The sequence below is a fragment of the Vibrio sp. Isolate23 genome (genome assembly GCF_022398095.1).
Classification (GTDB): Bacteria; Pseudomonadota; Gammaproteobacteria; order Enterobacterales; family Vibrionaceae; genus Vibrio; species Vibrio coralliilyticus_A.
In genome coordinates this window covers 1-57,671 of record NZ_JAKEUV010000005.1, presented here as the reverse complement: position 1 = coordinate 57,671, position 57,671 = coordinate 1, and the positions used below count along the sequence as shown (strand labels likewise).

General features: G+C 44.0%; 51 protein-coding genes and 4 pseudogenes (1 of these 55 running past the window's edge). 33 read left to right on the top strand and 22 right to left on the bottom strand.

From position 1 onward, the window contains the following. Both carB and L1D31_RS13915 read left to right on the top strand, forming a co-directional pair. On the top strand, positions 1-1,799 hold the 3' portion of the coding sequence (carB, locus tag L1D31_RS13920; RefSeq protein WP_239837700.1) for a carbamoyl-phosphate synthase large subunit. It extends 1,432 nt beyond the left edge of the window; only the last 1,799 of its 3,231 coding nucleotides appear in the window; the start codon falls outside the window, past its left edge; it ends in the stop codon at positions 1,797-1,799. A gap of 182 nt (positions 1,800-1,981) precedes the next feature. Continuing rightward, a complete protein-coding gene (locus L1D31_RS13915; RefSeq protein ID WP_239837699.1) occupies positions 1,982-2,764 on the top strand; it encodes a TSUP family transporter in 783 nt (260 codons plus the stop codon). Between the two features lie 6 nt (positions 2,765-2,770). On the opposite strand, the gene L1D31_RS13910 is transcribed toward L1D31_RS13915, so the two are convergent. Continuing rightward, on the bottom strand, positions 2,771-3,622 hold the full coding sequence (locus tag L1D31_RS13910; RefSeq protein ID WP_239837698.1) for a LysR family transcriptional regulator: 852 nt from the start codon (positions 3,620-3,622) through the stop codon (positions 2,771-2,773). A gap of 99 nt (positions 3,623-3,721) precedes the next feature. Continuing rightward, positions 3,722-4,099, bottom strand: a complete 378-nt coding sequence (gene grcA, locus L1D31_RS13905) for an autonomous glycyl radical cofactor GrcA (protein WP_239837697.1) — start codon at positions 4,097-4,099, stop codon at positions 3,722-3,724. Between the two features lie 321 nt (positions 4,100-4,420). Here grcA and nfo point away from each other — a divergent pair, with 321 nt between their 5' ends. From nfo to L1D31_RS13890, 3 genes are all read left to right on the top strand, one after another. Next, positions 4,421-5,305, top strand: a complete 885-nt coding sequence (gene nfo / locus L1D31_RS13900) for a deoxyribonuclease IV (protein ID WP_239837696.1) — start codon at positions 4,421-4,423, stop codon at positions 5,303-5,305. Between the two features lie 243 nt (positions 5,306-5,548). Continuing rightward, a complete protein-coding gene (gene ung, locus L1D31_RS13895) occupies positions 5,549-6,235 on the top strand; it encodes a uracil-DNA glycosylase (RefSeq protein WP_239837695.1) in 687 nt (228 codons plus the stop codon). Positions 6,236-6,334: 99 nt separating this feature from the next. Next, positions 6,335-6,886 carry a hemerythrin domain-containing protein gene (locus tag L1D31_RS13890; protein WP_239837694.1) on the top strand — a complete coding sequence of 184 codons (552 nt, stop codon included), beginning with the start codon at positions 6,335-6,337 and terminating at the stop codon, positions 6,884-6,886. Positions 6,887-6,942: 56 nt separating this feature from the next. Here the strand turns inward: L1D31_RS13890 and L1D31_RS13885 are convergent, their stop codons facing one another. Continuing rightward, complete coding sequence (locus L1D31_RS13885; RefSeq protein ID WP_239837693.1) at positions 6,943-7,125, bottom strand: DUF3545 family protein; 183 nt, start codon at positions 7,123-7,125, stop codon at positions 6,943-6,945. 705 nt (positions 7,126-7,830) lie between these two features. Here L1D31_RS13885 and L1D31_RS13880 point away from each other — a divergent pair. The 10 genes from L1D31_RS13880 to deoD all read left to right on the top strand — a co-directional run bounded on the left by L1D31_RS13880 (position 7,831) and on the right by deoD (position 17,569). After that, entirely contained in the window at positions 7,831-9,261 is a 1,431-nt protein-coding gene (locus L1D31_RS13880; RefSeq protein ID WP_239837692.1) for a sodium:alanine symporter family protein, read from the top strand. A 100-nt stretch (positions 9,262-9,361) separates the two neighbouring features. Then, complete coding sequence (gene yaaA / locus L1D31_RS13875; RefSeq protein WP_239837691.1) at positions 9,362-10,135, top strand: peroxide stress protein YaaA; 774 nt, start codon at positions 9,362-9,364, stop codon at positions 10,133-10,135. A gap of 12 nt (positions 10,136-10,147) precedes the next feature. Next, entirely contained in the window at positions 10,148-10,297 is a 150-nt protein-coding gene (locus L1D31_RS13870) for a DUF5363 family protein (RefSeq protein ID WP_239837690.1), read from the top strand. Further along, positions 10,297-11,070: a TatD family hydrolase gene (locus L1D31_RS13865; RefSeq protein ID WP_239837689.1), complete on the top strand. Its 774-nt coding sequence runs from the start codon at positions 10,297-10,299 to the stop codon at positions 11,068-11,070. Before L1D31_RS13870 ends, L1D31_RS13865 begins: the two co-directional genes overlap by 1 nt. A 204-nt stretch (positions 11,071-11,274) precedes the next feature. After that, the gene (locus L1D31_RS13860; RefSeq protein WP_239837688.1) at positions 11,275-12,537 is read left to right on the top strand and encodes a NupC/NupG family nucleoside CNT transporter; all 1,263 of its coding nucleotides are present in this window, start codon (positions 11,275-11,277) and stop codon (positions 12,535-12,537) included. Between the two features lie 353 nt (positions 12,538-12,890). Beyond that, positions 12,891-13,061, top strand: coding sequence for a DUF1427 family protein (locus tag L1D31_RS13855; protein WP_239837687.1), 171 nt, complete (start codon positions 12,891-12,893; stop codon positions 13,059-13,061). A 264-nt stretch (positions 13,062-13,325) separates the two neighbouring features. Further along, entirely contained in the window at positions 13,326-14,102 is a 777-nt protein-coding gene (gene deoC / locus L1D31_RS13850; protein ID WP_038509854.1) for a deoxyribose-phosphate aldolase, read from the top strand. Positions 14,103-14,184: 82 nt separating this feature from the next. Beyond that, on the top strand, positions 14,185-15,513 hold the full coding sequence (gene deoA / locus L1D31_RS13845; RefSeq protein ID WP_239837686.1) for a thymidine phosphorylase: 1,329 nt from the start codon (positions 14,185-14,187) through the stop codon (positions 15,511-15,513). A 58-nt stretch (positions 15,514-15,571) separates the two neighbouring features. Then, the gene (locus L1D31_RS13840; protein WP_239837685.1) at positions 15,572-16,792 is read left to right on the top strand and encodes a phosphopentomutase; all 1,221 of its coding nucleotides are present in this window, start codon (positions 15,572-15,574) and stop codon (positions 16,790-16,792) included. 66 nt (positions 16,793-16,858) lie between these two features. Continuing rightward, on the top strand, positions 16,859-17,569 hold the full coding sequence (gene deoD / locus L1D31_RS13835) for a purine-nucleoside phosphorylase (RefSeq protein ID WP_239837684.1): 711 nt from the start codon (positions 16,859-16,861) through the stop codon (positions 17,567-17,569). Positions 17,570-17,662: 93 nt separating this feature from the next. Here deoD and L1D31_RS13830 read toward each other — a convergent pair whose 3' ends face one another. The 6 genes from L1D31_RS13830 to L1D31_RS13805 all read right to left on the bottom strand — a co-directional run bounded on the left by L1D31_RS13830 (position 17,663) and on the right by L1D31_RS13805 (position 27,993). After that, positions 17,663-18,619, bottom strand: coding sequence for an Imm49 family immunity protein (locus tag L1D31_RS13830; protein ID WP_239837683.1), 957 nt, complete (start codon positions 18,617-18,619; stop codon positions 17,663-17,665). 10 nt (positions 18,620-18,629) lie between these two features. Continuing rightward, on the bottom strand, positions 18,630-18,890 hold the full coding sequence (locus tag L1D31_RS13825; protein WP_239837682.1) for a hypothetical protein: 261 nt from the start codon (positions 18,888-18,890) through the stop codon (positions 18,630-18,632). Between the two features lie 305 nt (positions 18,891-19,195). Further along, positions 19,196-19,534, bottom strand: a complete 339-nt coding sequence (gene cdiI / locus L1D31_RS13820) for a ribonuclease toxin immunity protein CdiI (RefSeq protein ID WP_239837681.1) — start codon at positions 19,532-19,534, stop codon at positions 19,196-19,198. Between the two features lie 3 nt (positions 19,535-19,537). Further along, entirely contained in the window at positions 19,538-23,746 is a 4,209-nt protein-coding gene (locus tag L1D31_RS13815; protein ID WP_239837680.1) for a DUF637 domain-containing protein, read from the bottom strand. Positions 23,747-23,764: 18 nt separating this feature from the next. Further along, the gene (locus tag L1D31_RS13810) at positions 23,765-26,599 is read right to left on the bottom strand and encodes a filamentous hemagglutinin N-terminal domain-containing protein (protein ID WP_239837679.1); all 2,835 of its coding nucleotides are present in this window, start codon (positions 26,597-26,599) and stop codon (positions 23,765-23,767) included. 788 nt (positions 26,600-27,387) lie between these two features. Then, the gene (locus L1D31_RS13805) at positions 27,388-27,993 is read right to left on the bottom strand and encodes a YtjB family periplasmic protein (RefSeq protein WP_239837678.1); all 606 of its coding nucleotides are present in this window, start codon (positions 27,991-27,993) and stop codon (positions 27,388-27,390) included. 103 nt (positions 27,994-28,096) lie between these two features. On the opposite strand from L1D31_RS13805, the gene serB reads away from it, so the two are divergent. Then, positions 28,097-29,077: a phosphoserine phosphatase gene (serB, locus tag L1D31_RS13800; protein ID WP_239837677.1), complete on the top strand. Its 981-nt coding sequence runs from the start codon at positions 28,097-28,099 to the stop codon at positions 29,075-29,077. Positions 29,078-29,120: 43 nt separating this feature from the next. Here the strand turns inward: serB and L1D31_RS13795 are convergent, their stop codons facing one another. Next, positions 29,121-31,466: a PilZ domain-containing protein gene (locus L1D31_RS13795; RefSeq protein WP_239837676.1), complete on the bottom strand. Its 2,346-nt coding sequence runs from the start codon at positions 31,464-31,466 to the stop codon at positions 29,121-29,123. 134 nt (positions 31,467-31,600) lie between these two features. Between L1D31_RS13795 and radA the strand changes: the two genes are divergently transcribed. Next, positions 31,601-32,980, top strand: coding sequence for a DNA repair protein RadA (gene radA, locus L1D31_RS13790; protein ID WP_239837675.1), 1,380 nt, complete (start codon positions 31,601-31,603; stop codon positions 32,978-32,980). A gap of 77 nt (positions 32,981-33,057) precedes the next feature. Here the strand turns inward: radA and csdA are convergent, their stop codons facing one another. From csdA to L1D31_RS13770, 4 genes are all read right to left on the bottom strand, one after another. Next, positions 33,058-34,269 (bottom strand): cysteine desulfurase CsdA, encoded by a 1,212-nt coding sequence (gene csdA, locus L1D31_RS13785; RefSeq protein ID WP_239837674.1) that lies wholly within the window; start codon positions 34,267-34,269, stop codon positions 33,058-33,060. Further along, positions 34,263-34,871: a DJ-1 family glyoxalase III gene (locus L1D31_RS13780; protein WP_239837673.1), complete on the bottom strand. Its 609-nt coding sequence runs from the start codon at positions 34,869-34,871 to the stop codon at positions 34,263-34,265. The genes csdA and L1D31_RS13780 overlap by 7 nt, the downstream gene beginning before the upstream one ends. After that, positions 34,871-35,758, bottom strand: a complete 888-nt coding sequence (gene panE / locus L1D31_RS13775) for a 2-dehydropantoate 2-reductase (protein ID WP_239837672.1) — start codon at positions 35,756-35,758, stop codon at positions 34,871-34,873. The genes L1D31_RS13780 and panE overlap by 1 nt, the downstream gene beginning before the upstream one ends. A gap of 114 nt (positions 35,759-35,872) precedes the next feature. After that, positions 35,873-36,712, bottom strand: coding sequence for an outer membrane protein OmpK (locus L1D31_RS13770; protein WP_239837671.1), 840 nt, complete (start codon positions 36,710-36,712; stop codon positions 35,873-35,875). A 344-nt stretch (positions 36,713-37,056) separates the two neighbouring features. Here L1D31_RS13770 and L1D31_RS13765 point away from each other — a divergent pair, with 344 nt between their 5' ends. The 3 genes from L1D31_RS13765 (at position 37,057) to L1D31_RS13755 (ending at position 38,937) form a co-directional block, all read left to right on the top strand. Beyond that, a complete protein-coding gene (locus L1D31_RS13765; RefSeq protein ID WP_239837855.1) occupies positions 37,057-37,626 on the top strand; it encodes an LON peptidase substrate-binding domain-containing protein in 570 nt (189 codons plus the stop codon). 67 nt (positions 37,627-37,693) lie between these two features. Then, the gene (locus L1D31_RS13760; protein WP_239837670.1) at positions 37,694-38,278 is read left to right on the top strand and encodes an RNA polymerase sigma factor; all 585 of its coding nucleotides are present in this window, start codon (positions 37,694-37,696) and stop codon (positions 38,276-38,278) included. Beyond that, complete coding sequence (locus tag L1D31_RS13755; protein WP_239837669.1) at positions 38,275-38,937, top strand: ChrR family anti-sigma-E factor; 663 nt, start codon at positions 38,275-38,277, stop codon at positions 38,935-38,937. Before L1D31_RS13760 ends, L1D31_RS13755 begins: the two co-directional genes overlap by 4 nt. Positions 38,938-38,997: 60 nt before the next feature. On the opposite strand, the gene L1D31_RS13750 is transcribed toward L1D31_RS13755, so the two are convergent. The 4 genes from L1D31_RS13750 to L1D31_RS13735 form a co-directional block, all read right to left on the bottom strand. Continuing rightward, positions 38,998-40,383 (bottom strand): MFS transporter, encoded by a 1,386-nt coding sequence (locus L1D31_RS13750; RefSeq protein WP_239837668.1) that lies wholly within the window; start codon positions 40,381-40,383, stop codon positions 38,998-39,000. A gap of 95 nt (positions 40,384-40,478) precedes the next feature. After that, positions 40,479-41,024 carry a peptidylprolyl isomerase gene (locus L1D31_RS13745; RefSeq protein ID WP_239837667.1) on the bottom strand — a complete coding sequence of 182 codons (546 nt, stop codon included), beginning with the start codon at positions 41,022-41,024 and terminating at the stop codon, positions 40,479-40,481. Then, the gene (locus L1D31_RS13740; protein WP_239837666.1) at positions 41,024-41,593 is read right to left on the bottom strand and encodes a YajG family lipoprotein; all 570 of its coding nucleotides are present in this window, start codon (positions 41,591-41,593) and stop codon (positions 41,024-41,026) included. The genes L1D31_RS13745 and L1D31_RS13740 overlap by 1 nt, the downstream gene beginning before the upstream one ends. A gap of 51 nt (positions 41,594-41,644) precedes the next feature. Further along, positions 41,645-42,775: a methyltransferase gene (locus tag L1D31_RS13735; RefSeq protein ID WP_239837665.1), complete on the bottom strand. Its 1,131-nt coding sequence runs from the start codon at positions 42,773-42,775 to the stop codon at positions 41,645-41,647. Positions 42,776-42,913: 138 nt separating this feature from the next. On the opposite strand from L1D31_RS13735, the gene bolA reads away from it, so the two are divergent. The 9 genes from bolA to nqrM all read left to right on the top strand — a co-directional run bounded on the left by bolA (position 42,914) and on the right by nqrM (position 50,927). Further along, complete coding sequence (gene bolA / locus L1D31_RS13730) at positions 42,914-43,222, top strand: transcriptional regulator BolA (RefSeq protein ID WP_239837664.1); 309 nt, start codon at positions 42,914-42,916, stop codon at positions 43,220-43,222. Between the two features lie 435 nt (positions 43,223-43,657). Further along, positions 43,658-44,998 carry a Na(+)-translocating NADH-quinone reductase subunit A gene (locus L1D31_RS13725; protein ID WP_239837663.1) on the top strand — a complete coding sequence of 447 codons (1,341 nt, stop codon included), beginning with the start codon at positions 43,658-43,660 and terminating at the stop codon, positions 44,996-44,998. A 5-nt stretch (positions 44,999-45,003) separates the two neighbouring features. Further along, positions 45,004-46,248 (top strand): NADH:ubiquinone reductase (Na(+)-transporting) subunit B, encoded by a 1,245-nt coding sequence (locus L1D31_RS13720; protein WP_239837662.1) that lies wholly within the window; start codon positions 45,004-45,006, stop codon positions 46,246-46,248. Continuing rightward, positions 46,238-47,008, top strand: coding sequence for a Na(+)-translocating NADH-quinone reductase subunit C (locus L1D31_RS13715; protein ID WP_239837661.1), 771 nt, complete (start codon positions 46,238-46,240; stop codon positions 47,006-47,008). The genes L1D31_RS13720 and L1D31_RS13715 overlap by 11 nt, the downstream gene beginning before the upstream one ends. Continuing rightward, complete coding sequence (locus tag L1D31_RS13710) at positions 47,008-47,640, top strand: NADH:ubiquinone reductase (Na(+)-transporting) subunit D (protein ID WP_239837660.1); 633 nt, start codon at positions 47,008-47,010, stop codon at positions 47,638-47,640. Before L1D31_RS13715 ends, L1D31_RS13710 begins: the two co-directional genes overlap by 1 nt. A 7-nt stretch (positions 47,641-47,647) precedes the next feature. Next, complete coding sequence (gene nqrE, locus L1D31_RS13705) at positions 47,648-48,244, top strand: NADH:ubiquinone reductase (Na(+)-transporting) subunit E (RefSeq protein WP_239837659.1); 597 nt, start codon at positions 47,648-47,650, stop codon at positions 48,242-48,244. Positions 48,245-48,277: 33 nt separating this feature from the next. Continuing rightward, positions 48,278-49,501, top strand: a complete 1,224-nt coding sequence (gene nqrF / locus L1D31_RS13700; RefSeq protein ID WP_239837658.1) for an NADH:ubiquinone reductase (Na(+)-transporting) subunit F — start codon at positions 48,278-48,280, stop codon at positions 49,499-49,501. Positions 49,502-49,647: 146 nt separating this feature from the next. After that, positions 49,648-50,652: an FAD:protein FMN transferase gene (locus tag L1D31_RS13695; protein WP_239837657.1), complete on the top strand. Its 1,005-nt coding sequence runs from the start codon at positions 49,648-49,650 to the stop codon at positions 50,650-50,652. A 20-nt stretch (positions 50,653-50,672) separates the two neighbouring features. Continuing rightward, positions 50,673-50,927, top strand: coding sequence for a (Na+)-NQR maturation NqrM (nqrM, locus tag L1D31_RS13690; protein WP_239837656.1), 255 nt, complete (start codon positions 50,673-50,675; stop codon positions 50,925-50,927). Between the two features lie 33 nt (positions 50,928-50,960). Here the strand turns inward: nqrM and L1D31_RS13685 are convergent, their stop codons facing one another. Further along, positions 50,961-52,178, bottom strand: coding sequence for a diguanylate cyclase (locus L1D31_RS13685; RefSeq protein ID WP_239837655.1), 1,218 nt, complete (start codon positions 52,176-52,178; stop codon positions 50,961-50,963). Positions 52,179-52,334: 156 nt separating this feature from the next. Between L1D31_RS13685 and dinB the strand changes: the two are divergent. Both dinB and L1D31_RS13675 read left to right on the top strand, forming a co-directional pair. Then, positions 52,335-53,309: pseudogene (gene dinB, locus L1D31_RS13680) on the top strand (DNA polymerase IV); the annotation flags it as partial. A 384-nt stretch (positions 53,310-53,693) separates the two neighbouring features. Continuing rightward, positions 53,694-54,096: pseudogene (locus tag L1D31_RS13675) on the top strand (transposase); the annotation flags it as partial. Positions 54,097-54,144: 48 nt separating this feature from the next. Here the strand turns inward: L1D31_RS13675 and L1D31_RS13670 are convergent. From L1D31_RS13670 to L1D31_RS13660, 3 genes and pseudogenes are all read right to left on the bottom strand, one after another. Further along, on the bottom strand, positions 54,145-54,816 hold the full coding sequence (locus L1D31_RS13670) for a porin family protein (protein ID WP_239837654.1): 672 nt from the start codon (positions 54,814-54,816) through the stop codon (positions 54,145-54,147). A gap of 66 nt (positions 54,817-54,882) precedes the next feature. Then, entirely contained in the window at positions 54,883-55,572 is a 690-nt protein-coding gene (locus tag L1D31_RS13665) for an outer membrane beta-barrel protein (RefSeq protein ID WP_239837653.1), read from the bottom strand. Between the two features lie 448 nt (positions 55,573-56,020). After that, positions 56,021-56,946: pseudogene (locus L1D31_RS13660) on the bottom strand (IS5 family transposase). Between the two features lie 112 nt (positions 56,947-57,058). On the opposite strand from L1D31_RS13660, the gene L1D31_RS13655 reads away from it, so the two are divergent. Beyond that, a complete protein-coding gene (locus L1D31_RS13655) occupies positions 57,059-57,322 on the top strand; it encodes a hypothetical protein (RefSeq protein WP_239837863.1) in 264 nt (87 codons plus the stop codon). After that, positions 57,213-57,518: pseudogene (locus L1D31_RS13650) on the top strand (transposase); the annotation flags it as partial. The gene L1D31_RS13655 and the pseudogene L1D31_RS13650, both read left to right, overlap by 110 nt. Positions 57,519-57,671: the final 153 nt, after the last annotated feature.

Here is a 57,671-nt window from a genome sequence, read left to right as displayed (position 1 = left end):
CCGGCGGCTTTGCTGGCTTGACTGAAGATGTGCTTCGTAAGATGAAGCGTAAAGGCTTCTCTGATGCACGTCTATCTTCAATTCTTGGCGTGTCTGAAAGCGAGATTCGTCGACTACGTGACCAGTACGATATCCACCCTGTATACAAACGCGTGGATACTTGTGCGGCAGAGTTCTCTTCTGATACCGCTTACATGTACTCATCTTACGATGAAGAGTGTGAAGCTCAGCCTACAGATAAAGACAAGATCATGGTTTTGGGTGGTGGTCCAAACCGTATCGGTCAAGGTATCGAATTTGATTACTGTTGTGTACACGCTTCACTTGCTCTACGTGAAGATGGCTTTGAGACTATCATGGTTAACTGTAACCCTGAGACAGTATCTACCGACTACGACACTTCAGACCGTCTGTACTTCGAACCTGTCACACTTGAAGATGTACTCTCTATCGTACGTGTCGAAAAGCCAAAAGGCGTTATCGTTCAGTACGGTGGTCAAACACCACTGAAACTCGCTCGTGCACTAGAAGCAGCAGGTGTACCAATCATAGGTACTAGCCCTGACGCAATTGACCGTGCGGAAGACCGTGAGCGTTTTCAAGCAGCGGTTGACCGTCTGGGCCTTCTACAGCCTGAAAACGCGACAGTAACGACTATCGAGCAAGCGGTTGATAAGTCAAAAGAGATTGGCTTCCCATTGGTTGTACGCCCATCTTACGTACTTGGCGGTCGTGCGATGGAAATCGTATACGATGAGCAAGACCTACGTCGCTACTTCAACGAAGCGGTGAGCGTGTCGAACGAATCGCCAGTGCTTCTGGACCGTTTCCTAGATGACGCAACTGAAGTGGATATCGATGCTATCTGTGACGGTGAGCGTGTGGTTATCGGCGGTATCATGGAGCATATCGAGCAAGCAGGTGTTCACTCTGGTGACTCAGCATGTTCACTACCTGCTTACACGCTAAGTCAGGAAATTCAGGATAAGATGCGTGAGCAAGTAGAGAAGCTGGCATTTGAGCTTGGTGTACGTGGTCTGATGAACACCCAGTTTGCCGTGAAAGACAACGAAGTTTACCTAATCGAAGTGAACCCTCGTGCTGCACGTACTGTACCGTTTGTTTCTAAAGCAACAGGTGCGCCACTAGCGAAGATCGCTGCACGTGTCATGGCTGGTCAATCTCTAGAGTCTCAGGGCTTTACTAAAGAGATCATCCCGCCTTATTACTCAGTGAAAGAGGTAGTACTACCGTTCAACAAGTTCCCAGGTGTTGATCCACTGTTAGGCCCAGAAATGCGTTCTACTGGTGAAGTTATGGGTGTGGGTGCGACCTTCGCAGAAGCTTACGCTAAAGCTGAGCTAGGTTGTGGCAATGTTTACCCAGAAGGCGGCCGCGCATTACTGTCTGTTCGCGAAGGCGACAAGCAGCGCGTCGTTGACCTAGCATCTAAGCTAACCAAGCTTGGTTATCAGCTAGACGCAACACACGGTACAGCGGTAATCCTAGGTGAAGCGGGCATCAACCCTCGTCTTGTTAACAAGGTACACGAAGGTCGTCCACACATCCTAGACCGCATCAAGAACAACGAGTACACCTATATCGTGAATACGACTGCAGGTCGTCAGTCGATTGAAGATTCAAAAGTTCTTCGTCGCGGCGCATTGGCTGAGAAAGTGAACTACACAACCACACTTAACGCAGCGTTTGCCGTATGTATGGCTCACACAGCAGATGCAAAAACGTCGGTTACATCAGTTCAAGAGCTGCACGCTAAAGTCGCTGAGAACGAAGCGTAATAACAATCAGTAGGCTCGCAACGGAGCCTATATGACAACCTCATTGCCCGCTCTTTTGAGCGGGCTTTTTTGTCTGTTTACTGTTGAAAAATAGGAATGAGTTAAAGTCTAATCTTTCTCTAAGAGAATTATTAACTTAGTGATATTTTGAGTGAAAGATATAGATAACCAATTGATAGACAATGGAACTCACACTCGAAATACTGACGATACTTTTCTTTGTAGCTACGGTTGCAGGCTTTATTGATGCTATGGCTGGTGGCGGTGGTTTGTTAACTCTACCTGCGCTTCTGGCCGCTGGTGTGTCGCCGACACAGGCGCTTGCGACCAATAAGCTGCAAAGCTCATTTGGCAGCTTTTCAGCCAGTTGGTATTTCGTTCGGAACGGCATCGTCAGTATTAAAGAGATGCGTCTTGCTATTGTCTGTACGTTTATTGGTTCGGCGGTTGGTGCTGAAGCTGTACAGTATATAGATACGGGTGTACTGACGAGTCTGATTCCGATTTTACTGGTCGCTATTTCGCTCTACTTTCTGCTGATGCCTAAAACCAAACAGCACTCCGGTGAAGCGAACATCTCAGAAGCCATGTTTGCTTTCAGTGTTGGAGGCGGAGTGGGCTTTTATGACGGTTTTTTTGGGCCGGGAACAGGCTCCATCTTTACGGTTTGCTTTGTTGCTTTAGGTCATTTTTCTCTGGTAGATGCCACCGCTCGTACCAAGGTTCTTAACTTCACGTCTAATATTGCCGCACTATTGTTCTTTATTTTTGCTGGACTGCCTATTTGGGAATTAGGTCTTGTGATGGCTATAGGAGGGTTTATTGGTGCTCAACTAGGGGCAAAAGTAGTGGTAGCGAAAGGACAGAAATGGATTCGCCCTTTAGTGATAACAATGTCGATGCTGATGGCTGCAAAGTTGTTGTGGCAAGAACACTCGGATTGGTTGTTCGCTTTATTGGCTTAAAACCGATTACTCTAGCGCCGATTTCGCAACGGAAGTCACGACATTATCGACTAAGTTTTTGATTCGTTGGTTCTTATAGGAAGAAGCTCGTAAGCAGACATGCAGAGGTCGATAGAGCGGCTGTAACTGAGCGAAATGATGGCAGTGACATTGGTCGATCTTAAGGGTTTTGATAACTGAGAGAGGAACCAAAGCAGGTGCAATACCAGCAAGTGCCAGTTGAGCCGCCGCAGCATAGGAATCCATTTCCATCACAGGTGTCATATTCAGCCTTTTGAGAATCTTTAACTGATACGTATTGGCGGTATTAGCAAGATCATTAGTAATGATGGTGTTTGGTAATTGCTCTAGTGGACGATCAGAAACAATAAAGAAAGGTTCATCGAGAAGGTGAAATGTTTTTAATCCATGTTGAGGTGGAAGTAAGCCAGCACAAATACCGAGGTGAGCCTTCCCGGACTGAACATGTTCCACGATTCTTGGTGTGTGATTGGTGGTGATGCGAATGTAAGGATCCGATTTAAAGTGCTGGCCAAGGATATCCGCAAGGTAACTGGCTACTAGAGTTTCAGAGCAATCAATGGTGACTAGGCTCTTTTCTGCCATCGATTGTTGCTCATAGATGCGTCCTCTCAGCTCATTGAACGTCGGGCCAATACTCTCGATAAGGTCGATCGCCTCTTGAGTAAGCTGAACATTCCTTCCATCCGGTACAATCAGTTTTTTCCCCAGCTTTTTCTCTAGGTTAGCAATGCGTTTGCTGACAGCGGATTGGCTTATATAGAGCTGGCTTCCGGTTCGGCTCATTGTTTTTGCTTTACTTAGTGCTAACAGTGTTTCGATACCTTCCAGCAGCATTGAATTGTGTCCAAGATAGTCTGAGAGAGGGTACTGTACCTAATAAAAAAGCGGCGCTCAATGAACGCCGCTTTACAAATTAAATTCAAAATCTAAGAATTATAGAGATTCAGTAAATGTACGTGCGATGACATCGCGTTGCTGCTCAGTTGTCAGTGAGTTGAAACGAACTGCGTAGCCAGAAACACGGATAGTTAGCTGAGGGTACTTCTCAGGGTTAGCGACAGCGTCTTCTAGAGTTTCACGCTTAAGAACGTTCACGTTTAAGTGCTGACCACCTTCGATGCGTGGTGCTGCTTCAATTGCTACTTCACGGCTCTCATATTCGCCTAGCTCTTTAATTGCGACAACTTGGTCAGCTTCAAAGCCTGAGTTAGCAGCAACACATCGTGCTTCATTCTTTTCACTATCTAGTAGCCAGATAGAGTTTAATAGTGCGTCATTTGCCGCTTTAGTAATTTGGATACCTTGAATCATTACCATCTCCTATCCACATTTGTGGTGTTAATTTCCGAGTTTTATTGAGCTACGTATTATATAGCTCAAAAGGAGTATATTAGTTTTGATTTAAGTCAAATAACCACCAAAAACATTACTTTTAGAAGGGTTACTATTTTGATGTGAATCAATAATTTGTTTTATAACAATGACATTTTATTATATTTTAATATTTAAAATAATTTTCCAACCTTATGTTTGTTGTAAATTTACTACATTTAAGTGTTTAGTATTGAGCGAATACCAATAAGTTGTTGTAATTCATGCAGCATAGTGAAAGTCAAAAGTGATAAAACAACAATGTTAGACAATTTGTACGGTAATAAGTTTATCGGGGCCCATGTTTCTGCCGCTGGTGGTGTTGATCAGGCTCCACTAAGAGCTAAAGAAATCGGAGCTAATGCCTTTGCTCTGTTTACAAAAAATCAACGTCAATGGGCGGCTAAGCCACTTGAAGAAAAAACGATTCACGCCTTTAAATCTAACTGCTTGAAGTTGGGGTTTAAGGCCGATCAAATCCTTCCTCATGATTCATACTTGATAAACTTAGGTGCTCCTGAAGAAGAAAAACTAGAGAAATCTCGAGCGGCGTTTATTGATGAGATGAAGCGATGCCATCAATTAGGGCTAACTTTGCTTAACTTCCATCCTGGCAGTCATTTAAAGATGATTTCGGAACAAGAGTGCCTAGAAAGAATCGCTGACTCGATCAACCTCGCTCATCAAGCCGTCCCTGATGTTATAGCTGTGATTGAGAATACCGCAGGTCAAGGAACTAACCTTGGTTGGCAATTTGAGCACATTGCACAAATTATAGATAAGGTGAAAGATAAGCAGAGGGTTGGAGTTTGTATAGATACTTGCCATCTGTTTGCAGCCGGCTATGATCTTCGGAGTTATGAAGCGTGTGAGTCGACCTTTGCTGAGTTTGATCGAGTTGTTGGCATGCACTACCTCAGAGCAATGCACATTAATGACTCAAAGGCAGAGCATGCCAGCCGGGTCGATCGCCACCATGCTCTAGGTAAAGGAGAAATTGGATGGTCATGTTTTGAATACATAGCCAGAGATCCACGATTTGATCATATTCCTTTGATTTTAGAAACAATTGAGCCGGAACGTTGGCCTGAAGAAATCGAATTTATTCGTCAGCATCACTTAGCATGGCTCAAAGAAATCGCCTGACCTAACAAAAGTGGCATCAAATTTTCATAGTGAGTGTAGGTACTCAGACAAATAAGGATGCCACTATGCCTTACACTTCTTTCTATACCATCGCTCGCTCAACACGTCTTCCTACACCCAACCGCCATGTCACTGGTCAAGGGCATTACAGGATCCCACAAAAAACTAGCTGACTTTATCACTTTGTTCCTTCATAACTTTTTGCGACAATTATTGTAGCGCAAACAGTAGAAGGAACAGAGCATGACCCCGTCATTGACATGGCATGATGTCATTGGAGCAGAAAAGCAGCAGGATTATTTTCAGCAAACATTGAATTTTGTTGAGTCGGAAAGAGCGGCCGGCAAAGTCGTTTTCCCTCCCGCTAAAGACGTATTTAATGCGTTTCGGGCGACAGAGTTCAATGATGTGAAAGTGGTGATTCTAGGCCAGGACCCTTATCACGGTCCGAAACAAGCGCATGGTTTGTGTTTTTCGGTACTCCCTGGTGTCAAGACACCACCTTCATTGGTAAATATGTACAAAGAGTTGGTTCAGGATATTGATGGTTTTCAAATCCCATCTCATGGCTACCTTCAAAGTTGGGCTGAGCAAGGTGTTCTGTTACTCAATACTGTTCTAACGGTAGAGCAGGGTAAAGCGCACTCTCATTCTAAAACAGGATGGGAAATGTTTACCGATAAGGTCATTGAAGCGATCAATCAACATCAATCTGGTGTTGTGTTTCTATTGTGGGGCTCCCATGCGCAAAAGAAAGGACGCTTTATCGATCGTAATAAGCATCATGTATTAGCTGCGCCGCATCCTTCGCCATTATCCGCACATCGAGGTTTCTTTGGTTGCCGTCATTTTTCTCAAGCAAATCAAATTCTTGAATCTCAAGGCAAACAAACCATAGATTGGCATCTTCCAATGCAAGTGAATGTATAGCCATTACATTGCCTAATTGCTTAACTTTCGAGCAATATCAATACTTGAACTGTGCTTCTCTTATACACTTACTAAAAATAGGTGTTAAGGAGAAGCACTATGATGATTGAAAGGATAAGGCGCGAACATGGTTACATGGTTCGGCTATTAGCAGTATTGAGGCAAAAAATTGCCTTGTTGAGACAAGAGCAAGCCATAAACTACAGTTTGGTTAAAGAAATTGTCGATTATTTGGCCCATCACTCTGAGCGTGTCCACCATCCTAAAGAAGATATCCTCTATCACTATTATTTGGAACATTATGGTCACCATCAAGATATTGAGAATCTAGAGATCGAGCACCAAACATTGTCGCTCAAGACGCATGCCTTTCTTGATACGGTAGATATGATTCTGCAGGATGCAGTAGTGCCTCAAGATATGTTTGTGCAGCAACTGGAAGGTTTTATATTGGATCAGAAGCGACATTTAGATCTAGAGGAGCAGTCAATATTGCCACTCATTAATCAGAGATTTACTCTGCACGATTGGCAAGCCGTCGAAAAGCTGTGGAGTATAAATGAAGATGATCCAGTATTTGGCGACACTATTGCAGAGCAATATCAGCAACTTGCCAGTCGTGTTAGGCAGGGTGATCAAGAGTGTATATAGTTAGCAGAGATATACCGTAATAAAAAGAGGCGCTACCAAGCGCCTCTTTTTAAATGTTAGTAATCTAGGTCTTCAATGTCATCAAAACCGATGTCCATATCTTTTAATTCACGCTGAAGCCTTTGCCTGTCCTTAATTGCTTCAATTTCACGCCACTTACGCTTCGCAGGTTTGGAGCGTGTTGCCCGAGTTTTTGGAAAATCCATTTCCATGATTTCTTCAAAGTTTAAGCCTTCCATAAGCTACCTCTTTTTAATGATTACTCTTTGAAGGGGTACTGTTTAAATATCATTCTGTTTGGAGAGTAACTTTGATTCGTTTCTCATTTGTTACGATTCCATGAAGTTTTCATGCCATTTTAGACTTGGCTTCACAGAAATACGGCTTATATCTGATGGTTTTTTGTTCGAACAACCGATAGAAAACGATTAAATTCTCAAAAAACGTATGTTAACGCAGTGTGTAAAAAAACTGCGTTTTTCCTTGGTATGCAATTGTGTGTATTTAGTGCGGTTGAGTAACAGAATTTACAGATCGAATTGTTTCCTGAACTCTTCTCTGAGTCCTTGGTGATAAAGGAGTGTCAATTATTTGCGGCTATCGTATTTCGTATGGAGTTGTGTGTTCTTTATTGTTGTTAAATTTTAATGTTAATGTTCTGAGTTTGTGGTTTTTATGTTCTTTTTTGTGTTAATTATTGGTGATTTTATAGTGAAAAATAACATAAATAAGTGCTTGTTTGCATATTGATTTTTGATACCCTTGACTGCATTATCCGCCCGTCAAAAAATACGCTGATACGTAAAATGGAAGCATGAGGCGCGTTTTACATATCTAGGTTGCACAATAATTAAACCACAATACTGAGCAGAATTGACACTTGGTTTGCAACTGGATGGAAGGCAGGGAAGCAGAGATCAGCGAAAACTCACTACGAGGATCTTATGACAGATTTAATTAATTTGATGAATGACCTACTTTGGGGTTCTATTCTGGTTTATCTCCTAGTCGGTGTTGGTGTGTATTTCACTGTTAGATTGGGGTTTATCCAATTCCGCCATTTTGGTCACATGTTCTCAGTACTAAAGAACAGCCGTAAAGCGGATAAAGCTGGTATCTCATCATTCCAAGCATTGTGTACTAGCTTAGCGGCGCGTGTTGGTACGGGTAATATGGCTGGTGTTGCTGTTGCGCTAACAGCTGGTGGTCCAGGTGCGATTTTCTGGATGTGGCTAATTGCTATGCTGGGTATGGCCACGTCGTTCGCTGAAAGCACCTTGGCGCAGTTATACAAAACCAAAGATGATGATGGTAACTACCGCGGTGGTCCGGCATACTACATGGAGAAAGGGTTGGGCATGCGCTGGATGGGCGTACTGTTCTCTATCTTCCTGATCATCGCTTTTGGTTTGGTATTTAACGCCGTTCAGGCGAACTCAATCGCAGGTGCAATGAACACAGCATTTGGTTGGGATGAAACCTATGTCGGTATTGCTGTCGTCCTGCTATCCGCCGTGGTCATTTTCGGTGGTATTAAGCGCATTGCACGTGTAGCAGAAATGATTGTTCCAGCGATGGCATTGCTGTATCTACTGCTGGCGCTGTTTGTTATGTTTACGAACATCGATAAGTTGTCTGCCGTACTGAGCTTAATTTTCAAGAGTGCTTTCGGTCTACAAGAAGCCGCTGCAGGTGGTTTGGGCTACGCGATTGCACAAGCGATGATTAATGGCATCAAACGCGGTTTGTTCTCAAACGAAGCGGGTATGGGTTCTGCGCCAAATGCAGCAGCATCAGCTACACCTTATCCTCCGCATCCTGCCTCTCAAGGTTACGTTCAGATGCTTGGTGTTTTCATGGATACCATAGTGATCTGTTCAGCGACTGTGGCGATTATTCTGATGTCTGGTGAGTATGTACCACATGGCGAGATCACGGGTATTGAACTGACTCAGGCTGCGTTGAGCTCTCAAGTGGGCTCGTGGGGTGGCATCTTTGTTGCCGTGGCGATTTTCTTCTTCGCTTTCACGTCTATCATTGCTAACTACTCATACGCGGAAACAAACCTTATTTTCCTTGAGCATAACCATAAAGCCGGCCTAGGTGTGTTCCGTCTGGTTGTATTGGCAATGGTGATGTTTGGTGCTGTAGCATCACTACCTATCGTTTGGGCATTGGCAGATGTGTCAATGGGTATGATGGCGATTGTCAACCTAGTGGCGATCCTACTTCTTTCAGGCATCGTGATTAAACTAGCAAAAGACTACAACCGCCAGTTAGGTGAAGGTAAAGTGCCGACATTTGATTCTAACGATTTTCCTGAACTGAAATCTCAGTTGGAAGATGGTATCTGGGATCAGAGCAAAAAAGATTAATAGCCAATCTCTATTAAAACGATTCAAAAAGCCATGCAGACATTGCATGGCTTTTTTTGTAACCTATAGCCAACAAAAACAGAACGGATAGAGTAAAGCCATGCTAATCGTCGTTTCACCAGCGAAAACCTTAGATTATGAATCTCCACTGGCTACAGAGAAATTTACTCAGCCAGAATTGATCGAGTATTCAAAACAACTGATTGATGTCTGTCGTAAGCTGACGCCTGCCGATGTCGCGAGTTTGATGAAAGTCAGTGATAAGATCGCTGACTTGAACGTTGGCCGTTTTCAGGAATGGAGTGAGACGTTTACGACGGAGAACTCACGTCAAGCGATTCTGGCTTTTAAAGGCGATGTATACACTGGTTTAGACGCGCAAAGCTTGTCAGACGATGACTTTGATTATGCCCAAAAGCACTTACGCATGTTATCAGGCTTATACGGTCTACTAAAGCCACTCGATCTGATGCAGCCTTACCGTCTGGAAATGGGGACGAAACTTGCCAATGAGAAAGGCAGTAACCTCTATCAATTCTGGGGTAATGTGATTACTGATAGGCTTAATCAAACCATTACAGAACAAGGTGATAATGTTCTGATTAACCTTGCTTCAAACGAATATTTTAAAGCGGTAAAACCCAAAGCTCTAGATGCTCAGGTGATTACGCCAATTTTCAAAGATTGCAAAAACGGTCAGTACAAGGTGATCAGTTTCTATGCGAAGAAAGCGCGCGGCATGATGGCGCGATACATTATTGAGAATCGCATTGAGAGCGTTGCGGATCTGACTAAGTTTGACACGGCAGGCTATTATTTTGTTGAGGATGAGTCTTCACCAACCGAATTGGTCTTTAAACGTGAAGAGCAATAAAGGATTCAAAAGATGATGTCTTGGTTTAAGCAATGGGTTGCGCGATACGACGCGTGGTGTCAGTCGATGGGGCTAACACCAGAGAATAAACGCAGTTGTGTTCCTTATCGTACAGACCCAGTTCACCAGACTTCAGAACCCAACAAAAAGGCGCAAGGATAATGCGCCTTTTTGATACTCATTGTCATTTAGACTTTAAGGTATTTGAGAACGATTTCGCTGAACATATTGAGTCAGCAAATCTATCAGGCGTAGAACGCTTTGTCGTCCCCTCTATTGGCCCATCAAACTGGAGTCGACTTGAGCAACTCGCAGCCCAATATCCATCGATATATTATGCGCTAGGTTTACACCCTTATTTTCTCGATACAGATAGCCACACCCTCCAAAATCGACTAGCGGAGCTGATCAGTCAACAACCTGACAAATGCATTGCTGTAGGTGAGTGTGGCTTGGATGCAGTAGTGGCTGTTGATAGCCAGATTCAGGAGCGCGTTTTGATGCAGCAGATTGAATTGGCGAAAACTTATAAGCTGCCACTTATCCTTCACTCCCGCAAAACACACAATCGCCTCCTACAACTGCTTAAGCAGTCTCGTTTTTCGTACGGAGGAGTTCTGCATGGTTTTTCTGGGAGTTATCAGCAAGCGATGCAGTTTGTTGAGTTAGGTTTTTACATAGGTGTGGGAGGGGTAATTACATACCCAAGAGCACAAAAAACGCGTAAAGCTGTTATTGAGCTCCCGATTGACTGTCTTGTTCTCGAAACGGATGCGCCGGATATGCCGCTTTTAGGGAATCAGGGTAAGCCTAACCATCCAGCAATGTTAACTCAAACCTTGTCTTGTCTCGCAGATCTACGGAATGCTAGTAAGCAAACGGTTGCTGAAAACGTTTGGAAAAATAGCAATCAGGCGTTCGGTATTTGTGAATAGTTTCTAAATAAAATGTTCTTTTTATGATTTGTAGTTCGGTTAATGGTGATCTTGTTCACGTAATTAGGTGAATGAATGATGAATCTTATTAGAAACTGTGAAGACAGCATTACTTTATAGATGGACGGATGAGTATAATTGCCTCCGCTTTAGAGCTCCATTTTGTAACACGCCAACAAACAACATATAAGGAAGTCATAAACTATGAGCCTGTTTATGAGCCTAGTCGGTATGGCAGTATTGCTAGGAATTGCATTACTACTGTCTGATAACCGCAAAGCTATCAATCTAAGAACTGTGGGTGGCGCATTTGCTATCCAATTTATCATCGGTGGTTTCGTTCTTTACGTACCTTGGGGTCGTGACCTTCTAGCTGGCTTCTCTGCTGGTGTTCAGAATGTTATTGACTACGGTAAAGACGGTACTGGTTTTCTATTTGGCAGCCTAGTTAACTTCTCAGTTGACGGTATTGGCTTCATTTTCGCGTTCCAAGTACTTCCAACACTAATCTTCTTCTCTGCACTTATCTCTGTACTTTACTACATTGGTGTAATGCAATGGGTTATCAAGATTCTTGGTGGTGGTCTACAAAAGGCGCTTGGTACTTCACGTGCAGAATCAATGTCTGCAGCAGCGAACATTTTCGTTGGTCAAACTGAAGCACCTCTAGTGGTTCGTCCGTTTGTTCCTAAAATGACACAATCTGAACTATTCGCTGTAATGTGTGGTGGTTTAGCATCGGTCGCAGGTGGTGTACTAGCTGGTTACGCTTCTATGGGTGTACCTCTAGAGTACCTAGTTGCTGCATCATTTATGGCAGCGCCAGGTGGTCTATTATTTGCGAAGATCATCAAGCCTGAAACTGAAACACCTGACGAAGATCTAGGTAAAGATATCGACGGTGGTGACGACAAGCCAGCAAACGTTATCGACGCAGCGGCTGGTGGTGCTTCTGTAGGTCTACAGCTTGCTCTAAACGTTGGTGCAATGCTACTAGCGTTCATCGGTCTAATCGCACTTATCAACGGTATTCTAGGTGGCGTTGGCGGTTGGTTCGGTATGCCTGAGCTAACACTTGAAATTCTACTAGGTTACCTATTCTCGCCTCTAGCATTCCTTATTGGTGTGCCATGGGAAGAAGCAACACTCGCTGGCTCGTTCATCGGTCAGAAACTGGTTGTTAACGAATTCGTAGCCTACCTAAACTTCGTACCGTACGTTGGTGATGCTGCACAAGTGGTGCCAGCAACGGGTGAAGTAATGTCTACTAAGACAGCAGCTATTATCTCGTTCGCTTTATGTGGTTTCGCAAACCTTTCTTCTATTGCGATTCTACTAGGTGGTCTAGGTGGTCTAGCACCAAACCGTCGTCACGACATCGCTCGTATGGGTGTTAAAGCGGTTTGTGCTGGTACGCTATCTAACCTAATGGCGGCGACAATCGCTGGCTTCTTCCTATCTTTCTAATTAAGTAAGCGAAAGATTATATAGACGCCGTTTTAAAAAGCCCCGTAGACACACACTGTGTGCTACGGGGCTTTTTTGTTTTTCTTTCTCTGATTATTGCTTCCTAGGCCTGTTAGTAGGCTCTTGTCAGGGAAAGACTCGAATACAAGCTTTATTGAGTGTTTGGCTTGATTCGAGATAAGTCTGAAGTGGATTCAGACAGCCGGATTCATGGCGTTTGTGAGTCGATAAGAATTGAACAAACGTTGAACAGAATCTTTTTTGAGATACAAACCGTTTGCGCTCTATGAGCCACTACAGTTCTGCGACGAATATCTATAATGTATGTAAATATAGAGAGTAGGGTAAAACTCATGAATGATGTTTTCCTCGCAGCCCTAGCGGGCTTTGTCGTTGGAGTCCTGTTTTCGGCCATTAAGTTACCTATACCCGCTCCACCGGCATTAGCTGGTGTAATGGGAATCGTTGGGGTTTATCTTGGTGGCGTGACTTATCAATGGATTATTGATAAGTTTTTTAGCTAGCGCTTGTTAATACAAGGAGTATGATCGGCGCTGGTTGTAACTATGTCTGGGCATCAGACAAAGGTTACAGATACCGTTAGACACCGCAATCGTAGATTGTTGTGCCATAGACCAAACTGGTACTGTGCGGTGACAAGGATAGCAATTGGGGGCAAATTCGCTGTTTACCCCTAAGTCTTCAGGGAACCAAGTCCGTTCATTAATGACTGCAAAACCGACATGAGGTTGAGCAGACACTTTTATGAATATTGATCGGAGATAGAAATGAGCGATTTAAAAGCAGCAGCACTACGTGCACTTAAACTTATGGATCTTACAACGCTAAATGACGATGACACTGATGCTAAAGTGATTTCACTATGTCATGACGCAAAATCAGCTGTCGGTAACACAGCTGCGATCTGTATTTATCCTCGCTTTATTCCTATTGCTAAGAAGACACTTCGCGAGCAAGGTACACCAGACGTTCGTATTGCGACAGTAACGAACTTCCCACACGGTAATGACGATATTGATATCGCTGTTGCTGAAACTAAAGCGGCCATTGCTTACGGTGCAGATGAAGTGGACGTTGTATTCCCATACCGTGCTCTAATGGCAGGTAACGAGGAAGTAGGCTTCGAGCTAGTTAAGCAATGTAAAGCAGCGTGTGGTGACATTCTTCTGAAAGTTATCATCGAAACGGGTGAGCTGAAAGAAGAAGCACTAATTAAGAAAGCCTCTGAAATTTCAATCAAAGCAGGCGCTGACTTCATTAAGACTTCAACGGGTAAAGTGCCAGTCAATGCAACACCTGAATATGCACGCATGATGCTAGAAGTTATTCGTGATATGGATGTTGCAGAATCTGTTGGTTTCAAGCCAGCAGGTGGTGTGCGCACTGCTGAAGATGCAGCAGCGTATCTAGCAATGGCTGATGAGATTTTGGGCGACAACTGGGTTGATGCTCGTCATTACCGTTTCGGTGCGTCAAGCCTGCTAACTAACCTACTAAATACATTAGAAGTAACAGACGAGACTGCAGACCCTGCAGCGTACTAATTAAAAGTCTGAATGTGGTGAGCGAAAGCTCACCACATTACCTTTTGCTCTACTAACCACCTTGTTTGTGTGGGAGGAACTAATGTATTTACCTCAAGAAATCATTCGTAAAAAACGCGACGGCGAAGTCCTGACTGCCGACGAAATCAATTTCTTTATCCAAGGTGTGGCTAAAAACACCGTTTCTGAAGGTCAAATCGCAGCCTTTGCGATGGCTATCTTTTTCAATGAAATGACAATGCCAGAGCGTATTGCGCTGACGTGCGCGATGCGTGATTCCGGTATGGTTATCGATTGGAGCCATAAAGAATTTGGCGGCCCAATCGTTGATAAGCATTCAACAGGCGGGGTGGGAGATGTCACTTCACTGATGCTTGGCCCAATGGTCGCGGCATGTGGCGGTTTCGTTCCAATGATCTCTGGCCGAGGCCTTGGTCACACTGGCGGTACGCTAGATAAGCTGGAGTCGATTCCAGGCTACAACATCACGCCAACCAATGAAGTGTTCGGTGATGTCACGAAAGACGCAGGTGTCGCCATCATTGGTCAAACCGGCGACTTAGCGCCAGCCGATAAGCGTGTTTACGCAACTCGCGACATTACCGCAACGGTGGACAACATTTCACTGATCACGGCTTCAATCCTGTCTAAGAAACTCGCTGCTGGCCTTGAGTCATTGGTTATGGATGTGAAAGTGGGTTCAGGCGCATTCATGCCAACCTATCAAGCATCTGAAGAACTCGCTAAATCTATCGTAGCAGTCGCAAACGGTGCAGGTACCAAGACAACAGCTATCCTAACTGACATGAACCAAGTATTGGCGTCTTCAGCGGGTAATGCTGTTGAAGTACGTGAAGCGGTTCAGTTCCTGACTGGCGAATATCGTAACCCTCGTTTACTCGAAGTGACCATGGCATCGTGTGCGGAAATGTTGGTGCTTGGCAAGCTTGCTGAGAATACGGAAGAGGCACGCGCGAAGTTGATGGAAGTACTGGACAACGGTAAAGCGGCTCAGTGTTTTGGCAAGATGGTTGCGGGCTTAGGTGGCCCTGCTGATTTTGTTGAAAACTACGAAAACTATCTGGAAAAAGCAGAAATCATCAAACCAGTCTTTGCTGATGAAGACGGTATTGTATCGGCAATGGATACGCGTGCAATCGGTATGGCGGTTGTCTCCATGGGTGGCGGTCGCCGTGTTGCTACAGACGAAATTGACTACGCGGTCGGCTTTGACGGGTTTATCCGCCTTGGTGAAAAAGCATCGAGTAATAAACCGCTGGCTGTGATTCATGCACGTAGTGAAGAGCAATGGCTTGAAGCGGCTGAAGCGCTTAAACAGGCTATTACTATCGGTGGTGACTATACGCCTACGCCTGAGGTTTATCGTCAGATCCGCGCAGAAGACGTTTAATCAAAAATTACACTAAGGCCTCCATATAAAAAGATTAACGGAGGCCTGAGGAAGAGCAATGAAAAGAGCATTTATTTTAGTACTGGATTCATTTGGAATTGGTGCGACAGCTGACGCTGAAAAATTTGGTGATGTTGGTTCAGATACGTTAGGCCATATCGCTGAGCAGTGTGAGAAAGGTTTAGCAGACAACGCTGATCGTCAAGGGCCACTGACGTTGCCTAATCTGTCAAAGATTGGTTTAGCCATGGCTCACAAAGAGTCAACAGGTCACTTTGCGCCAGGCTTAGATACAGAGGCGGACATTATTGGTGCTTACGGCTATGCTGCTGAGCTGTCTTCAGGTAAAGATACACCGTCAGGCCACTGGGAAATTGCTGGTGTGCCAGTTCTGTTTGACTGGGGCTACTTTACCGACAAAACAAACAGTTTCCCGAAAGAACTCACCGATCGCATTCTTGAGCGTGCTGGTCTAGACGGTTTCCTTGGTAACTGCCATGCATCGGGCACTCAGGTTCTGGATGATCTTGGTGAAGAGCATATGAAGACAGGGCAACCTATCTTCTATACGTCGGCGGATTCGGTATTCCAGATTGCTTGCCATGAAGAAACTTTTGGTTTAGAGCGCTTGCTTGAGCTTTGTCAGATCGCACGTGAAGAGCTTGAAGACTACAACATCGGCCGTGTTATTGCTCGTCCATTCGTTGGACCGGGTAAAGGCCAGTTTGAGCGTACTGGTAATCGCCGTGATCTGTCTGTTGAACCACCTTCAGCGACGATTCTACAGAAACTTGTTGACGAGAAGGGCGGTGAAGTTCACTCGATTGGTAAGATTTCTGACATTTACGCTGGCTGTGGTATCACCAAGAAGACCAAAGCAACCGGCATTCCGGCACTTTTTGAAGCAACCAAAGAGGCCATCAAAGAAGCGGGTGATAATACTATCGTCTTCACCAACTTTGTTGATTTTGATTCAGCCTATGGTCACCGTCGTGATGTAGCTGGTTATGCTGCTGCGCTTGAGTACTTCGATGGTCGTATCCATGAAGTGATAGAGATGATGGAAGAGGACGATCTTCTGATCCTGACGGCCGACCACGGCTGTGACCCAACTTGGCCAGGTACTGACCATACGCGTGAGCACATTCCTGTGATTGTTTATGGCCAGAAAGTCCCAGCAGGTTCGTTAGGTTTACGCGATTCTTTTGCTGACATTGGCCAAACACTGGCGACGTACTTTGGTACTTCACCAATGGATTACGGTAAGAACTTTTTATAATTGAGATGGTTAGGGAGGTATCTTACCTCTCTAACAACGTTTAACTGAGTTAAGGAATTAACAGACATGGCAACTCCACATATTAATGCTGAAATGGGTGCATTCGCAGACGTTGTTCTTATGCCGGGTGACCCGCTACGCGCGAAGTACATTGCAGAAACATTCCTCGAAGATGTCGTTCAGGTCTGTGATGTGCGTAATATGTTCGGTTTCACTGGCACTTACAAAGGTCGTAAAGTATCAGTGATGGGCCACGGCATGGGTATCCCATCTTGTTCAATCTATGCTACTGAGCTGATTAAAGATTACGGTGTGAAGAAAATCATCCGTGTCGGTAGCTGTGGTGCAGTAAGTGAAGATATCAAGGTACGTGATGTCGTTATCGGGATGGGCGCTTGTACCGACTCTAAAGTGAACCGTATTCGCTTTAAAGGCCATGACTTTGCTGCTATCGCTGATTATAAGATGGTTCGTGCAGCGGAAGAGGCAGCGAAAGCACGTGGTATCGAAGTTAAAGTGGGTAACCTGTTTTCCGCTGAACTGTTCTACACACCAGATCCTGAGATGTTCGATGTGATGGACAAGTACGGTATTGTCGGTGTTGAGATGGAAGCAGCAGGCATCTACGGCGTTTGTGCTGAGTACGGTGCGAAAGCTTTGACTATCTGTACTGTGTCTGATCACATCAAAACGGGCGAGCAGACAACATCAGATGAGCGTCAGACGACTTTCAATGACATGATGATTATTGCGCTAGATTCAGTTCTATTAGACTGAGTTGTTGATAAAGTTAAAGCGGTAGTTTTTTAACTGAGCGTATATAAAAAGCCCCTTAGCATTTGAGCTAAGGGGCTTTAAGTTTATGACCTATTAGGCATCAGAGGTTTGATGAGGGAATAACTGCTTATGCTCTGGGTCGAGAGCATAAAATCTTGGAAACTCGCCTTTTACCAACCACAGCGGCATATATTCGCTGTCAATGGTCGGCTCAAGACCGCGCGCTTCATATGCGTGTGCAGCCAACGCCGTGATCCAAATAGCAAACCAGCCTTTTCTATCACCTTTAATGCTGGGTGAATCCGCTTTGCCGACATCGGTGTAATACTGAATATGGCACTCCAGCGCTTGCTTAAGCTTAGCAGGGTAGCGAGTTTCCCTATCTGGGTGATGAATCGACACCAAAAGTTCCGCCAAGGGTAAGAGCAAATAATTGGTGTAATCTTGCACTAACTCCTCGCCCACATATTCAGGAGTGGAGTAACGCACCAGATCATTGATCCGCTCACCTATTGGCACTGGATCATCATCAATAAAAAATGCCCGCACTAAGCGAAACAGCACACGGCGAAAGTCTTTGACCTCATCCGTTTCTTCGATAAAGGCATAGATGTTTTCTTCAGGAATACGCAGTAGCTTTTGGCCAAAACCACATGGGTCGCCAAGCAGCACATTCATCATCAAAGCATCTAACCACTCATCGATGGTCAGCACCACATTCATTTGGTAGGGACCATAAGGAATTTGGTAGTGACGAAACAACTGACAGTGCTTTTCCCCTTGATAGTAATACAGTAGCACTCGGTTACTCAGCACTTGACAATATTCATACAAATACTGCGCAGTGACCGCATTGGTTTCATGGTGGCGAAAAAGGTTCTCGGTTACCATATTAAAGAAGAAGCTCTCAGGTAAATACTTAGTATTATCAGCCTCAAACCCCTTTATTATTCGCTCATACGCATCGTATTCGGAATCTTTAACCATCTGGATAAATTCTTCGTCCTCGTCGCGAACGCACTCCCAGTAGTGATTTCTTTTTGATAACATTACAGCTCCTTTAATGCCTTTGACTGCTGGGTTTTACATCGTAACCCGTCACTTGCACGCCAGTTGGCACGCCACCGTCATTAATATGTTGCCTAACCACTTTGTATTGCAGTGTATCACGCTGCTCATCAAGCATACCCAGCATATACTTGTAATCGCTATACTCCTTTGGGGTCAGACTACTATGGTTTTCTTCAAACCAAGTTTTCATCTCACCAATCACCTTAGTGGTGTAAGCTGGTGAGCCTTGCTGCACCACTTCATTGCCCAACTTAGCCGCCCCCAATGAAGAGGAACCGCCTTTGGCTTCAAGGATATGGATGTTGCCCTGCGCGTCTTGCCATATTTGGTCAAATTGACGGTTCTTTTGGTTACTGCCCGGATAAGCTGATTGTAAACGTTTTGCGTTTGGACCAAAAGTGGCTTTGAAGCATATAAAAAGCCCCTTAGCATTTGAGCTAAGGGGCTTTAAGTTTATGACCTATTAGGCATCAGAGGTTTGATGAGGGAATAACTGCTTATGCTCTGGGTCGAGAGCATAAAATCTTGGAAACTCGCCTTTTACCATTTTATTCTTTATAAACGTGATAGCAAATCTCTTATCTCTGATGATTTATGCGGATGAATTTCTTCATACCTCTCGCACGCCAAAACCACCAAATCCTTAAATACTTCATCCGACACAATAACTTCATCATCAAAAAATCTAAAGCGAACACCTTCAAAAGGCTCTTCATCATCTTCCAAGTTGTCAGGAAACTCACAACTACTGTACTCGTCACCGTAACTTATACCTTCCAGTAAATAACCAATAGAGCTTAGAAAAGCAATGTTGTTTCTCGCATTAAAAAACTCTTTACATATCCTGAAAGGATCAGTATTCCGATTAAAGTTCTTAAATAATTCTTCGTTCATTTACTACATTTCCGGATGAAAGTTATTAATAATACCATCTCTCACATAGACTCTAAACTTCATACCACCAGCCTCTGCGGTAAATTGAGCTAATCCTTGAGAAAGAGCGTCCGAATAGCCTTTTGCAGCCGCTGCCTGACCTAGTTCCATGATTTTATTATTAGAGAACACTCTAGGATCATAAATTGTTTTTTCGAACAGCTCCTTCTTATACCCGGTAACATTCCCCTCTCTGTCAAACGATGGAATTTGATACTGAATATGAGTTATCCCAGTGATTGTAGCATGGTCAGTACTAGTAACAATTTTTAAATCCTTATCAGCAACAATTTGATTAAACGCATCCATATTATGTCCACCTGAAACGCCCCTCTTTTGAGAGAATCCATCTACAGTACTGATGTGGGTTTTGATATTCGGTTTGAAAGCCATACCATCGGGGAACATAGGCTTTGGCTTACTAGGATCACTGACTTTCTCTCGAAGCTGCTCTAACTGGTCAAGGTGGGGTGACATCTGACCATCAGTCTTGGCATGGTCGATCATCTTATCTAGCACATCGTCAGCGGACCAATCTTCTATTGCCTCAAGAATGGCCTCCTTCCCTTTTTTGACCAGCTTTAATCTCAAGATATGGTCTATTCCCATCTCAATCAGCTTATCAACCAATAATTCTTTGACTTTGGCTTCGATAACCTCATCGGTCAGGTTTTCGGGATTCTCTATAATATCCCAAACTTCTTCTACGGTTTCTTTAATGCTTTGCGCTAAGAGGGCGACCATTAACGTATTAAACGCAAATATCAGAGCCGGTATAAAGAAAGCATTATTTTCAGCTGAATTCCCGCCAGCAAACATAGCATGATCAATGTTGCTATGATTCGCTCCGGTTGCAAAGAGAGTTATCCCTGCGACTAATCGACCGATATCCCCCCCCATCTTTTGTATCTTCAGCAGATCTTGGATTAGCTGCTGACGGTACGCCAGTGATTGCGGGTTAATCTCTGGATCATTCATGTCATTAAGAAACTTACTTGAGAAATTACGTGACTCAGATTCCAGTAATGCAAGCTTTTCCTCGAAGTCCGTATTGCTTTTGTATAGCTCCGCTGCAAACTCACCAATCACGGCTCCAGCCGCACCGCTTCCACAACCTGATACATTTTCGTTACTATTACCCCCAGCTGCAATTTGACGTGCAGCCCCAAGAGCACAGCCAAGCGCTGCGTGAGCGATGTAACCAGACGCGGTTGAAATAGGATTCTCACCCGTCTTGGCTTCACTGATCTTGTTGGCTAATTTTGGGCCAACCGTAGAGATCGAAGAAGTCACGAGAGCATTGACGACCATATTGTCAAAATCATCGATGCCACTTAAACCATCACCAGAAAGGAGGCTGTTAACTTGAACCGCAACTACAGATGAAAGAATCGAGTTTGCCGATTGTTGAGCAATATCAGCGACAACCTCATTAACGCCAACACCATTAAGCCCCTCAGAAACAAAGTTTAAATCGAGCCCCTGCATAACACCTGCAGTGATCATTGATGTTGCCAGTCCACGAATTGAATCTTTGCTGGTCAACTGATCGAAGGTGTCTGAGATATCACCGCCATTGGCTAACAATGAGGCTGTCGCCTGCATCGCCAATGCGTTAATCCCAGCCGCCATAGCCGCCGATGTTGCGCCAGCAGATGCGCTAACACCCGCTAGACCTGCAACGCCAGTTCCGCCTGTTGCCACTGCCACTGCTACTGCTAAAATCGTCATTGCCGCAGGGGTCAACCCAGACTGATCGTAGTCCCACTGCTCTAAAACTAAATCAATTTCTCTCCAGTTAGCTTCTGGGTTAGCATCTTTGACATCTTTTAACCAACTCAGCCCGTCATTTTGTGCCAGCTGATCAATTAACGCGTTATGATCAAGATGAGTCTGATATGGGTTTCTTGGCAATTCAACGGTGATGCCATTTCGTGCATCAAGAATTAATCCTCCTTGAGCGCGAAACTCAGTCATATGCGCGGTTTCTTTTGAAACCCCATATCCCTTATTGCCAAAAGACAACGAACCTTCGAACGACTCCGATTTGCTGTAGAAGTATTTTTCTAATTCAACTCCAATATCGATAGTGTCAGCAACAATCTTGGTCAAACCATGACTGGTTAAGCGAGTCGCTTTAAGCTGAACCGGAGCTGCCTCAGTTTTTAGAATTAAGTCATGGCCTGCGCGCAATAACGTAGCAATCACCCGCGAGCGTTGTTCGCTTTCCTCTCGTTTTTCTGATGAACCAAAGACACCGCTTCCGCCAGCTTCAAAGAGTTTGTGATAGCTTGCTTGATCCTGCGCGGCGAGTAGATATATACCTTGCCCTGCCAAGAGCTCAATGGTGCCCTCGCTCTCTAAAATAGAACCTTTCGATTTAAGAGTTTGCTTAGTAGCAATAGACAGCAAATCGATTGCGGACATTTTGGTTTGTATATTGGTCAATGACTGACTCGATTGACTCCAACCATGACCGCTTTGTGCATCGCTATGGCGCACTTCAGCAGGAAGCAGTTGTACTGTACCGCCGGCATTGACCTTCAAGTCACCTTGGGAAGAGAACTGACCCCCGATGCTTACAAAGTGGCTGGCAGTTTGAATATTAAGATCACCAAAAGATTCAATTTTCGCCAGTTGCTGAGCTTGCTCATTAAACCCGTAGGCGTGGTCATAACGGTAGACTAAGGTTTGGTTTTTCAGTGCATAAGCCGTGAGTTTAACGTCTCGGCCTTCTATCGTTCCAGAAAGGTTAGACAATAAACCGCCGACTTCAATCTGAATGCCTTCTTTGGCACTCAAATGCCCCTTATCATTGATAAAGCTATTACGAGTACGAATTAACGTATCTCGCATGGCAAGCACTTTACCGCCTTTATTGAGAAAATCTGTTGCCGTAATGGTACCTTCACCAAGACTAAATGTCGTGCCATCGACTTTGTTGGCTTTTACGGTTTGTGCAGTCAGATAGATTCTTGGTACCAAAACCTTAGAGCCATTGGCAAGAATCTCAAACTCAGGCCAAAGCATATCCTCAGTCAGACTATTCATTTGAGCTTGGGTCAGCTTTTGGCCAAAAATTAGGCCATTGGATCGTAAGTATTGGAAACCATTTTGATATAGTTCTTGCGCCATCTCTTCATAGGTGTCGTAGGCTTTAGGTGCGACAAGATAGCTGCGATTGAGTAAGACATTCAGTTGTTGACGTACAAGATCCCGCTGAATATAGGCAGAACCGATGTAATCTGGCGTTTCAGGCTCTCCGGTTTGGCAATCGTAGTTTTCAAAGCGGATAGTCGCATCTTCACTACTTTGCTTATAGAACTGCGCGAGCCCGTCAGTTAGCTGTGTCAGTGGCGAAGAAAAGCGTTCATGGTAATGGCTGCTACTCTCGCGTGATTCATGTACCAAGTCAGACATACCTTTTGCTATGGCATGTTGCAGGGAGGCCTTGTCGTATTCAGACAAACGCGGAGTTGGAATACCACTTTTTACGCAACGAGATTGGGCATCAATGGTTCTTGAAGTGAGATAAACAAAAGGTATAAATACACGTCCCACACCGGGCAAGTGGCGTTTTTCTGGCCAAATGATGTCGTATTGCAGATTATCGATATCTTGCTGAGACAAGTTATCGCCAAATCGATGCCCTGTTTCTTGCATAAACGAAATCGCGTTTTGGTAGTACTCGGTCTGCATTTGCTCATAACTACCAAACCCTAGTTCTGAAATACGGCTGCTGCCTATCAGCTGCTTAAGCTGAAAACGTATGATTTCACGTTGCAATGCACCATTACCATAGGCTTTAGGTGTTGGTAACGGAACAAAGAAGGTAACATCACCACTTATGGGAGCCCAATCGATTTCTGGCTTAAATTGCGGGTAATCATTAAAGATGGTGGTAAGTAAATCAGTTAAACCATCTCGAATGTCCAATTGAGCAAGGTTTTGATTGTATTGCTCAATATAATTATCGACTTGAGCATCAAGCAAGTAGCGACTCGAAGACGCCAAATGATCTTCAAGTTGCTCAATAGTCTGATTGATGCGTATATTCGCCAGAGTCGGCGCTGTAAATGTCATTGTGAGTACCGGGAGCATCACACTCGCGGTGATTTTTTTCCAGCGAGGCAATTCATGGCTCAACTCGCTTAATTCGTTTTTATCCATCATCTTTTTTATTCGTTATTTTTAGAAGTCTTTACCGTAGGAAATATCACCTGTTGCCAATAGCCCTTGAATTTCGGTGTTAGGACGTTGGATATCAAACAGTGAAATAAGCTGACCATTAATTTGGTTTTTATCGACATGGAAGCTGGTGGTGGTCCAGCGGCGTATTTTGTGACTGATACATTTTCTAAACACACGTCTTGAACAATAACGCTCGGCATGGTGATGGGTAACTCTGCGGTCTACTCGTGCTTGGGTAACTAAACCCAGCGAGCGCAAACTGGCGATGTTGCCTGCTAGCGTACCCAACACCTCGACACTCCCTGCTTCGTTTATAAGTGCTGATGAAAAAGAACTGTCGCTTTGACCCTCAGCCTTTCTGCCTCCATCAATATAGAAGTTGCCGCCTACCAATAAGTAAGGTGGAGGAGACAAGGATTTCACGTATTGTGTGGTTTCTTTGATATGGGTATCTCGATGAGGGCGAGACTTATCGACATTGGTACTTGACTCAATAAAGTAGCGTTCGTTACTGACTCTTGGTGCACGGACACTTAAATTACCCGTCAACACTTCAAGTGCTGATGAAACGTTTTTGAAAGAGTTTGATGCTTCAATATAGAGGTTATTTTCGGCCGAGATTAGGGTTTCAAAGGTGTCTTTTAGATCAAAGACTATTGGTGCATCATTAGCTGCTCTGACATTTGAACGTTTTTTAAGCTGAGGGTTTACATTCAATACATTAGGCGCTTGCATCGCAATGTTAAAGCCGATGATAAGTGAACGGCGGTTATCGACATCTATTTCTGAAACCACTTTACCTTGTTCAGCACATTTTTTTTGCGCATTGGCTGCTAAACCAGAAGCTGTTCCGAGCTGAATCTGATTTTCATTAATATGAATATCACCACTACTACGTCGAGAGCTTGTTTTATTGGTTAGTGACCCCTCTGAATTGCTCAAAGGCGTAGGTGCTTGATCAAAACTGTTTTCAGGATATTCACACTGAAAACCTTCGAGCCAACCATTGGTAATCGACTTTTTGCTTACTAGAGTGACATCACTTGCTGCGAGTAGGCCTTGGTTGTAGTTATTGATGTTTTCTTCACCGTTAATGTATAAGCTGTTTACCGCGATCAGCTCACCGCCAATATTGTTCACAAACTTAGCGGCAACTTTTATCTCATCGGCACTGAGCAAGCCTTGGCTTTCAAATTCGAATTCGGCCGCTACATTGACTAAGCCTGCTTTTATACTGGCGGCTTTAAAGCTGTCTAGCGGGCGAACTCTAACATTTTGACCTTGCAAATTGACATTGGAAGAAGTGGATAAGGTTGCGTCTTTTAATGTGATAGTAGCAAAGCTCTGAATATGAATATTGCCATTAGAAAGCAATAGCTGGGAACGACTTTCATCACCTTGGTGAGTTTGGTAGTCGCTAAGCACGGTAATATCGGCTTTGGTGTTGATATGATTTTCCACCACAATATCACTGTACTGATTGGTGGTTTGCAACCAAACACTGCCCGCATCAATCGGGTATTTGACTATCAATGGTACACTGTTCTCAACCACATCGACTTGGTTATTGCTTGTCGAATAATTATGGGTAACACGACCAGCAATAATTTGTACATTACCTTGTGAGGCAATTAACTCACCATTAGGATCAAGCACAATCTCACCATCGATGGTTTTATGCGCCTTGGCTAAAGTGGAGATAGGGCCATCAAGATTGACACGGTTTGCCAACAAGGTGACCATCAGCGCATCATCTGTGATTAAACCATCAGTGCCACGTACTTGAATTTCACCTTGATTGGTTGAGATGCTCGTAAGCGCCCCGTGTCGGTCAAACTCGGCGTCGCCGGTTGCGATGGTGACACGCTGGGTATTGCTAAATTGACAGGACTGACAAATCACGCCCGCTTGACTAATAAAGAGCAAATCCGCCGCGCGGCCAAGCACTTCGATTTTACCAAGCACCATGGGGGCAATGCCGGTATGCTCAATGACGATTAACTGAGGCGGCGCTTGCTCAGCAAGGTTTGAATTCAGCTTGGGGTTGTTGACCAATGACAAGCGTTTCTCATCTTGGTTAAAATGCTCAAACCGCATATGGGATACATTGCTCTGGTTGCCTGCATCAATCATCAGTAGTTGATTTTCTGACTGACCGTAAATTGCGGTTGACTCAAGCTGTGTACTTGGGGTGATTTCGCCATCGCCAATGTAGCCTTTAAGCGATGTCTGCTCGGGCAATTTGCGATTTTCGATACAAGCGGGAAAGCCCAAACTGCGGCCTAGCGTTTGATTGCTCGCACATACTGGTTGAGCCGCAGCTGTGGTATTTTTTCGGCAATAACCGCCGCTTGGCTTGAAGCTTCGTGGGCAGACTAAGGTTGGGCGCTTAGTGTCTACCTTTTTATACATGGGTTCAGGTGTTTTGCTATACACAATGTCTGTGTCTTTAAACCAAGCAAAATCAAATGTATGCAATGTCTTATTTAAGCATGCTTTATAAAGCCCAATTAAAAATGGTGTGTTGAACGTTTTACACGCTTCAGAAAATAAAACCTTCTCACATTCCTTTCCTTTTTTACCATCGATCAAGTTATAACCACTCGGGCAGGAAAAAACCATAGGCTTATTTTCACTGCCGTAGCATCGGGCATTACTGTGATTAAGGCTAGCGTTGGCTGGGCAGGTATAGTGAGGTTCAAACTTAAATGAGCTTTGGCACACGCCATCTACTAAGGTGGCATTAGGTAAAGCACATTGAGTATTTGGCCATGCAACAGGTGGTGAGCCAACTGGTGCAGAACTGACGGTCAATGACACTGATAACAGTGTCACCACAGCTCCAATAGGCAATAGTGAACAGACTTTCGTGAGTATTGATTTCATAATATTAGGTTGGTTACATCTGAAAAGTGAAAATCACAGCGTAATAGCATAATTACCAAGGCGATTTTTACTCTAATCCTGTTTCCACAGAAACTGAGGTTAAATAAAAGCGACTAAAACTGTATTCCAGTCAAAGTAATGTAATTTTCATTATTAAAAGTAATTTAAGAGCGCTAATGATATTTGATAGGTGAATCAAAACAAGATGTAAAAATAAGAAAAGATTAATTATTTGCACTGTGTATATATTGAGTGGTGTACGTCACAAGAAACTAACACCCACAGATAAAAATGTTGAATACCACACAGATAGAGGCGGGAGTTGTTATTACCTATGGACTTGCTTGGCCTAGTGAGCGCTATTTGGATTCAGTACGGCATGAAATACTTGATTAAGTAGGTTGGGTGAGCCAGTTTGATGATCACCTCGGTGTGGCTTTATGAGATCATTTTCTGGCGAGTTTGTACAAATGTATCAGCAGTACAGCCAATAATGATGGGGAATTGAAGTTCAGTGATGTAGTAGACCTAGTGACTTTAAGTCTATCCATTTCTGGTATGTGTTCACAATTAATGCTTATTACTGCTAAGAATTGAGATTTGGCCATATTGCTAGCCCTGTTAGCTATAATTGGTCTTCCAATTTAATGGGGTTTAATAATGCCTACCTCAGCTGCTATCAAACCAACGACTTTATCTATTCGTGGGGTAAATTATCGAGACAGCAGTGTCATTCGTTAACTCATTTCTTTGAGCAGTAGGTTTTCACCTTTACGTTTGGGCTTTCTTCGAATCACAATCGCTAGTAGCAACCCTGCAATAAAGCTCATTCCAACCATAGTGTACATATAACGATCACTTTTACGGTAGTAGTGATCAGAAAAGGCAGTTACTTTACCGGTTTCAAAAGTGATACGCACAAAACCAATCATAGCGCTATCATGCATGATTGGCTCAACAAGCTGCTGTTTGCCAATTCGAGCGGTTTCAAGCGGTGTATCTAAACCCAGAATCTCACGTACACTTTTCCCTTTGTCACTTGAGGCTAAGCGAATGCCTTCTGCGTCATAAATGGTGGCATCAAATACGAGATTGTCTTTAGCCAGTTGGTTAGTTAACTTCAGTAGGCGCTCCTGATCTTGATTAACGATCATCTCACCTGCTGATAAAGAAGCTTGAGACACCAACACCTTTGTGAGTGTTTCCAATTGGTTCTTTTGGATTTGCTCGTTGCCTTTGGTAATTTTTACGCTGTTAACACCAATCACACCGACCATCGCAATCAAGGACAGGATAGCGAGCGCTCTTAAAGCCATGCGAAATGAGAACAGAGAGGATTCCATACTCACCTAATCTGAGGTTAATTTTGCTATAGAGCATATTGATACTTGCGCAGCTAAATTGCAATAGGTTAACGTGTGAGGAGGTTTTTTAGGAATGATTTACATGGAAACGTTTAAGACCCTTTCTATTCAAAAACATACTTCACTGTTTAACCGAATTCCAGAGGTGCGTTTATCCAGCCAATTTGATAAAGCGAAAGCCAATTGGATTGTTTTTGCGGAGTATTTGTCTCCTCAACACTTCGAAGATATCGATTTTTTTACCGGTAAATATAATGCTGTCGTGGATGTGTGGAAAGTTGGCCGTTATGAAGTCGCTTTAATGCAAGGTGAGTTGACCCCAGAACATGAAAAGATTTTGCAAGGGATTGAGCTCGATTATGCACCGCTGAATGAATTGCCTGATTTGTCAAAACCGGGCCTTATCGTAATGGATATGGACTCCACGGCTATTCAAATTGAGTGCATTGATGAGATAGCTAAACTGGCTGGAGTAGGTGAGGAAGTGGCAGAGGTCACTGAACGAGCCATGCAGGGTGAGCTGGATTTTGAACAGAGCTTACGTCAGCGTGTCGGAGCACTCACTGGGGCTGATGAGAGTATTTTGTCTAGCGTTAGAAGCGAACTCCCTTTGATGCCAGACCTTCCTGAATTGGTACATACCTTACGTCGATTTGGCTGGAAAACAGCGATTGCTTCTGGCGGCTTTACCTATTTTTCAGATTTTCTGAAAGACACGTTGAAATTAGATCATGCTCAGTCTAACCAGCTGGAAATTATTGATGGAAAGCTGACTGGCAAGGTGCTGGGTGATGTGGTTTCAGCCCAAACTAAAGCGGATATTCTCGAAGAGTTAGCGGAACAATATGACATAGAGCCGCACAATACGATTGCTGTTGGTGATGGGGCTAATGATCTGGTGATGATGGCCGCTGCCGGTTTAGGTATCGCATTTCATGCTAAGCCAAAAGTGGAACAGCAAGCACAAACTGCAGTGCGTTATGTCGGGCTTGGAGGCGTGCTGTGTATTTTATCGGCGGCGTTGGCTAAGCAGAAAAAGATCAGTTTTAAGCCTGCTCCGTAATGCAAGTTGCGAGGGGAAACCCTCGCTTCTGTCTGCTCAGTGTTTATTGGCTCAATTCAAGGCGAATAAGCACTTCTTCTGTAATATCCGTTATTTCACTATAGCCGACGATACCATAAATCTCTTTTTCTAAGCTTCTAGCTTGATGCATACTGATCGGCGCAAGTTCTTTGATATCTTCCTGAAGAAGGGCACTCATGGGATCAAACACCGGCGCACTACAAACTCGAAGGGCGTAGAATTCACCGATTGCTTGAGCGTTTTTAATAAAAGAAATACGCTCTTTAACTGCGCTGAATTCGCTCACCAGTTTGGATTCATACGACTGAATTCGTGTACCAAACTGTGTGATAGACAAGTATATTTCTTGGAATTGTGGCTGCGCCCCATCAATATGTCGCATCGGCTGGGCAAGCAGAGTATTCGTATGACCTTTGTAGATAGGTTCGACGGAAAAGTTTTCTTCCTGCCCTAATTTTGCCAATACCACTAACGGCGGTGAAAGCGGGTAGTTAACACCAATGACACGAGGTTTAAGATTTCTCCCTCGTTTTTCTACGAAGATAGGCGTACTCACAACTTTGTCGAGTAAGATATCATGCAATCCTTCAAGTAGCTGGTTACTTGGCAAAAGCTCTTTTTTGGCGACGAGCTTATCTTGGTTATGCTCAATCAGCCGGCCAAAAAAAGCAATGGTGCGCATTGTGTTACTGTCTTCAAGCATGACGAGCTGGAGACGTTTTCCACCCGGCGAAATGCGAATAACTTTGTAAGGAACGCTGTCGAGAGGCAGCTTCTTGTCATAAAGGCTGAGTTCTTTAAAGTTAACAGAACATGTGTCCCCAGCTTTAAGTTTACTTGGAGAGGTCAAAGCCACACTGATACCGCGCTTCGAAATATCCAATGTTACGCCTGCATGCACCACATTTGTATCGCAAGTCATTTCTATTGGTGAGCGAAACTGAAAGCGAGGTTCCTTACGACGAGATTTTGCATCAAAATAAAGGCAAACCGGATTATTTTCTGGGTTACGCGCGTGGCAGAAGCGATTGAGGCTACTACTAGGGATTCTGGGTTTAGAAGTCAGCAAGTAATCCTGATGGGTGGACTGAGTGGAAAGCTCCTGAAGAATACCGCAATGAGTGAGCAAGTGAGTTTGGAAATCCAGCTCAGTAGAATGTTTAGAAAGTTCGGTACGCTCTTCATCAGACAGTTCGAAGACATGCAAGCGAAATGCTCTCCAGCTCTCTTTTTTTGCACCGACATGCCAGAATAACTGACGCACTTCTCGTGTTGCTTCAGGCATCATCATTGAGAAGAACAAAGTCTTACCTTGATGCTCATGAGTGAAGGAGTAAAACACATTGTTACTGCCACGCATACCGGGCTTGGTTAACTGTTCAATGCGCTCTTTATTAAACAAGCTGGTTAATGTTTGTTGATTGCGCTCGTCTTGCCAGTATTGCCAAATAGGTTGATTGTTCTCTGTCATCAATGCCAGTTTGAGTTCGCTGCCACTAAAGAACACGGGTAAATTACAGGTATGCTTGAGAAACGTATGCTCATAGCCTCGAGAACGAGCACGAATGACTTTGTCTTGATTGTCATGTCGGCTGCGTTGGTTATCATTTTTTAGCTTATCTTCTATGACTTGCTCAACAACATTTGACTCATCAAGCTTCAACAATCGTAGATACTTGACCGCATCATTTTCATATGAGTCATCAATACCGACAATCCGATAACTAATGGGAGTATCTAGCCCTTCGACTTCGCTGTCTTTTATCAATTCAACGAAACGAACAGCTATGACTTCGCCAAGTTTATAATTGAATGCAGAGGGTGCTTTAAACTTGGCTCCGGATGGAGAAATATCGACGGTTGTCGCGTGAACCAGTTGATCTCTGTTGATTTGAAACTCTATCTGCGTGGAAAGCTTGAGGCGATTTTCACGGCGTTTGAGATCATAGCCCAAGTTGATGGCTTCCACATCGTATGCCGTGCTCTTTTCAGAAAACTCGATACCCTGTGGTTTGCCTCGCTTTTGCATCACCCTAAAGTTGTTGTGAGTGTTGCATAGCGCTTCCCAAACACCTTCGGTATAACCACCAAACTTACGGGTATTTTTGTGGTAGGCATTGAAAGCGACATCATCGAGCCAATGCTTCACGCCGTCGAGTTCATATTCTCGACATTCCCCTTTTACCCGACCACGAAGGTCTACCGGTTTAGTGCAAGGGGCCATGACTCGATTAAGTTCCATCTTGACCAGAATTTTAACCGATGGGGGCTCTCCTTCAGTCATTTGCTCGAGAAGGTATTCAAAATCATCGGAATTGTAAGCAGGAATCAATCGTTCTGCTAAAGATAAAATCTCTGGCTGTTGCATATATTTTTGGTAGCTTGTCCCTTACGCTAAATATCGGCCTTGATATAAAGATCTTTAATGATATGTTACACCGAATCAAGGTTAATAGGTGACGAATGATAACGGCATTGTCACAAATACAGGTCAGAGGTGATATGGCGAAGGCAAAAAGAGCATACGTGTGTAATGACTGCGGTGCGGATTTCCCGCGTTGGCAGGGGCAGTGTAATGCTTGTGGTTCGTGGAATACGATTAGTGAAGTCCGATTGGCAGCATCGCCAGCCGCAGCACGAAATGAACGTTTAGCGGGCTATGCTGGAAACTCTGGGGAAACGCAAGTTCAAACCTTATCTGACATTGATTTGCAAGAAGTACCACGCTTTACCAGTGGCTTCAAAGAGTTTGACCGAGTGCTTGGTGGTGGTGTAGTTCCGGGGGCGGCGATTCTGATTGGTGGTAACCCAGGAGCGGGTAAATCTACTCTGCTTCTGCAGACGATGTGCTATCTCGCTTCACAGATGCCTACATTATACGTGACGGGGGAAGAGTCGTTGCAGCAGGTTGCGATGCGAGCGTCACGACTGGGTTTACCTAAAGATAACCTCAAGATGCTTTCTGAGACTAATGTTGACCGGATCTGCCAGATTGCAGAAAAAGAGCAGCCAAAAATCATGGTTATCGACTCAATTCAGGTGATGCATGTGGCAGATGTTCAATCATCACCCGGTAGCGTGGCGCAAGTACGTGAGTCTGCAACGGCATTAACACGATATGCAAAACAGAACAATGTCTCGGTATTTATTGTTGGCCATGTAACGAAAGATGGCACCTTGGCTGGGCCGAAAGTCCTTGAGCATATTATTGACTGCTCAGTGTTACTGGACGGCGGTACCGATAACCGTTTCAGAACGATGCGCAGTCACAAAAACCGTTTTGGCGCTGTCAACGAGTTGGGGGTGTTTGCGATGACAGGGCAGGGGTTAAAAGAAGTCAGTAACCCGTCAGCGATTTTTCTCTCTCGTGGTGAGGAAGAAACGTCTGGTAGCTCAGTGATGGTGGTATGGGAAGGCACACGCCCTCTATTAGTCGAAATTCAGGCCTTGGTTGATTATTCTCAGTTGGCAAACCCAAGACGTGTTGCTGTCGGGCTGGAGCAGAACCGATTGTCGCTTTTACTGGCCGTTTTACACAAGCATGGTGGACTACAGATGGCGGATCAAGACGTCTTCGTTAATGTGGTCGGTGGCGTCAAGGTCACTGAAACCAGCGCGGATTTAGCTTTAGTGATGGCATTACTATCAAGCTTTCGTGATCGTGTTATGCCAAAAGATGTGGTTATTTTTGGTGAAGTTGGCCTAGCGGGAGAGATTCGCCCGGTACCGAGTGGACAGGAAAGACTCAATGAGGCTTTCAAGCATGGCTTTAAGAAGGCCATTGTACCTGCGGCTAATATGCCAAAAGGTGGCATTGCAGGTATGCAGATCCATGGTGTGAAGAAGTTGTCAGAGGCAATTGAGGCATTTGATGAGCTATAGATCTTAGGTTTGAGCTGTTACCGACGAAATTGAAAGCGGAGGGTTGGCATGTTATGTCAACCCTTCATCCTTTGTATCTAAAGCATGTCCAGTGCTTTCTCGACGGCGCAGATCAATCGATCTACGTCTTGTTGGGTGTTGTAAATGGCAAAAGATACTCGAACTGTGCCTTTTACGTTAAGAGCATCCATTAATGGGTGAGCACAATGGTGGCCAGCGCGAACTGCAATCCCTTGTTGGTCAAGTAATGTTGCAATATCTTGATGGTGGACACCCTCAATCACAAAAGACACTACAGATGCATTTGGTTGGTAACCAAGGACTCTGACATCTTCAAGAGCGGAAAGCCTTCGATATGTATCTTTTACTAAATGATGAATGTGTTGCTCGACCACATTATGTGTGAAGCCTTGGTACCAGTGGATCGCTGTAGCTAATGCAAGAGCTCCGGCTACGTTAGGGGTACCCGCTTCAAATTTACCGGGTAACTGGCTGAATGTGGTGCCAGAAAACGAGACTTTCTCGACCATTTTCCCGCCACCATGCCATGGAGGCATGGCCTCCAGTAGTGGCAGTTTACCGTACAGAGCGCCTATTCCTGCGGGTGCATAAAGCTTGTGCCCAGAAAAAACGTAAAAATCGGCGTTTAAACGTTTTACATCGACTTTTTCGTGGACGATCCCCTGAGCTCCGTCAATGACCACTTTAGCTCCAACTTTATGCGCGTGAGCAATCACATCTTCAATTGGCAGGCGGCTACCTGTTACGTTAGTCATATGAGCGAGAGCGACGAGTCTGGTTTTATTGGATAACAAGTCGATAAAGGCGTTCATGTCCCATTGGCAACCTTCAGTCATTGGAACTTTCACAACTTTTGCCCCAGTTTGCTCAGCGACAATTTGCCACGGAACGATATTGGCGTGGTGTTCCATTTCACCAACCAGAATTTCGTCATTCGGTTTAAGTGTACTTCTTGCGTAGGTTTGAGCAATGAGGTTCAATGCTTCGGTCGCGCCACGTGTCCAGATAATTTCCTTACTAGTCGCTGCGCCGATAAAATCTGCCACGGTCTGACGAGCTGATTCAAATTGGCTGGTGGCTTGTGCTGTGAGGCTGTGACTACCACGATGGACATTGGCGTTTTGCGAACGGTAGTAGTCAGTAATAGTGCTGATGACACACTCAGGTTTCTGAGTGGTCGCAGCACTATCAAGGTAGACCAGATCTTCACCGTTAATGCTTTGTTGAAGGGCAGGGAATTGTGACCTGATAGATTGGACATCTAGCATGATTCAAGACCACCTAGTTTGTGATATTGCAATGTGGGAATGGTTACCATCGGCTCTGCAACTGTCCATGCGTGCTCTTTCCCCGATAAGTTAATGATGATTTCCATGGCAAACTCAAGGGCAGTGCCTGGGCCTTGGCTGGTCAATAAGTTGTGATTGATGTCGTAAGTGACTCGTTTAACACGCCAGTTCTTTTCATTGATATAAGATTCAAAATGAGGGTGGCAAGTCATGAGAGCATCTGAATACAGCTTGTGATGAGCGAGCACTAAAGCTGGGGCTGCACATATCGCTGCGACTAACTTGCCTTCATACATTTGCTGTCGAACAATCTCAACCAGTACGGTGCTGTCACGGAAGTTTTCAGCGCCCTCTACACCGCCCGGTAAGATAACAGCATCAAACTCATCATCAGCGATATCGACTAGTTTACAATCAGCAGTGAGTGTCACCCCTCTAGAGGCTTTCATTGTGAGCTGACCTTCGAAATCTGCGCTAGCGACAGTCACGTCATACCCTGCGCGAACCATCATGTCGATAATCGTGACGGCTTCCATTTCTTCTGTGCCCGGTGCAATCGGGATCAGTACATTTTTGCTCATTAAGATTCCCAGCTTTGTTCAATATGTTTGATTTGCGTGTAGAGCGCTTGATTTTCAGGGGTTTGAATATTGTGAATTTTAGCCTGTTTCAGCAAGTAACCAGTAATAAAATCAATTTCACTTTTACGTTTATAGTAAATGTCTTGTTGCATGGAAGAAAAGTTTTTAGCTGTGGTATTGATGACTTGGTAAACCGTCGATTCCAGTATGGGTAGCTCGATGGGAATCGAGCTCGCAGAGATGACTTGAAAGACTTCTTGGATGATAGCAGTGAGTTGGTTCTTATACTGCATAGCTGCCAAATCACCATTTCTGATATGTAAGGTGGCTGTTAGGGGGTTAATCGCACAGTTAATAGCCAGCTTGAGCCACAAAGCGTGTTCTATATTGTCACACCACGTGACTTCGGGAAGTGCATGCTGCATTACTTCTTGGAGAAAGTGACATTGTTTCCCTAAATGATTAATGCCGCCTATCTGAGTTATTCCTGCGCCTGTGTGTATGACGCGGTGTCGGGTTGGCTTATAAGCACCGTGTGTGGTGGTAGCAAGGAGTAAAGGATTGTCAGGAAAAGTGCTGTGAAGCCATTCATCGGTTCCCATGCCATTGTGCATGAGAGCGATCATGGTTTCAGGAGCAATATGCTTTTTTAATGGCGTCAGTGCTTGTTCAACCTGCCACGCCTTTACCGTGACTAATAGTAAATCGGCCAGTTTGAGAGAATCAATATTTTGATTATCAAATCGAATTGCCGATTGTTCACCAAGTTGTAGATTCAGGTGAGGTTTATTTGAAGTCGACCAAACAGCAACATGATGGCCTGAAATGGAAAGTTTAGTCGCCCACAGCGTACCAATAGAACCGGGACCAATAATAACGATATTCACACTGATTTGCCGAACCGATAATTTCCCACAAGGATAATCACCGTTTAAGCGAAAGCCAATAAAAAATGGTACCCGAAGGTACCATTTTTAAGGCAGTGAACTTCAATTAGTGGCTTAGAACTTGTAAGTCACGGCTACGTAGTTAGTTACACCTGAAGAGCGGAATGCTGGAGTGTCTTCGATACCATAAACATCTTGGTAAAGTTTAAGACCGTAGCCCACAGCGAAGCGATCTGAGTGCCAGTAGATACCATTAAACATCGCACCGCCAGTGCTTGAAGATGTTCCAAACTTGTTACCAGAGTTATCTTCCATTGCAAAGTTGAAGTCTAGGTAACCTTGGTAAGAGATAAATGAGCCATTTTCGAAGAAGTAGAAAGGCTTAAACCAGTTAGTTGATAGTTGGAAGCCGTTCCAGCCTTTAGCATTACTATCGTACGTACTGTATAGATTTAGCCCCATTTTACCGAACCATGGTACTTCAACATCAGAACCGATACCGATTTTTTGCTGGTTAACACCGAATGTGCCGTTATTACCATTGGCATCTGCGGCGATAGTGTTCACGCCATCCCATGTAATTTCAGAAGCAATGTATAGCTCTTTAACTGGGCCAAAAGATAAATCTTTACCAGTAGCAGCATCAAGAGACATACGAGGCGCAAACTTCATAAACATTTTCGCTTGAACATCATCTTTGTCGCTACTTGAATCGGAAGTTAGGTTAAATACATCAACGTAACCGTATAGGTCGAAAATACCTGAACGACCGCCGAATTCCATTTCTAGATAATCGTGCGTTGAGTTACCTGGCTTTTCGTTGAACGCGCCCATTAGGTTGAACTGCATCCATTTGTAGTCGTTCTTGTGGATATCGCCGTCAGAATAATCGGCAGCCATTGCCGGTGCAGACATTGCAGCTACGACACCAAGAGCTAAAAGTGATTTACGCATAGTGGGACTCTCTATGTTTATTCAATATCAAAATACATTCATATAGCCATCGTTGCACAATCTTTGTTGTGCTTTTACTGGAGCGCATATTAACGATAAAAATCTCAATTAATAGTGATACGGAGTGTAAAAATACATAAAACTAGTGATTGAGATCTCATTAATGATTATTTTTTTAGGATGTAACGGGTGTGTAATTGTTTTGCATAAAAAGTGATATGGGTATCGTTTACGCAAGCGCTTGCGCTAATTTTAATGCCTGTCAAACAATCAACATATTTAGTGATTGATCCCTGTGTCATCTTTTTCGTAAGTACTGATAAAGTGATTAAGGATGATTAATGTTGTCAGAAATTATGCTGTTCCCTCTAGGCTCAATGCTTCTTCCTGAAGGAAAAATGAAGCTTCGTATTTTCGAACCTAGATACAAAAGATTAATCAAAGAGGCGAGTCAATCTGATGGCACCTTTGGTATTTGCTTAGTTGAACAAGATGAGCTTTCGGCATCACCCCGACTATCATCGGTTGGGTCGTTGGCGAAAATTGTCGACTTTGAACTGCTCGAAGATGGGTTATTGGGGGTAACAGTGGTTGGCCTCAGATGCTTCGAAATCAAAAGGATCAGAATCGAATTTGATGGCTTGCGTAAAGCACGCATCGAGTGGCGTACAAGCTGGGAGTTTTCTCAACTTTCTCAACAGCACGAATATCTGAGTGAGCAACTTCGTAATGTGTATGAGCAATTCCCTCAGCTCGGTGATTTGTATGACCAATGTTTCTTTGACGATGCAAGCTGGGTCAGCCAGCGCTGGCTTGAGCTCCTTCCTGTACCTCAGAAGCAATTTGACTTTCTGTTACGCCAAAAAGATTGCACCAAAGCGATAGAGTTTCTCTCCCGCTCTATTGAAAGCTAAACTTATTGAGTGATCCACCCACTTCTTTCTGACGTAAAACAGTAAAAGTGCAGATAAGGACCTGAACATGGCAGTTAAGGACACTGAATCTTTCGTTAAAAAAGACTGGCTCCTCTGTATGGAGAGAGTGAAAGAAAAAGACAAAGCCTCATATGCGTTGGTCTTCAAGCACTTTGCGCCTAGGTTAAAACAATTTACTTACAAGCACATGGGCAATGAACAAGTAGCTGTCGAATTGGTTCAAGAGACGATGACAACCGTGTGGCAGAAAAGTCATCTTTTTGATGGCTCTAAAAGCTCGTTATCAACGTGGATTTATACGATAGCGAGGAACCTTTGTTTCGATACGCTGAGGAAACAACGAGGAAGAGATCTTCATATTCATTCAGAAGACATTTGGCCTAACGATTATTGCCCACCAGACATGGTGGAACATTACACCCCAGAGCACGAGATGCTGAAAGAGCAAGTTGTGAAGTTCTTAGATATTCTTCCAGAAGCACAAAAAAAAGTCGTGCAAGCTGTGTATCTTGAAGAACTGCCCCATCAGCAAGTTGCTGATATGTACGACATACCTGTCGGTACAGTCAAGTCTCGGTTAAGGCTCGCTGTAGAGAAATTACGTTATTCAATAGAGGTAGAAAGATTATGAGCTATCATCCGAATCAGCCTATGTTACAAGCTTATGTTGAAGGCAATCTGGATGCAGTCGACGGGTTTACTGTCGCGACTCATTTGGAAAGCTGCCCCATTTGTCAGAAACAAGTCCAACAGCTAGAGAATCATCTTGGTGAAGCTTTGATGGATCTTAGTGGTTTTGACGATAACGGCTTTGATACTATGCTAAACGACATCCTAGAAAGTGAACCTGCCTCAAGCCTATCTAGGCCGATCAGGAAACCTTCTAGCATTGAAGTGAATGGCAAAACGTTCCAGCTACCTTTTTCTCTATCACGCTTCCGAGATAGGGTCGGGGAGTGGAAAAGCTATGGCGGCAAGGTTTTTAGTGCACCGATTGATATTGGTGACAGCGTGCGGGTCAATTTGATGTATATTGCGGAAGGCGTGAAGATACCTCAGCATACACACAAAGGTATTGAGTCTACCTTGGTTCTGCACGGTGGGTTTAGTGATGAAGATGGTCATTACGAAGCTGGAGATTATTTAGTCAAAGATGCTTCTATCAAGCACAGTCCATGTACAAAACAAGGCGAAGACTGTCTTTGTCTAACGGTGCTCACTGAGCCGATGATATTTACTCAAGGGGTCGCACGGATATTTAATAGATTTGGAAAGGGCTTGTATCCGTAAGGGAACGTAAAAGCGCTATCAAGGCAGGCTTGAGATTATCCAAGCCTGCTTTTTTTATCTTCACTCAACACTTGGTGATTTCGAAGGCTGAATATCTCTTTTTTGTGCCTTGTTTAACATATCTGTGAAATAGTGGCGCAATGAATAAAGCATAATCAAGCTCGGAATTACCATCAACGCGGTCAGGATAAAGAACATCGACCAATCGTTGAGATAATCAACCAACTCTCCAGAAAATGAGGCTAATGTTGTGCGGCCGAAGTTGCCCAATGAAGCCAGTAAGGCATACTGGGTTGCCGAAAATGCCTGACCAGTTACTACGGTCAAGAATGAGACAAAAGCAACGGTGGAAAAGGCAGAAGTAAAGTTATCGACAACTAACGTTGCGAGGAATAACTGTTCACTCGGACCTACTTTGGCAATCCAAGCAAACATTAAGTTACTTGAAGCCATTGCGATTCCCCCAATCATCAGGCCACGCACAATGCCGAACTTTACGTTAACCATACTGCCAATTAAGGTGAAAAGAATGGTTAAGCCCCAACCGACAAGTTTCGAATAATGGCCAATTTGCTCATTACTGAAGCCGACCTCCTTATAAAAGGTAATTGACATGCGACCTAAGAAGGCTTCACCGATTTTAAAGAGAAAAACAAACAGCAGTAGTGTTAGCGCAACTCTAAAGCCATTGCTTCTGAAAAAGTCGAGAAATGGCTCTGCCACGGTCACGGTAAACCATGCAACGATACGATTCTTGACGACCTTGCTATGCCGTTGCTCAGCTTGAGCTTGCAGCTCATCTCGCTGGGTTTTCGGTTCACCAACGAGTAAGGTGAAAATCATGAGTAGACCGACTACGGCAGCCATTCCGTAATAGACACCATTCCAACCTATTGAATCGGCGTTGATAAACGCTAAATAACCAGGCACTGAGTAGCCAGTCCACCAACCAATAACCGACATCGCCGAGGCTTGGGGGAGTTTAGAAGACTCAGACTTAGGAAAGGTATCGATACGAAAAGCATCGATGGCAATATCCTGAGTGGCCGATGCTATAGCGATGCCTAACGCAAGCATAGAGGTCAACATCAAGTTCTGAGATGGGTCAACACCTGCGATAAATAGCGTACAGATTAGGACAAGCGACTGACATAAGAAAATCCAACTGCGGCGCTGGCCTAGGATAGCATGCAAAATAGGCAGCTTGACTCGGTCAACAAGCGGCGCCCATAAGAAGTTAATCGCGTAGACAACAAAGACACTACCGAAATAGCCAATAGCAGCGCGAGTTAAGCCTGCGTCTTTAAGCCAACCGGACATGTTAGAGCCGATCAAAACCCATGGAAAGCCGCTAGAGCAGCCTAACATAAACACCCAGAGTAGGCGTTTGTCAAAATAACTGCGAATGGTTGCTAGCCAAGACATAGAAGAGGAACTGGCAGACATAAACCTTTCCTTGTTTGTTTTATAGTGATTGCTAAGTTATGGAAAATGAGCGGAATTGAAAAGGCTCCAACCGGATATGTTGGAGCCTTTATAGATTATGGAAGCAAGGTTACCTTGGTGACAATAATCGGCGTCGCGGGCACGTCACGGTAACGACCGACCGTTTTAGTCCGTTTTTTAGACATTTGCTTTACAACATCAAAGCCTTGCGTGACTTTACCAAAAACTGCATAGCCCGGTGGGCGTTGGTCGTAATCAAGAAAGCTGTTGTCGGCATAGTTAATGAAAAACTGACGTGTGGCGGAGTTCGGGTTATTTGTCCTTGCCATAGCAACAGTTGCGGTTTCATTCTTCAAACCGTTAGAGGCTTCATTTTTTATTGGAGCGTAAGTTGATAGCTGCTTCATGTCTTTATCAAAACCGCCACCTTGCGCCATGAAACCTGGGATCACGCGGTGAAACTGAGTGCCGACATAGCTGCCATCTTGAACATATTTGAGAAAGTTCTCTACAGTGAGTGGTGCTTTCTCTTGATTCAGTTCGATGGTGAACGCGCCAAGTGTGGTTTCGAATTCAACTTTAGGGCCTGCAAAAACCAGATTACTGACTAGAGCTAGAGAGGCTATCGCAACTTTCCACATTAGAAGCGCTCCTGCATGTAGTTTTTCAGTTCTTGGTCTCTTGCGATTTCTTTGAATACTAGGTTGATGACGTCGTTAAGTACAACTTCGATTTCTTCATTAGAAGCACTCAGCGCACCAGTGCGTTTAGCTGTACCTGTGTAGGTTTTCACTAATTTGCCTTGAGGGGTTTCGGCGGTGATCTCGAGTACGACTTTACCGTCCATCTCATTTTCCATCACAGAATGTTTGACAGAAACGAGAGCTTCTTGGACTTCTACTTTTATTGAGTTTTCGCTGTTAACTGTGCTACGGAAACCTTGAGATTGGAACTGCTCCAGCAGAGCATTCTCGATCGCAATACGTACATTTTGCTTAGAGTGAATTGGTTCAATGTTTGAACGACCACTGTCAATAAGTGCCACATATTGTGCTGAACGTACGTCTTTACTTGTCAGGGTGAAACTTGCGTCTTTTACGATGTCGCTATTGCTCAAAACTGGTTGAGGCATGAAGTTAAGCTGATCTTGTTGCGGGGCGGCACACGCAGTAAGTAAGGCCATTGACGCGGCTAGAACCAATTTTCTCATTGTAATTTCCTTTAATCGTAACTCTAAACGTATTAGAGACATGATAGTGAACTATTTAGTCGCTTGTAAAATAACAAATTTCTTATTTGAAGCGACGAGTTTTACGTTCTGTTTTCCAAATAGCTTAGATAACTTCACATCGTAGCTGAGGTGGCGGTTGCCGATAACTAATAATTGCCCACCGTTGCTGAGAACATGCTTTGTGTCACAGAACATCTGCCATGCAATATGATCGGTAATCGCTTGTTGCTGATGGAAAGGAGGGTTACACACCACCAAATCTGCGCTTGCAAACGTGAAACCGTCCAGACAGTTGTTTGTTAAGCATTGAAAATTGCGCTCTTTTCCTAGGGTATTGGATAAGTTTCTTCTCGCTGATTCTGTCGCCATAAAACTCTCATCAATACAGGTTATCTGGATCTGTGGATTCAATAATCCCATTTTTACGGACAACACACCGTTGCCACAACCGAGGTCGATGACCCTCTTATCGGATAAGTTTGTTGGGAGATGCTCAAGCATAAAGCGCGCTCCCTGATCGAGTTTTTCACCTGAGTACACATTCGGTAAGTTTTCTAACTCAAATCCATGCTGTTCGACACTCCAACAGGTTGATGGTTCGATAGGAGCTGGGTGAAGGCTATTGGCTCGGGAGAAGACCAAGCGATGCTTTTTCCATGCTAACGAGGTGGTCGTGGTGCCGAGATATTTCTCAAATAACTTCAGTGTGGAGGTATGAATTTCTTTCGCTTTATTGACCGCAATGACAGGTACAGAGTTAGGGATGTATTGTCTTAATTGACTGAGTAACCAGACTAGATGGCGATTGTTTCTCGGAATTTGCATCAAAACATAGTCAACCTCTGATGGGATTAACCCCATGGTGTTTTCTAACACAATATTCGGACAATGATTGTATTGAAGGTTTTGCTGTGTTGCTTGATGCGCAATATAGGAATCGCTCATCATAGTTACTTGATGTTGTTCGGAAAAACAGCAGCTTAGCGCGCCAAAATTATCATTGATAATGAGAATATTCTTGCCAGTACCAATGTTTAATTCTTTCATATAATTAATGAGATACTCATCGCCAGCGTCCCACGCTTGGAGGGTTTCATTGTGTCGTTTTGGGAATCGATGAAGGGTTAAAGTACGCCCATGAAGCGCAAGTTCAGTTTTCATAGTTGAAACGCATGGTCAAATTCATAGTTTAAATTGTCGCAGAAGGTGAAGGTTGTGAAAACTAAAACCTTTAGCTTTGCTATTAAGAAGACTATTATCTTTCTTTTAATACTGTTCATATTTCAATGGTGATGCGCAATGCTGCAAGAAGTGATAGAAACCAAGCTCCAAGACTACTTTGCACCCGTTCATCTTAATGTGCTGAATGAAAGCTATATGCACAACGTTCCTACGGGTTCGGAAAGCCATTTTAAAGTGGTGATTGTCAGTGATAAATTTGACGGTCAGCGTTTGATTGGCCGTCATCGCCAAGTGAATCAGGTGCTTGCTGATGAGCTGGCGAACCATATTCATGCGTTATCTATTCATACTTACACGCAAGATGAATGGAAAGAGCAAAACGAATTAGCGCCGGATAGCCCGATGTGCTTGGGGGGCTCCAAGTAATTGAAAAGAAAAGAGGTAGCATAGGCTGCCTTTTTTATCGCCTGCAATTTAGGTGAACGTTAACAATGTAGAAACAAATACACAGCTTAATTAGTTTTAATTAGAAATGATTTGTAATGTGAATATTGAAAGGCGTTGTTGATAATGTGGTTATTGATGTTTGTGCGATGGTTCAAACTTATGACCAATACTTAGCCTTTTAAACTTAAATCCTTCGAAATATCTATCTGATTCCCTTCATTGGTCATGGCATAGACTTCTAAAAAGATGATAGACTACCGCACCTGATAAATCTCGACTAAATTTGTAGCGAGGTTTTTAATAGGATGTTGCGATTTTGGTGTTTTTAACTGCGCCAAAACCGGACACTAGTGTCGTGTCTAAAAGTTACGCAATCAAAGAATCTTTTTCCCGATAAAAGTAGTGCAAGTGCGTATGATTACAATAAAGAAGGGTTTGGACCTTCCTATCGCAGGAACTCCTACCCAGGTGATTAATGATGGTAAGACCATCAAGAAAGTCGCCTTGCTTGGCGAAGAGTACGTCGGCATGCGTCCTACTATGCATGTTCGCGTAGGCGATGAAGTAAAGAAAGCCCAAGTTCTTTTTGAAGATAAAAAGAACCCTGGTGTCAAATTTACTTCACCAGCAAGCGGTAAAGTGATCGAGGTTAACCGTGGTGCCAAACGTGTCCTTCAATCTGTTGTGATTGAAGTGTCAGGTGAGGAACAGGTAACGTTCGATAAGTTTGAAGCCAGCCAACTAGCAAGTCTTGACCGTAATGCGGTTAAAACTCAACTGGTTGACTCTGGTCTTTGGACAGCTTTACGTACTCGTCCGTTTAGCAAGGTTCCAGCAATCGAGTCTTCTACACAGGCTATTTTTGTGACTGCAATGGATACGAATCCGTTGGCAGCCCAGCCTGAGCTGATCATCAATGAGCAGCAAGACGCTTTCGTTGCAGGTTTGGATGTGCTTTCAACTCTGACTGACGGTAAAGTTTTCGTTTGTAAAGCTGGTACCAGTCTTCCTCGTTCTTCTCAGTCAAATGTTGAAGAGCATGTTTTTGATGGCCCTCACCCAGCAGGTCTAGCTGGCACCCACATGCATTTCCTATACCCAGTAAATGCAGAAAACGTGGCGTGGAGCATCAACTACCAAGACGTTATTGCGTTCGGTAAGTTGTTCCTAACTGGTGAACTTTACACGGATCGTGTTGTATCTCTGGCTGGCCCAGTAGTGAACAACCCTCGTCTAGTTCGTACAACTCAAGGTGCAAACCTAGAAGATTTGACTGACAGCGAGTTAATGCCAGGTGAAGTTCGTGTGATTTCTGGTTCAGTACTAACAGGTACTCATGCAACTGGTCCTCACGCTTACCTAGGTCGTTACCACGTACAGGTTTCTGTATTACGTGAAGGTCGTGACAAAGAACTGTTTGGCTGGGCGATGCCTGGTAAGAACAAGTTCTCGGTAACCCGTGCTTTCCTTGGTCATATCTTCAAAGGTCAGTTGTTCAACATGACAACCACCACTAACGGTAGTGATCGTTCAATGGTTCCAATCGGCAACTACGAACGTGTAATGCCTCTAGATATGGAACCTACTCTGCTACTTCGTGACCTATGTGCTGGTGATACTGATAGTGCTCAAGCTCTTGGTGCTCTAGAACTAGACGAAGAAGACGTAGCATTGTGTACCTTTGTTTGTCCTGGTAAATACGAGTACGGTGAACTACTTCGTGAGTGCCTAGATAAGATCGAGAAGGAAGGGTAATTTTCATGGCTCTTAAAAAGTTTCTTGAAGACATCGAGCATCACTTTGAGCCTGGTGGCAAACATGAGAAATGGTTTGCTTTGTATGAAGCTGTAGCAACAGTTTTCTACACTCCAGGTCTTATTACAAAGAAAAGCTCACACGTTCGTGATAGCGTTGATTTAAAACGTATCATGATCATGGTTTGGTTCGCGGTATTCCCAGCAATGTTCTGGGGTATGTACAACGCGGGTGGCCAAGCGATTGCAGCACTGAACCATATGTATGTTGGTGATCAGCTAGCAGCAATAGTGGCAGGTAACTGGCATTATTGGCTGACCGAAATGTTAGGCGGCACTATTGCCCCTGATGCAGGTGTCGGCAGCAAAATGATCTTAGGTGCGACCTACTTCCTACCTATCTACGCAACAGTGTTCATTGTTGGTGGTTTCTGGGAAGTACTGTTCTGTATGGTGCGTAAGCACGAAGTTAACGAAGGTTTCTTTGTTACTTCTATCCTATTTGCACTGATTGTTCCACCAACGCTTCCTCTATGGCAAGCCGCACTAGGTATTACCTTTGGTGTTGTGGTTGCAAAAGAGATCTTCGGTGGTACAGGTCGTAACTTCCTTAACCCTGCACTGGCTGGCCGTGCTTTCCTATTCTTCGCTTACCCAGCGCAAATCTCGGGTGACGTGGTTTGGACAGCAGCTGACGGTTTCTCTGGTGCAACGGCGCTTAGCCAATGGGCACAAGGTGGTAACGGTGCACTAGTCAATACAGTGACAGGCGCTCCTATCACTTGGATGGATGCATTCATCGGTAACATCCCAGGATCAATTGGTGAAGTATCGACACTGGCTCTAATGATCGGTGCAGCGATGATCGTATATATGCGAATTGCATCGTGGCGCATCATTGCTGGTGTGATGATCGGCATGATTGCAACAGCAACGCTGTTCAACGTTGTCGGTTCTGATACCAATTCAATGTTCAACATGCCATGGCATTGGCACCTAGTGTTAGGTGGTTTTGCATTCGGTATGTTCTTTATGGCGACAGACCCAGTATCTGCTTCATTTACTAATAAGGGTAAATGGTGGTACGGCGCGTTAATCGGCGTAATGTGTGTACTTATTCGTGTAGTGAACCCAGCGTACCCAGAAGGTATGATGCTGGCGATTCTATTCGCGAACCTGTTTGCACCTCTGTTCGACCACTTAGTTATCGAGAAGAACATCAAGCGGAGACAAGCACGCTATGGCAAGTAATAACGACAGCATTAAAAAGACGCTGGGTGTTGTTATCGGGTTGAGCCTTGTTTGTTCAATCATCGTATCAACAGCAGCTGTAGGTCTACGTGACAAACAAAAAGCGAACGCTGTACTAGATAAGCAAACCAAGATCGTTGAAGTAGCAGGTGTTGATGCTGCAGGTAAGAAAGTACCAGAGCTCTTTGCTGAGTACATTGAACCTCGCTTAGTCGACTTCAACACTGGTGACTTTGTTGAAGGTGATGCAGCAACTTACGATCAGCGTAAAGCTGCGAAAGATCCTGCTGAGTCAATCAAGCTAACGGCTGAAGAAGACAAAGCAAAGATCATTCGTCGAGCTAACACTGGTGTTGTTTACCTAGTGAAAGAAGGCGATGCCGTTTCTAAGATCATCCTTCCAGTACACGGTACCGGTCTATGGTCTATGATGTACGCATTCGTTGCGGTTGAAACTGACGGCAACACAGTGTCAGGTATCACTTACTACGAGCAAGGTGAAACGCCAGGACTGGGTGGTGAAGTTGAGAACCCTTCATGGCGTGCTCAGTGGGTCGGCAAGAAACTGTTTGACGACAACCACAAGCCAGCAATTAAGATTGTTAAAGGTGGCGCTCCAGAAGGTTCAGAGCATGGTATCGATGGCCTTTCAGGTGCAACACTAACTGGTAACGGTGTTCAAGGTACATTCGACTTCTGGTTAGGCGATATGGGCTTTGGTCCGTTCCTAGCAAAAGTTCGTGACGGAGGTCTGAACTAATGTCTAGCGCACAAAACATTAAAAAGAGCATTTTAGCGCCGGTGTTGGATAACAACCCGATTGCGCTTCAGGTTCTTGGTGTCTGTTCTGCATTGGCAGTAACAACTAAACTAGAGACAGCATTTGTAATGACGCTGGCAGTAACATTCGTTACGGCCTTGTCTAACTTCTCTGTTTCTCTAATCCGTAATCACATTCCTAACAGTGTGCGTATCATCGTTCAGATGGCGATCATCGCATCTCTAGTAATTGTGGTAGACCAAGTGCTAAAAGCATACCTATACGATATCTCTAAGCAGTTATCGGTATTCGTAGGTCTGATCATTACGAACTGTATCGTAATGGGTCGTGCTGAAGCATTCGCTATGAAATCAGCGCCTATGCCGTCTCTTATTGATGGTATTGGTAACGGTCTTGGTTACGGTTTCGTTCTTATCACTGTGGGTTTCTTCCGCGAACTGTTTGGCTCCGGCAAACTGTTTGGCCTAGAAGTTCTACCTCTAGTGAGCAATGGTGGTTGGTATCAGCCTAACGGTTTGATGCTGCTTGCCCCATCTGCATTCTTCCTAATCGGCTTCCTAATCTGGGCAATCCGTATTCTGAAACCAGAGCAAGTAGAAGCGAAGGAGTAAGGACGTCATGGAACATTACATTAGTCTATTAGTTAAATCGATTTTCATCGAAAACATGGCTCTGTCTTTCTTCTTAGGTATGTGTACATTCCTTGCGGTATCTAAGAAAGTTAAGACGTCTTTCGGCCTTGGTGTTGCTGTTGTTGTGGTACTGACTATCGCAGTACCTGTGAACAACTTGGTATACAACCTGGTTCTGAGAGAAAACGCTTTGCTTGAAGGTGTTGATCTTAGCTTCCTAAACTTCATCACCTTTATCGGTGTCATTGCAGCACTTGTACAGATCCTAGAAATGGTCCTTGACCGCTTCTTCCCTCCTTTGTACAACGCGTTAGGTATCTTCCTACCGCTGATCACAGTAAACTGTGCGATCTTCGGTGGTGTATCTTTCATGGTGCAACGTGACTACAGCTTTGCTGAATCAGTCGTTTACGGCTTCGGCTCTGGCGTGGGCTGGATGCTGGCTATCGTTGCTCTTGCAGGTATCCGTGAGAAGATGAAGTACTCAGACGTGCCTCCGGGTCTACGTGGTCTTGGTATCACGTTCATCACTGTAGGTCTTATGGCGTTGGGCTTTATGTCTTTCTCTGGTGTTCAACTGTAAGTCGGGTAAACCGCAACAATTAAGGAATAGTCAATGGACATTATTCTTGGTGTAGTGATGTTTACTCTGATCGTACTTGCGCTAGTACTAGTGATTCTTTTCGCTAAGTCTAAGCTTGTACCAACAGGTGACATTACAATTTCTGTGAACGACGACCCTAATTTGGCGATCGTTACACAACCGGGCGGTAAGCTGCTGAGTGCTCTAGCTGGTGCTGGCGTATTCGTATCTTCTGCTTGTGGTGGCGGTGGCTCATGTGGCCAGTGTCGCGTAAAAGTTAAATCAGGTGGTGGTGACATTCTACCTACCGAACTTGACCATATTACTAAAGGTGAAGCGCGTGAAGGTGAGCGTCTAGCGTGTCAGGTTGCGATGAAAACTGACATGGACATCGAGCTTCCTGAAGAAATCTTCGGCGTTAAAAAGTGGGAATGTGCGGTTATCTCTAATGATAACAAGGCAACATTCATCAAAGAACTTAAGCTACAAATCCCAGATGGCGAATCAGTACCTTTCCGTGCTGGTGGTTACATCCAGATTGAAGCGCCAGTTCACCACGTGAAGTACGCTGACTACGATATCCCTGAGGAATACCGTGAAGACTGGGACAAGTTCAACCTGTTCCGTTATGAGTCTAAGGTCAATGAAGAGACGATCCGTGCGTACTCAATGGCGAACTACCCGGAAGAAGAAGGCATTATCATGCTGAACGTCCGTATCGCTACGCCACCGCCAAATAACCCAGACGTACCACCAGGTATTATGTCTTCGTACATTTGGTCTTTGAAAGAAGGTGATAAGTGTACGATTTCTGGTCCATTCGGTGAGTTCTTCGCGAAAGACACTGACAACGAAATGGTTTTCGTTGGTGGTGGTGCAGGTATGGCGCCGATGCGTTCTCATATCTTCGATCAGCTTAAGCGTCTGAAGTCTTCTCGTAAGATGTCTTTCTGGTACGGTGCCCGTTCTAAGCGTGAAATGTTCTATGTAGAAGATTTCGATATGCTTCAAGAAGAGAACGATAACTTCGTATGGCATTGTGCTCTATCGGATCCTATGCCAGAAGATAACTGGGATGGCTACACCGGTTTCATTCACAACGTATTGTACGAAAACTATCTGAAGGATCACGAAGCGCCTGAAGATTGTGAGTACTACATGTGTGGTCCACCGATGATGAACGCTGCTGTTATCGGCATGCTAAAAGATCTTGGTGTTGAGGATGAAAACATCCTACTCGATGACTTTGGTGGTTAACCACCAAAGTGATTGAAATATATGGCTGGCTCGCAAGAGTCAGCCATTGTTTTTTCCTGCTAATAGTTTTTTTAATGGCCATAGTCGATGCGCTCTTAAACAGAGTCATGCGCTATTTCCGTTTCTCTTAATAAGGAGTCAAACAAGTGAAAAAGTGGCTTGTTGTATTTGCTTCTCTTTTAGTGCTTGCTGGCTGTGAAAAGCCCGTTGAGCAAGTTCATCTCAGTGGTCCTACAATGGGCACGACTTACAATATTAAGTACATTTCAGAGGAAGGCGTGCCTTCACCGCAAGCACTGCAGACAGAAGTCGACCGTTTACTTGAGGAAGTGAACGAGCAAATGTCGACCTACCGGCCTGATTCTGAGTTGAGTCGTTTTAATCAAGATCGTACTTCAGAGCCATTTACAGTATCGCCTCAAACAGCCTCGGTGGTGAAAGAAGCGATCCGTTTAAACGGTCTTACTTTAGGGGCGCTTGACGTCACTGTTGGTCCATTAGTCAACTTATGGGGATTTGGCCCCGAAGCTCGTCCTGAAGTGGTACCTACTGATGAAGAGTTGGCTGCGCGTAAAGCTAATACAGGGATTCAACATTTAACGGTTGAAAGGAATACTCTCACTAAAGATATTCCTGACTTGTACGTTGACCTATCAACCATTGCTAAAGGTTGGGGGGTTGATGTCGTTGCTGACTATATTCAATCACAGGGTATTCAAAATTACATGGTTGAAGTCGGTGGTGAAATGCGACTGAAAGGGGTAAATCGAGAAGGGGTGAAATGGCGCATTGCGATAGAAAAACCTTCTGCAGATGAGCGAGCGGTGCAAGAGATTATTGAACCGGGCGATATGGCGATTGCCACGTCAGGTGATTACCGTATCTATTTTGAGCGTGATGGTGTACGTTATTCGCATATCATCAACCCTAAAACGGGCAAACCCATTCGTCATAAAGTCGTCTCTGTGACGGTACTGGACGAATCGTCGATGACTGCTGATGGTTTGGCTACAGGCTTGATGGTTCTTGGTGAAGAGCAGGGAATGAAGATAGCCAACGAGAATAATATCCCTGTATTTATGATCGTGAAAACCAAAGATGGATTTAAAGAAATGGCATCGGAAGCGTATAAGCCATTTATGAACAAATAATACCGAGTGAGCATGTCATTATGAGTACATTTCTGATTACTTTCGGCATTTTCGTTGCCGTGATCGCTGCCATGTCTGTTGGCTATATTTTCCAGAAGAAAGTGGTGAAAGGCAGTTGTGGCGGTTTAGGTGCGGTTGGGGTCGATAAGGTGTGTAACTGTCCTGAACCCTGTGATGCGCGTAAAAAACGCGAAGCTCGTGAAGCCGTGAGAGCAGAAAAGCTCGCTGCTCGTGAGGAAAAGCTGGCAGCATGGGAAAAAGACCGTATTGCCTAGAGACGCTAAGCCCGGAGTGCGTTCCGGGCTTGATCATTCTGTGGCTATGATCTGATTTCGTCCTTGTCTTTTGGCGACATACAGACAGTCATCAGCGATCTTTATTTGCTGTTCTAGCGTTCCTTCTACACTGCATAGCCCGATACTGATAGTCAACGTAATGTCCTGTCCATTATGCTGAATGATGGACTGTTCAATGCTTTGGCGCATTTTTTCCAGCCGGGTTATAAACTCATCCAAAGTGGAATATGACTGAACGCAGAACTCTTCCCCACCAAATCGAACTACGACATCTTGTGGAAAATAAGCCTTTAGGGTGTGTGCAATGCTTTTCAAGGCGGCATCGCCACCATCGTGACCATAGGTATCATTAACCGCTTTGAAATGGTCAATGTCAATCATGGCTATATATCTAGCACTCCCTTCAGTACAGGATTGACTAAACAAAAAGCGTCTATTCCATAGACCCGTTAAAGTATCTTGATTCGCAAGCTTATACAGCTCATCAGTCGCTTCCTTCATATCCAGCAACTGGTTTACTCGGCAGAAGAATTCTTCCTGATTAAATGGCTTATGTAAAAAATCATTAGCTCCAGCTTTAAGAAACCTTGCGGTTAAGGTTCTATCTTCACTCCCAGATAAACCGAGAATCGCCAAGCTGTTTTTGTCGTACATTTGCCTGATCTCTCTTGTCATTACGATGCCGTCTTTACTGGGCATATCATGGTCAGTAATGATGAAAGTGATATCGGGTGTTTCTGCGAGCTTATGTAGCGCTTCTGATCCATTTTGTGCTTGAGTTGTGCGTATGTATTGATGCTCAAGTAGCTGTGTTACATGTCTTCGCACGGTGAGGGAGTCGTCCACGACTAACGCATGATGATGAATGTTATTCATTAGACGCTGAGCAAGTGGGAGAAGATAGGAAACCGACGCCATGCTGTCCTTTAGCAGGTAATCCATCACGCCTTTAGCGATAAAACGCTCACGAACACTCTCATTAAAGGTGGCGGTTAATACGATAACCTTTTGCTGATTGTCTAGGACAAGATCGATTACTTCGCCATCTTGTGCGTCTGGTAAGCAGTAATCGAGTACGGCAAAATGAAAACTGCGATGTTGATGCAGTGCTTGCTGAGTCTCTGCGTAGGATTTACATCCGATGACATCACAACCTATGGCGCTCAACTGTTGGGTTAAATAGTTGCGATAAGCACGACTGTCTTCGACAACTAACACTTTATGGCTCACCTGATTCCCTTTTTATCGCAGTGTATGAATTAAGCATAACGGTATATATTGATACTTCTATTATAGAAAAGGAAAAGTGCTTCTTTCATTTTAGAGGTTGGTGATTGATCTAATAATTGTTTATACTGTTTTTATGTACAGTGTTGGCGTTTTTCTATGGCCGCTGAAAAAGTAAGAAAGATCATCCATGTTGATATGGACTGCTTCTATGCCGCAGTGGAAATGCGTGATAATCCTAGCTATCAAGGGCATCCTTTAGCCGTGGGGGGGCATGAGAAACAACGTGGTGTTCTGAGTACTTGCAACTATGAAGCGAGAAAGTTTGGTGTACGCAGTGCCATGCCGACAGGGAAAGCATTAAAGCTGTGCCCGCATTTATTAGTTGTTCCGGGCAGGATGCAGGTATATAAACAGGCTTCTCTGCATATCCGAGAGATTTTCTCTCGCTATACCGAGATCATTGAGCCTTTGTCTTTGGATGAGGCGTTCTTGGATGTGACGGATTCAATGCAATGCCACGGGTCGGCGACTTTGATTGCAGAAGCCATTCGCCGCGATATCTTTAATGAGCTTCAGTTGACTGCGTCAGCAGGAGTGGCTCCGGTAAAATTTCTGGCCAAGGTGGCATCGGATATGAATAAACCTAATGGTCAGTATGTAATTCCACCGGATAAAGTTCAGCAGGAAGTTGACAAACTGCCGTTGGAAAAAATTCCCGGAGTAGGGAAGGTGAGTGTCGAGAAACTGCATCAAGCGGGTTTTTACACTTGTGAAGACATTAAAAACGGTGATTATCGAGAGCTTTTATTACGTTTTGGTCGCTTAGGGGCGTCTTTGTGGAAAAAGAGCCATGGTATTGATCAACGTGAGGTGGTGGTTGAGCGAGAACGAAAATCCGTTGGTGTCGAGCGGACTTTTAGCAAGAATATCATTACTTACGACGAGTGTTGGCAAGTGATTGAAAATAAACTTTTTCCAGAGCTGGAAACACGATTAACCAAAGCCTCTCCCGAAAAGGCGATTATTAAGCAAGGGATTAAACTCAAATTTGCTGACTTTCAGCTTTTTCCCAATGCACCCATTATTGCCGATTTCTTGTCAATTGGCAGGAGCAACTTGTTAAAGCTGATTGTGTGCAGCGAGTCGCTTTAGACGCATAGCGGAATGAAGAGTATACATCATAAAGAAATTGCGCCATGTTTTTTAGGTACCAACTTAATAAATGAATAATATGTGCATAAAATGCAATAAATTTATTTATTCGTTTCAATGTAGTCTAAAAACTGGTATGGATTGGTTCTGCATAGTTCTGGTTGGTTTAAACGGATACCTTGGTGAACACACAAAAATCTACATCACCGTAATAAGCTTTGGACAGAGCCATTTTAGATCAATTGCTTAAATTAGAAAAATGCGGATAACTTTTGGTATCGGTAGGTTTTGTTGCTTAAATCGATGGAACTAAATCAAGAAGCTACGATCTGATTGGCTATATCCATTAACCGTCGTAGCCACATGCCTAAACCTGGTTACAAAACAACTAACTGGACGCTGTACAACAAAGCCTTAATAAACCGTGGTTCTCTGACCTTTTGGATTGATGAGGAAGTGATAGCCCAGAGGAAACAAAACAAACAAGACAAGCACAGCAGACCTCGCCATTTCAGCGACTTAGCTATTACTACTGCACTTATGGTGAAACGCATATTCTCTATGCCGTTGAGTATATTGCAAGGATTTCTAGACTCGCGATTTTAGTTGGCTGCATCCCGCTAGTTTGCCCGCACTACATCTGCATAAGTCACCGAGCTAAGGACATTGAGGTTTCATTTAAAACTAAAACCATAGGAGCAATACAACATCTGGCCATTGATGCCACAGGCCTCAGGTTTATGGGGAAGGCGAATGGAGAACAGAAGCTACCTCACTTAAGGACTTAACAAAGTTATCACTAAGATTGATGCTATCAACTCCCAAACCACCATCGATAGTCTTGTGAGGAACAGTCCATATTTGAGGTTGCAGCTTGCTGTTGAGGGTTTCTTTTTCCACTTTCAACAGTTTGAGTCACTTCCACAGGCGCTGGTTGTTTTCTAGGTCCAAAGGTATAAGTAAGACTTACCAATGCTGAATGGCTATCGTATTTGCCTGTATTGGATTTACCTATGCTATCGATGTACTGATAACCTGCAGACAAACTGAAAGTGGGTGTTATATTATAACTAGCCCCAACTTCACCAAGTGGAGAAAAACCATTCGCATTGAGGTTATCTAACGAAGGTCGCATTTTTTTCATATCCCAATAAGCCGCACCAAGTCGACTGTACAAACTCAGATTACCTTGCAGATACCAATCGTAGCGGAGAGCACTCTCAATCAACCACGTCTTTACATTGACTGATGTGGCATCCGCCCTTAAGTCATAATGATATTGATAGCCCACATCCCAACTCCAAGCAGAAGAAAGCTGCAACCCACTGTAGATACCCCAAATCGACCCATTTGGAACTGAGTGATTATAAGTGCCGTCAGAAGCCATTTGATAGCCGATTTTGCTACCGATGAATACTTGGGGATACTCGGTACTAGCTATAACAGGGGCTGACATTATAAAGGCGATAACAACGATTCTGTTCATGATTTTATAATCTGTAATTTGTTAAAAACAAAGCAGCATCGTTAAGATGCTGCTCTGTGGTTATATTTAGAACTTATATGTGGCGTTCACATAAAACTGGTTAGATGACTTAAAGCTAACTGTTTCACTCCACTTATAGCCTTCGTCATCGTAGTTAAATGTATGATCGTTACCTGAGTAATGAGATAGTCGGTAACCACCCTCCATACCAAATGAGTCAGTAAAGTTATAACCTAGGCCGAGGTTAATGCTTGTTACCAGTCCTGAATTTGATGACTTGTTATTTTGCTCGAAAACGTCACCACCACCGAGGTCTATTTTAGCATCTGCTTTTAGTTCGTTACTGTAATAGCCAAGTGATGCACCAGCAACAGCAAAGAACTGTTTGTTAAAAAAGTGAAGGTAATCAGCACCAGCGCCAATTTCGTAACTTTTATATGATGCTTTGGTTGTTAGTATATCGGCAACATTTTTTGTTACTTCGATTTCGCCATCTGTTTGAGCAAAACCGTAAACTCGAATATTATCATTCAGGTACTTACCACCGACAAGGCGAATTGCGGTTTTTGAGTCTAGATCTTTCGAAGCGCTCTCTAATAATGCAGGATCGTCACTAGAGAGATCTTCAGTAGTTGAAAACTTAGTGTTAAATTTTCCACCAGAGAGCTCTAATCCCATAAAGTATGGGTTAGCTGTTGCTAGTGGAGCAATAAAAAGACTTGTGATAGCCAAAGCTTTGAGTTTTGTTTTGAACATAGTTAATTACGCTACTTATAAATAAATGTTAGATAAAAATATGGTTTGCCGTCGTGCTGCTTTACCAACGCGAACGCTAGTTAAACGAGCTTGTGATGACTGTGTGATTGACCTAGCTCGATGTCTACAAAGTTGTCAAAAGCTAGGTGGATTGGAAAGAAATGAAAAAACATAAAAACACACTGTTGAACAATAACTAACATTTCCGGATGTTTTGTTTATTAAAGTCAGTAGCTTATGGTGTTTTTGGTTGCTCTTAGTATCTTTGTGCCGAAACCTTTTTAGAAACACCCCAGTGAAAATTCAGCACAATAAAGTGCTAGCCTATCCCAGCTCACTTGCTTTGTAGTCACCATATTTAGGTAGATTAACAACTAACTGATGTATGTACTGGGGCTTTGTTGCGTAATTCGGACAGAAAACGAAATCGCCTGAAATAGAGTGATTCTTATACAACACACTGATTTTCAAGCATACCAAGCCCTGTAAGCTTATTCAGCGCTTTAATCATGTCGTAAGCCTCGCCAATTTGGGCATTGTAATTTCTTAGGCTTAATGTATCTCCAAGCAGCTTCTTCACTCGGGAACATCGCCGTCTCTAATGGTGAGCGTTTATGATAGCCGTACCGCTTTTACACTTCTTGTTGGAGCCGCAGAGCTTCTGGCAACCTACCGCTAAATTCCTAGGGTAGTCACTTGCCCAGAAGATAGCCCCTTCTCTTGGTGGGACTAGCGGAACAGCTCGCTTAATTCGTATTGCATCGTGACAACCCTTTGTGTCATAAGCGCCATCACCAAATATTTCGATGATTCTTCGACGTGTTTGCTTCGACAAGTTAGGAAGAACTTCGGTATCGGTAACATTAGATAAACTCAGTTCTGCCGAGATTATTTCGTGAGTGCCGGTGTCTACCGCTAAATGCAACTTTCTCCAGACTCTACGCTTCCCGTCATTGCCGTGCCATGTTTCTTGGCCTTCCATTCACCTTCGCCATAAACCTTGAGGTCTGTCGTATCAATGGCTAGATGCTGTATTGCACCTCTGGTCATTGGTTTAAATGAAGCCTCAACTTGCTTAGCTTTTTGACTGATACAACTGCAATGTGGGCAGACTATAGGGGCGTTAGCCAACGAAAAAACAGAATCGATAAACCATTGCTATGTTCTCAACGGCCTTGAGAAAACTCGTTTCACCATAAGGGCAGTGGTAATGGCTAAGTCGCTGAACTGACGAGGTCTGCCACGTTTACCTTGTTTACTCTGCTTCCACTCACGAATTGCTTCTTCATCCATCCAGAAACTAAGGGAACCTCGATAGATTAGATCTTTGTTGTACTGTTTCCTGTTGTTTGTTTTGTAACGATGTTTCGGCATAGGACTACGGTGATTAACTTACGTAGCCAATGGTATGGACACCCCTCACCCTTATCACACTGGATTAGCTACATTATATAAACATGGTTTATTCGTAGCATGGAAGGCTCAGATGGGAACGATTATTCGTGTGGGTTTCGATTTGGCAAAAAATGTGTTCAATATTCATGCTGTTGATGAAAATGAAAAAAAAGCCGACCTGGCAGGGAAAAAATGCAAGAAACACATGGTTAAAAGCGATCATGAAACGAGTGTCTTTTACAGCAATCATTGGAATGGAAGCATGTGGTTACTCTTATTACAGGGCAAGAGAACTTATCAACGCGGGGTATACAGTGAAGCTTGTTACAGCTCAATTTGTAAAGCCTTATGTTAAAACTAATAAAAATGACAACGTCGATGCTGAAGCCATTTGCGAAGCGATAAACAGGCCGAATATGCGCTTTGTGTCCGTAAAGACGAGCGAGTAACAAGATATTCAATCAATGCACCGTGTCCGAGAAGAACTAATTGCTCGTAGGACTGCTAGGGCTAATCATATTAGAGGCTTAACCGCTGAAATTGGAATCGTTGCACGGCGTTGTTGACCAAATTGATGGAACCTTTCCGTTAACCAACGATCTGATCCTTTGAGAGTAGGGCAAAGGCGGGATCAGATGGGTAAATCGAAGAGAAAAATCACCAACTGGAAAGAATACAACCAAGCGCTCGTAAACCGAGGTTCG

Coding starts and splice junctions, on each gene's coding strand:
- L1D31_RS13910 (WP_239837698.1), bottom strand. CDS start 3,622: ATGCTGCTGGAAGGTATCGAAACACTGTTAGCACTAAGTAAAGCAAAA.
- L1D31_RS13735 (WP_239837665.1), bottom strand. CDS start 42,775: ATGAAAACTGAACTTGCGCTTCATGGGCGTACTTTAACCCTTCATCGA.
- L1D31_RS13855 (WP_239837687.1), top strand. CDS start 12,891: ATGAATGATGTTTTCCTCGCAGCCCTAGCGGGCTTTGTCGTTGGAGTC.
- nqrE (WP_239837659.1), top strand. CDS start 47,648: ATGGAACATTACATTAGTCTATTAGTTAAATCGATTTTCATCGAAAAC.
- yaaA (WP_239837691.1), top strand. CDS start 9,362: ATGCTAATCGTCGTTTCACCAGCGAAAACCTTAGATTATGAATCTCCA.
- deoC (WP_038509854.1), top strand. CDS start 13,326: ATGAGCGATTTAAAAGCAGCAGCACTACGTGCACTTAAACTTATGGAT.
- L1D31_RS13670 (WP_239837654.1), bottom strand. CDS start 54,816: ATGAACAGAATCGTTGTTATCGCCTTTATAATGTCAGCCCCTGTTATA.
- L1D31_RS13760 (WP_239837670.1), top strand. CDS start 37,694: ATGGCAGTTAAGGACACTGAATCTTTCGTTAAAAAAGACTGGCTCCTC.
- L1D31_RS13665 (WP_239837653.1), bottom strand. CDS start 55,572: ATGTTCAAAACAAAACTCAAAGCTTTGGCTATCACAAGTCTTTTTATT.
- L1D31_RS13795 (WP_239837676.1), bottom strand. CDS start 31,466: ATGCAACAGCCAGAGATTTTATCTTTAGCAGAACGATTGATTCCTGCT.
- L1D31_RS13755 (WP_239837669.1), top strand. CDS start 38,275: ATGAGCTATCATCCGAATCAGCCTATGTTACAAGCTTATGTTGAAGGC.
- L1D31_RS13770 (WP_239837671.1), bottom strand. CDS start 36,712: ATGCGTAAATCACTTTTAGCTCTTGGTGTCGTAGCTGCAATGTCTGCA.
- radA (WP_239837675.1), top strand. CDS start 31,601: ATGGCGAAGGCAAAAAGAGCATACGTGTGTAATGACTGCGGTGCGGAT.
- L1D31_RS13805 (WP_239837678.1), bottom strand. CDS start 27,993: ATGGAATCCTCTCTGTTCTCATTTCGCATGGCTTTAAGAGCGCTCGCT.
- L1D31_RS13715 (WP_239837661.1), top strand. CDS start 46,238: ATGGCAAGTAATAACGACAGCATTAAAAAGACGCTGGGTGTTGTTATC.
- L1D31_RS13890 (WP_239837694.1), top strand. CDS start 6,335: ATGATGATTGAAAGGATAAGGCGCGAACATGGTTACATGGTTCGGCTA.
- L1D31_RS13725 (WP_239837663.1), top strand. CDS start 43,658: ATGATTACAATAAAGAAGGGTTTGGACCTTCCTATCGCAGGAACTCCT.
- L1D31_RS13880 (WP_239837692.1), top strand. CDS start 7,831: ATGACAGATTTAATTAATTTGATGAATGACCTACTTTGGGGTTCTATT.
- L1D31_RS13745 (WP_239837667.1), bottom strand. CDS start 41,024: ATGTGGAAAGTTGCGATAGCCTCTCTAGCTCTAGTCAGTAATCTGGTT.
- bolA (WP_239837664.1), top strand. CDS start 42,914: ATGCTGCAAGAAGTGATAGAAACCAAGCTCCAAGACTACTTTGCACCC.
- L1D31_RS13710 (WP_239837660.1), top strand. CDS start 47,008: ATGTCTAGCGCACAAAACATTAAAAAGAGCATTTTAGCGCCGGTGTTG.
- ung (WP_239837695.1), top strand. CDS start 5,549: ATGACCCCGTCATTGACATGGCATGATGTCATTGGAGCAGAAAAGCAG.
- L1D31_RS13860 (WP_239837688.1), top strand. CDS start 11,275: ATGAGCCTGTTTATGAGCCTAGTCGGTATGGCAGTATTGCTAGGAATT.
- serB (WP_239837677.1), top strand. CDS start 28,097: ATGGAAACGTTTAAGACCCTTTCTATTCAAAAACATACTTCACTGTTT.
- L1D31_RS13865 (WP_239837689.1), top strand. CDS start 10,297: ATGCGCCTTTTTGATACTCATTGTCATTTAGACTTTAAGGTATTTGAG.
- L1D31_RS13655 (WP_239837863.1), top strand. CDS start 57,059: ATGGGAACGATTATTCGTGTGGGTTTCGATTTGGCAAAAAATGTGTTC.
- L1D31_RS13720 (WP_239837662.1), top strand. CDS start 45,004: ATGGCTCTTAAAAAGTTTCTTGAAGACATCGAGCATCACTTTGAGCCT.
- L1D31_RS13885 (WP_239837693.1), bottom strand. CDS start 7,125: ATGGAAGGCTTAAACTTTGAAGAAATCATGGAAATGGATTTTCCAAAA.
- nfo (WP_239837696.1), top strand. CDS start 4,421: ATGTTAGACAATTTGTACGGTAATAAGTTTATCGGGGCCCATGTTTCT.
- cdiI (WP_239837681.1), bottom strand. CDS start 19,534: ATGAACGAAGAATTATTTAAGAACTTTAATCGGAATACTGATCCTTTC.
- L1D31_RS13840 (WP_239837685.1), top strand. CDS start 15,572: ATGAAAAGAGCATTTATTTTAGTACTGGATTCATTTGGAATTGGTGCG.
- L1D31_RS13740 (WP_239837666.1), bottom strand. CDS start 41,593: ATGAGAAAATTGGTTCTAGCCGCGTCAATGGCCTTACTTACTGCGTGT.
- L1D31_RS13915 (WP_239837699.1), top strand. CDS start 1,982: ATGGAACTCACACTCGAAATACTGACGATACTTTTCTTTGTAGCTACG.
- deoD (WP_239837684.1), top strand. CDS start 16,859: ATGGCAACTCCACATATTAATGCTGAAATGGGTGCATTCGCAGACGTT.
- deoA (WP_239837686.1), top strand. CDS start 14,185: ATGTATTTACCTCAAGAAATCATTCGTAAAAAACGCGACGGCGAAGTC.
- L1D31_RS13780 (WP_239837673.1), bottom strand. CDS start 34,871: ATGAGCAAAAATGTACTGATCCCGATTGCACCGGGCACAGAAGAAATG.
- grcA (WP_239837697.1), bottom strand. CDS start 4,099: ATGATTCAAGGTATCCAAATTACTAAAGCGGCAAATGACGCACTATTA.
- L1D31_RS13750 (WP_239837668.1), bottom strand. CDS start 40,383: ATGTCTGCCAGTTCCTCTTCTATGTCTTGGCTAGCAACCATTCGCAGT.
- L1D31_RS13870 (WP_239837690.1), top strand. CDS start 10,148: ATGATGTCTTGGTTTAAGCAATGGGTTGCGCGATACGACGCGTGGTGT.
- csdA (WP_239837674.1), bottom strand. CDS start 34,269: ATGCTAGATGTCCAATCTATCAGGTCACAATTCCCTGCCCTTCAACAA.
- L1D31_RS13830 (WP_239837683.1), bottom strand. CDS start 18,619: ATGTTATCAAAAAGAAATCACTACTGGGAGTGCGTTCGCGACGAGGAC.
- nqrF (WP_239837658.1), top strand. CDS start 48,278: ATGGACATTATTCTTGGTGTAGTGATGTTTACTCTGATCGTACTTGCG.
- L1D31_RS13815 (WP_239837680.1), bottom strand. CDS start 23,746: ATGATGGATAAAAACGAATTAAGCGAGTTGAGCCATGAATTGCCTCGC.
- nqrM (WP_239837656.1), top strand. CDS start 50,673: ATGAGTACATTTCTGATTACTTTCGGCATTTTCGTTGCCGTGATCGCT.